At 72.0% G+C, this 54854-nt stretch carries 56 protein-coding genes (1 of these 56 running past the window's edge); 27 read left to right on the forward strand and 29 right to left on the reverse strand.

The genetic code is table 11. The annotated features are described in order from the left end of the window. Positions 1-176: 176 nt before the first annotated feature. From ACFYYW_RS09625 to ACFYYW_RS09665, 9 genes are all read right to left on the reverse strand, one after another. Positions 177-1445 (reverse strand): hypothetical protein, encoded by a 1269-nt coding sequence (locus tag ACFYYW_RS09625; RefSeq protein ID WP_387646884.1) that lies wholly within the window; start codon positions 1443-1445, stop codon positions 177-179. Between the two features lie 5 nt (positions 1446-1450). Further along, positions 1451-1894: a hypothetical protein gene (locus ACFYYW_RS09630; RefSeq protein WP_387646887.1), complete on the reverse strand. Its 444-nt coding sequence runs from the start codon at positions 1892-1894 to the stop codon at positions 1451-1453. Between the two features lie 10 nt (positions 1895-1904). Further along, entirely contained in the window at positions 1905-3311 is a 1407-nt protein-coding gene (locus ACFYYW_RS09635; RefSeq protein WP_387646890.1) for a hypothetical protein, read from the reverse strand. A gap of 6 nt (positions 3312-3317) precedes the next feature. Next, positions 3318-3722: a hypothetical protein gene (locus ACFYYW_RS09640; protein ID WP_387646893.1), complete on the reverse strand. Its 405-nt coding sequence runs from the start codon at positions 3720-3722 to the stop codon at positions 3318-3320. 52 nt (positions 3723-3774) lie between these two features. Next, on the reverse strand, positions 3775-4089 hold the full coding sequence (locus tag ACFYYW_RS09645) for a WXG100 family type VII secretion target (RefSeq protein WP_387646896.1): 315 nt from the start codon (positions 4087-4089) through the stop codon (positions 3775-3777). A gap of 13 nt (positions 4090-4102) precedes the next feature. Beyond that, positions 4103-4429 carry a WXG100 family type VII secretion target gene (locus tag ACFYYW_RS09650; RefSeq protein ID WP_358282492.1) on the reverse strand — a complete coding sequence of 109 codons (327 nt, stop codon included), beginning with the start codon at positions 4427-4429 and terminating at the stop codon, positions 4103-4105. A 126-nt stretch (positions 4430-4555) separates the two neighbouring features. Continuing rightward, a complete protein-coding gene (locus ACFYYW_RS09655; RefSeq protein WP_352325326.1) occupies positions 4556-4999 on the reverse strand; it encodes a YbaB/EbfC family nucleoid-associated protein in 444 nt (147 codons plus the stop codon). Positions 5000-5045: 46 nt separating this feature from the next. Continuing rightward, complete coding sequence (locus ACFYYW_RS09660) at positions 5046-5960, reverse strand: WXG100 family type VII secretion target (RefSeq protein ID WP_387646901.1); 915 nt, start codon at positions 5958-5960, stop codon at positions 5046-5048. Continuing rightward, positions 5957-6271: a hypothetical protein gene (locus ACFYYW_RS09665; protein ID WP_352325330.1), complete on the reverse strand. Its 315-nt coding sequence runs from the start codon at positions 6269-6271 to the stop codon at positions 5957-5959. The genes ACFYYW_RS09660 and ACFYYW_RS09665 overlap by 4 nt, the downstream gene beginning before the upstream one ends. Before the next feature lie 125 nt (positions 6272-6396). On the opposite strand from ACFYYW_RS09665, the gene ACFYYW_RS09670 reads away from it, so the two are divergent. Beyond that, entirely contained in the window at positions 6397-6825 is a 429-nt protein-coding gene (locus ACFYYW_RS09670; protein WP_387646903.1) for a YbaB/EbfC family nucleoid-associated protein, read from the forward strand. 5 nt (positions 6826-6830) lie between these two features. Here the strand turns inward: ACFYYW_RS09670 and eccD are convergent, their stop codons facing one another. Next, positions 6831-8267 (reverse strand): type VII secretion integral membrane protein EccD, encoded by a 1437-nt coding sequence (eccD, locus tag ACFYYW_RS09675; protein ID WP_387646906.1) that lies wholly within the window; start codon positions 8265-8267, stop codon positions 6831-6833. 102 nt (positions 8268-8369) lie between these two features. Here eccD and eccCa point away from each other — a divergent pair, with 102 nt between their 5' ends. The 3 genes from eccCa to ACFYYW_RS09690 are packed head-to-tail and all read left to right on the forward strand — an operon-like array spanning position 8370 to position 13710. Then, on the forward strand, positions 8370-12359 hold the full coding sequence (eccCa, locus tag ACFYYW_RS09680) for a type VII secretion protein EccCa (protein ID WP_352325333.1): 3990 nt from the start codon (positions 8370-8372) through the stop codon (positions 12357-12359). Further along, positions 12359-12643 carry a hypothetical protein gene (locus ACFYYW_RS09685; RefSeq protein WP_352325334.1) on the forward strand — a complete coding sequence of 95 codons (285 nt, stop codon included), beginning with the start codon at positions 12359-12361 and terminating at the stop codon, positions 12641-12643. Before eccCa ends, ACFYYW_RS09685 begins: the two co-directional genes overlap by 1 nt. Beyond that, on the forward strand, positions 12640-13710 hold the full coding sequence (locus tag ACFYYW_RS09690) for a transglycosylase SLT domain-containing protein (RefSeq protein WP_387646909.1): 1071 nt from the start codon (positions 12640-12642) through the stop codon (positions 13708-13710). The genes ACFYYW_RS09685 and ACFYYW_RS09690 overlap by 4 nt, the downstream gene beginning before the upstream one ends. A 3-nt stretch (positions 13711-13713) precedes the next feature. On the opposite strand, the gene ACFYYW_RS09695 is transcribed toward ACFYYW_RS09690, so the two are convergent. From ACFYYW_RS09695 to ACFYYW_RS09705, 3 genes are all read right to left on the reverse strand, one after another. Beyond that, entirely contained in the window at positions 13714-16155 is a 2442-nt protein-coding gene (locus tag ACFYYW_RS09695; protein ID WP_387646912.1) for a protein kinase, read from the reverse strand. 90 nt (positions 16156-16245) lie between these two features. After that, positions 16246-17394, reverse strand: a complete 1149-nt coding sequence (locus ACFYYW_RS09700; protein WP_352326955.1) for a S8 family serine peptidase — start codon at positions 17392-17394, stop codon at positions 16246-16248. A gap of 90 nt (positions 17395-17484) precedes the next feature. Beyond that, positions 17485-17757, reverse strand: a complete 273-nt coding sequence (locus ACFYYW_RS09705) for a WXG100 family type VII secretion target (RefSeq protein WP_358282476.1) — start codon at positions 17755-17757, stop codon at positions 17485-17487. Positions 17758-17880: 123 nt separating this feature from the next. Between ACFYYW_RS09705 and ACFYYW_RS09710 the strand changes: the two genes are divergently transcribed. The 3 genes from ACFYYW_RS09710 to ACFYYW_RS09720 all read left to right on the forward strand — a co-directional run bounded on the left by ACFYYW_RS09710 (position 17881) and on the right by ACFYYW_RS09720 (position 21894). Continuing rightward, positions 17881-18600 (forward strand): SDR family NAD(P)-dependent oxidoreductase, encoded by a 720-nt coding sequence (locus tag ACFYYW_RS09710; RefSeq protein ID WP_387646917.1) that lies wholly within the window; start codon positions 17881-17883, stop codon positions 18598-18600. Between the two features lie 36 nt (positions 18601-18636). Further along, the gene (locus ACFYYW_RS09715; protein WP_387646920.1) at positions 18637-20388 is read left to right on the forward strand and encodes an acetyl/propionyl/methylcrotonyl-CoA carboxylase subunit alpha; all 1752 of its coding nucleotides are present in this window, start codon (positions 18637-18639) and stop codon (positions 20386-20388) included. A gap of 105 nt (positions 20389-20493) precedes the next feature. Beyond that, entirely contained in the window at positions 20494-21894 is a 1401-nt protein-coding gene (locus ACFYYW_RS09720; protein ID WP_387646923.1) for a hypothetical protein, read from the forward strand. A 186-nt stretch (positions 21895-22080) separates the two neighbouring features. On the opposite strand, the gene ACFYYW_RS09725 is transcribed toward ACFYYW_RS09720, so the two are convergent. The 3 genes from ACFYYW_RS09725 to ACFYYW_RS09735 form a co-directional block, all read right to left on the reverse strand. Then, on the reverse strand, positions 22081-23088 hold the full coding sequence (locus tag ACFYYW_RS09725; protein WP_387646925.1) for a CU044_5270 family protein: 1008 nt from the start codon (positions 23086-23088) through the stop codon (positions 22081-22083). After that, positions 23078-23779, reverse strand: a complete 702-nt coding sequence (locus ACFYYW_RS09730; protein ID WP_387646927.1) for an RNA polymerase sigma factor — start codon at positions 23777-23779, stop codon at positions 23078-23080. Before ACFYYW_RS09730 ends, ACFYYW_RS09725 begins: the two co-directional genes overlap by 11 nt. A 218-nt stretch (positions 23780-23997) precedes the next feature. Continuing rightward, the gene (locus ACFYYW_RS09735; protein ID WP_387646930.1) at positions 23998-25008 is read right to left on the reverse strand and encodes a Scr1 family TA system antitoxin-like transcriptional regulator; all 1011 of its coding nucleotides are present in this window, start codon (positions 25006-25008) and stop codon (positions 23998-24000) included. 220 nt (positions 25009-25228) lie between these two features. Between ACFYYW_RS09735 and ACFYYW_RS09740 the strand changes: the two genes are divergently transcribed. After that, positions 25229-25675 carry an ATP-binding protein gene (locus ACFYYW_RS09740; protein ID WP_387646933.1) on the forward strand — a complete coding sequence of 149 codons (447 nt, stop codon included), beginning with the start codon at positions 25229-25231 and terminating at the stop codon, positions 25673-25675. Here ACFYYW_RS09740 and ACFYYW_RS09745 read toward each other — a convergent pair. After that, the gene (locus ACFYYW_RS09745; protein ID WP_352326964.1) at positions 25644-26243 is read right to left on the reverse strand and encodes a dihydrofolate reductase family protein; all 600 of its coding nucleotides are present in this window, start codon (positions 26241-26243) and stop codon (positions 25644-25646) included. The genes ACFYYW_RS09740 and ACFYYW_RS09745 overlap by 32 nt on opposite strands. Before the next feature lie 179 nt (positions 26244-26422). Between ACFYYW_RS09745 and ACFYYW_RS09750 the strand changes: the two genes are divergently transcribed. The 7 genes from ACFYYW_RS09750 (at position 26423) to ACFYYW_RS09780 (ending at position 33839) form a co-directional block, all read left to right on the forward strand. Then, entirely contained in the window at positions 26423-27673 is a 1251-nt protein-coding gene (locus ACFYYW_RS09750) for a 6-phospho-beta-glucosidase (protein ID WP_387646935.1), read from the forward strand. After that, positions 27667-28644 carry an N-acetylglucosamine kinase gene (locus tag ACFYYW_RS09755; RefSeq protein ID WP_387646937.1) on the forward strand — a complete coding sequence of 326 codons (978 nt, stop codon included), beginning with the start codon at positions 27667-27669 and terminating at the stop codon, positions 28642-28644. The genes ACFYYW_RS09750 and ACFYYW_RS09755 overlap by 7 nt, the downstream gene beginning before the upstream one ends. A 150-nt stretch (positions 28645-28794) precedes the next feature. Further along, a complete protein-coding gene (ngcE, locus tag ACFYYW_RS09760; RefSeq protein ID WP_387646939.1) occupies positions 28795-30222 on the forward strand; it encodes an N-acetylglucosamine/diacetylchitobiose ABC transporter substrate-binding protein in 1428 nt (475 codons plus the stop codon). Positions 30223-30225: 3 nt separating this feature from the next. Continuing rightward, positions 30226-31107: a carbohydrate ABC transporter permease gene (locus ACFYYW_RS09765; RefSeq protein ID WP_387646942.1), complete on the forward strand. Its 882-nt coding sequence runs from the start codon at positions 30226-30228 to the stop codon at positions 31105-31107. Position 31108: 1 nt separating this feature from the next. Next, the gene (locus ACFYYW_RS09770) at positions 31109-31930 is read left to right on the forward strand and encodes a carbohydrate ABC transporter permease (protein ID WP_352325486.1); all 822 of its coding nucleotides are present in this window, start codon (positions 31109-31111) and stop codon (positions 31928-31930) included. Positions 31931-31932: 2 nt separating this feature from the next. Then, entirely contained in the window at positions 31933-33069 is a 1137-nt protein-coding gene (locus ACFYYW_RS09775; protein ID WP_387646945.1) for an ROK family protein, read from the forward strand. An 8-nt stretch (positions 33070-33077) separates the two neighbouring features. Continuing rightward, positions 33078-33839 (forward strand): PIG-L deacetylase family protein, encoded by a 762-nt coding sequence (locus ACFYYW_RS09780; protein ID WP_387646948.1) that lies wholly within the window; start codon positions 33078-33080, stop codon positions 33837-33839. A gap of 1 nt (position 33840) precedes the next feature. On the opposite strand, the gene ACFYYW_RS09785 is transcribed toward ACFYYW_RS09780, so the two are convergent. Both ACFYYW_RS09785 and sigJ read right to left on the reverse strand, forming a co-directional pair. Beyond that, entirely contained in the window at positions 33841-34341 is a 501-nt protein-coding gene (locus ACFYYW_RS09785) for a carboxymuconolactone decarboxylase family protein (protein ID WP_387646950.1), read from the reverse strand. 65 nt (positions 34342-34406) lie between these two features. Next, positions 34407-35300, reverse strand: a complete 894-nt coding sequence (sigJ, locus tag ACFYYW_RS09790; RefSeq protein WP_387646952.1) for an RNA polymerase sigma factor SigJ — start codon at positions 35298-35300, stop codon at positions 34407-34409. Positions 35301-35469: 169 nt separating this feature from the next. Between sigJ and ACFYYW_RS09795 the strand changes: the two genes are divergently transcribed. Further along, on the forward strand, positions 35470-35847 hold the full coding sequence (locus ACFYYW_RS09795) for a hypothetical protein (protein WP_352325480.1): 378 nt from the start codon (positions 35470-35472) through the stop codon (positions 35845-35847). Between the two features lie 144 nt (positions 35848-35991). Here the strand turns inward: ACFYYW_RS09795 and ACFYYW_RS09800 are convergent, their stop codons facing one another. Beyond that, on the reverse strand, positions 35992-36381 hold the full coding sequence (locus ACFYYW_RS09800; protein ID WP_387646954.1) for a VOC family protein: 390 nt from the start codon (positions 36379-36381) through the stop codon (positions 35992-35994). Between the two features lie 80 nt (positions 36382-36461). After that, positions 36462-37274, reverse strand: a complete 813-nt coding sequence (locus ACFYYW_RS09805; RefSeq protein WP_387646956.1) for a helix-turn-helix domain-containing protein — start codon at positions 37272-37274, stop codon at positions 36462-36464. Positions 37275-37363: 89 nt separating this feature from the next. Between ACFYYW_RS09805 and ACFYYW_RS09810 the strand changes: the two genes are divergently transcribed. Together ACFYYW_RS09810 and ACFYYW_RS09815 are read left to right on the forward strand one after the other, a co-directional pair. After that, complete coding sequence (locus tag ACFYYW_RS09810) at positions 37364-37810, forward strand: hypothetical protein (protein ID WP_352325476.1); 447 nt, start codon at positions 37364-37366, stop codon at positions 37808-37810. An 85-nt stretch (positions 37811-37895) separates the two neighbouring features. Next, the gene (locus ACFYYW_RS09815) at positions 37896-38237 is read left to right on the forward strand and encodes a DUF5713 family protein (protein WP_387646959.1); all 342 of its coding nucleotides are present in this window, start codon (positions 37896-37898) and stop codon (positions 38235-38237) included. Between the two features lie 4 nt (positions 38238-38241). Here the strand turns inward: ACFYYW_RS09815 and ACFYYW_RS09820 are convergent, their stop codons facing one another. Continuing rightward, positions 38242-39069, reverse strand: coding sequence for a DUF6597 domain-containing transcriptional factor (locus tag ACFYYW_RS09820; protein ID WP_387646962.1), 828 nt, complete (start codon positions 39067-39069; stop codon positions 38242-38244). Here ACFYYW_RS09820 and ACFYYW_RS09825 point away from each other — a divergent pair. Beyond that, positions 39068-39613, forward strand: a complete 546-nt coding sequence (locus tag ACFYYW_RS09825; protein ID WP_387646964.1) for a TIGR03086 family metal-binding protein — start codon at positions 39068-39070, stop codon at positions 39611-39613. The genes ACFYYW_RS09820 and ACFYYW_RS09825 overlap by 2 nt on opposite strands. Positions 39614-39641: 28 nt before the next feature. Here ACFYYW_RS09825 and ACFYYW_RS09830 read toward each other — a convergent pair whose 3' ends face one another. Both ACFYYW_RS09830 and ACFYYW_RS09835 read right to left on the reverse strand, forming a co-directional pair. Next, positions 39642-40148, reverse strand: coding sequence for a hypothetical protein (locus ACFYYW_RS09830; RefSeq protein WP_387646967.1), 507 nt, complete (start codon positions 40146-40148; stop codon positions 39642-39644). Positions 40149-40288: 140 nt separating this feature from the next. After that, on the reverse strand, positions 40289-41683 hold the full coding sequence (locus tag ACFYYW_RS09835; RefSeq protein ID WP_352325471.1) for an NAD(P)H-quinone dehydrogenase: 1395 nt from the start codon (positions 41681-41683) through the stop codon (positions 40289-40291). 253 nt (positions 41684-41936) lie between these two features. On the opposite strand from ACFYYW_RS09835, the gene ACFYYW_RS09840 reads away from it, so the two are divergent. Then, positions 41937-42356 carry a gamma-glutamylcyclotransferase gene (locus ACFYYW_RS09840; RefSeq protein WP_352325470.1) on the forward strand — a complete coding sequence of 140 codons (420 nt, stop codon included), beginning with the start codon at positions 41937-41939 and terminating at the stop codon, positions 42354-42356. On the opposite strand, the gene ACFYYW_RS09845 is transcribed toward ACFYYW_RS09840, so the two are convergent. After that, positions 42353-43657 carry an MFS transporter gene (locus ACFYYW_RS09845; RefSeq protein ID WP_352325469.1) on the reverse strand — a complete coding sequence of 435 codons (1305 nt, stop codon included), beginning with the start codon at positions 43655-43657 and terminating at the stop codon, positions 42353-42355. The two genes, ACFYYW_RS09840 and ACFYYW_RS09845, sit on opposite strands and share 4 nt — an antisense overlap. 113 nt (positions 43658-43770) lie before the next feature. On the opposite strand from ACFYYW_RS09845, the gene ACFYYW_RS09850 reads away from it, so the two are divergent. From ACFYYW_RS09850 to ACFYYW_RS09865, 4 genes are read left to right on the forward strand one after another with little or no spacing between them, the layout of a single operon-like run. Further along, the gene (locus ACFYYW_RS09850; protein WP_387646971.1) at positions 43771-44751 is read left to right on the forward strand and encodes an Lrp/AsnC family transcriptional regulator; all 981 of its coding nucleotides are present in this window, start codon (positions 43771-43773) and stop codon (positions 44749-44751) included. Further along, positions 44748-46052, forward strand: a complete 1305-nt coding sequence (locus ACFYYW_RS09855) for a M20/M25/M40 family metallo-hydrolase (protein ID WP_387646974.1) — start codon at positions 44748-44750, stop codon at positions 46050-46052. Before ACFYYW_RS09850 ends, ACFYYW_RS09855 begins: the two co-directional genes overlap by 4 nt. Before the next feature lie 3 nt (positions 46053-46055). Continuing rightward, on the forward strand, positions 46056-46859 hold the full coding sequence (locus tag ACFYYW_RS09860; RefSeq protein WP_352325465.1) for a purine-nucleoside phosphorylase: 804 nt from the start codon (positions 46056-46058) through the stop codon (positions 46857-46859). A 56-nt stretch (positions 46860-46915) separates the two neighbouring features. Then, on the forward strand, positions 46916-48550 hold the full coding sequence (locus tag ACFYYW_RS09865) for a phospho-sugar mutase (RefSeq protein ID WP_364413700.1): 1635 nt from the start codon (positions 46916-46918) through the stop codon (positions 48548-48550). Between the two features lie 75 nt (positions 48551-48625). On the opposite strand, the gene ACFYYW_RS09870 is transcribed toward ACFYYW_RS09865, so the two are convergent. Beyond that, positions 48626-48994 carry a YciI family protein gene (locus ACFYYW_RS09870; protein WP_352324881.1) on the reverse strand — a complete coding sequence of 123 codons (369 nt, stop codon included), beginning with the start codon at positions 48992-48994 and terminating at the stop codon, positions 48626-48628. Positions 48995-49151: 157 nt separating this feature from the next. On the opposite strand from ACFYYW_RS09870, the gene ACFYYW_RS09875 reads away from it, so the two are divergent. Continuing rightward, complete coding sequence (locus tag ACFYYW_RS09875) at positions 49152-50657, forward strand: MFS transporter (RefSeq protein ID WP_387646978.1); 1506 nt, start codon at positions 49152-49154, stop codon at positions 50655-50657. 4 nt (positions 50658-50661) lie between these two features. On the opposite strand, the gene ACFYYW_RS09880 is transcribed toward ACFYYW_RS09875, so the two are convergent. Genes ACFYYW_RS09880 through ACFYYW_RS09890 form a run of 3 tightly spaced genes read right to left on the reverse strand, consistent with a single transcriptional unit; the run spans position 50662 to position 52924 of the window. Then, positions 50662-51147: a GyrI-like domain-containing protein gene (locus tag ACFYYW_RS09880; RefSeq protein WP_387646981.1), complete on the reverse strand. Its 486-nt coding sequence runs from the start codon at positions 51145-51147 to the stop codon at positions 50662-50664. A gap of 14 nt (positions 51148-51161) precedes the next feature. After that, positions 51162-52145, reverse strand: coding sequence for a sigma-70 family RNA polymerase sigma factor (locus tag ACFYYW_RS09885; protein WP_387646983.1), 984 nt, complete (start codon positions 52143-52145; stop codon positions 51162-51164). Beyond that, positions 52106-52924 carry a MerR family transcriptional regulator gene (locus ACFYYW_RS09890; RefSeq protein WP_387646986.1) on the reverse strand — a complete coding sequence of 273 codons (819 nt, stop codon included), beginning with the start codon at positions 52922-52924 and terminating at the stop codon, positions 52106-52108. Before ACFYYW_RS09890 ends, ACFYYW_RS09885 begins: the two co-directional genes overlap by 40 nt. Positions 52925-53035: 111 nt before the next feature. On the opposite strand from ACFYYW_RS09890, the gene ACFYYW_RS09895 reads away from it, so the two are divergent. Both ACFYYW_RS09895 and ACFYYW_RS09900 read left to right on the forward strand, forming a co-directional pair. Next, a complete protein-coding gene (locus ACFYYW_RS09895) occupies positions 53036-53713 on the forward strand; it encodes a TetR/AcrR family transcriptional regulator (protein WP_387646989.1) in 678 nt (225 codons plus the stop codon). Then, positions 53673-54854 carry the 5' portion of an AMP-binding protein gene (locus ACFYYW_RS09900; protein ID WP_387646991.1) on the forward strand. It continues 306 nt past the right edge of the window, so 1182 of the gene's 1488 nt are visible here — the first part of the coding sequence; the start codon lies at positions 53673-53675; its stop codon lies beyond the right edge, outside the window. Before ACFYYW_RS09895 ends, ACFYYW_RS09900 begins: the two co-directional genes overlap by 41 nt.

Genomic DNA, 54854 nt, shown 5'->3' on the forward strand with positions numbered 1-54854 from the left:
TTGCGTTCCCCGCGCTTGCGTTCCCCGCGCTTGCGTTCCCCGCGCTTGCGTTTCCCGCACGGGGAACGGCTCGCGGCCGGGCAGCGGGCCGCGCGCCAGGGGCGGGCCGGTCGCGAGGATCGGCCCGCGGGCGTGGTGCGGCGGCTCCGGGCGCCGGGTGAGCGCGCAGTGCGGCCTCAGGTGAGCGTGCTCGGCGTGGTGCCCTCCGGGCCGCCCCACACGTCGTCGTCCTCGGCGAGCCAGGTCGTGTTCTCGCTGTCGCGCTTCTCGCCGCTCTCGCCGCCACGAGCGGGCATTCCGCCCATCATGCCGGGGGAGACGAAGCCGCCCGCGCCGCCGGCGCCGCGCATGGCGGCGCCCGCCGCCCCGCCCTCGCCCGCTGCGAAGCCGCCAGCGGTCCCCGATCCCACGCCGCCGCCGCCGTAGGGCGAGCCGCCCGTAGTCGTGGGATAGGCGCCGTTGGGCATTCCCGACATGGACGGGTCGTACCCGGCCAGCTGCGTGGTGCCGTCGCCGGCGCCCGAGGGCAGGTCGGCGGTCGAAGCCGTCGGCGCGGAGCCCAGAGAGGCGCCGTTCAGCGCCGATGAGTCGCCCCCGCCGTACGGGTTGTCCCCGGGGTCGTAGCCCTGGACGCCGCCGACGTTCACGCCGGAGCCGTTCGTGCCGGAGCCGTCGGGATAGTGGACCGCCGGGTAGGCGCCCGCTCCCCCGTCACCCGGCATCTTGCCGTCGATGTACCCGGGGCCGCCCGGCACCGCGTCCGGACCGAACGAGGAGACGGGGTAGACGCCCGGCCCGCCCTTGCCGTCCACGCCCGGCGACCCCGGCCCGATCCCGCCGCCGTAGTTGTAGTTCGGCAGCTCCGGGACGCTCGGGTCGGGCAGCGCGCTCTGGACCTCGGAGGGCAGCTGCTTGTAGTGCTCGACGATGCGCTCGTTGACCTTCTTGAGGTGCTCGACGGCCCGCTTGTCCCCGCGGTACAGCCGGTAGAACGGCACCCGCCCGGCCCAGTCCACGTCGCGGTCGGTACGCGAGTCGTGGTCCATCGACTCGACCACGTTGGCCTGCGCCCAGTTCAGCGTCTGGCCGTACCCATGGACCGGGCGGCCCATGTCGCCGAGCTTCTTGGCCAGCTCGCGCACGCTGGCGTGCAGGGTCTGGAGCTGCTTCTGCGTCTCGACGGCGGCCGGGCCCGTGTAGTGCTCGGCCAGTTCGGTCGCCTTGGCCTTCAGGTCGCCGGCGAAACCGTTCAGCAGCGCCTCGGCCCGCGTGTAATAGAGGCCGGCGAGCTTCACCGACTCCGGGTCGGTGGCGTCGATCCAGTCCTTGACCTGGTCGAGCGTGTCGGTGAACATGCTCCCCAGGAACGACACCTCCGGGGTGGAGGTGTCGACCGGGCCGGTGTTGTAGATGAGCTTGAGCGTCTGCTTCTTCGGCTCGGCCATGGGTGTCAGACCTCCCGCCGCGCGGCGGCTTCCTCGTTCGCCTGCTCGGCCCCGCCGGACGCCTTGGCGATGTCGAGCAGCGCCTCCACCGTGCTGTCGCCCTGCCCGACCATGGAGGCGTACAGGCCGCCGGTGGAGCCGGGCTCGCCGATCAGCTGCGAGTAGGCCGAGTTGACCGCCAGCCCGAAGTGCATGGCGGCGGGCCACTCGCCCATCTGGTTCTGGCTGAGCGCGCAGTAGCGCTGGAGATCGGGCAGCGAGCCGGCGCCGGCGGGCAGTTGCGGATCGGGGTTGGCCTCCGGCGCAGTCACCGGCTGGGGCGAGGGTGTCTTGAGCTTCTTGAGCAGCTCGTTCAGCTCGCCGGCGATGCGCTTGATCTCCGTGCGGTTGGTGTAGTTGTCCTTGTCCCCGTCGAGGCCGGGCCAGTTGGAGTCCAGTTCGAGCGCCATGGCCGCCTCCTTAGCCGATCACCGGTGAGATGGAGCCCTCCTGGTGGCTCCACACGTCGTTGTCCTCCTTCAGGAGGGTCGAGGTCTCGACCTGTCCCTCCTCGGGGGCCGGTCCGCCGCCGCCGCCGAACGGCATGAACGGCATGCCCGCGCCGCCCATCGCGCCCGCCCGGGCCGCCGCCGCGGGCGCGCTGCCCTGGACGTACGAGCCGGGGCCGCCGATCACCGCGGGCGTCCCCCCGGACGGCGAGGGGTAGGCGGGCTGGGTCACGAACGGCTGGTTCGGGGTGCCGGGGTACCCGGGGGTGGTCGTCGGGTGGTAACCGGCGGTCTCCGTGGCGCGCGGGTCGCGGACGTCCACGTCCGGCGACTGGGTGCCGCGGTCGCCGGTGGTGTTGTTGTCGAGCACGGGAGGCGTGGTGCCGTCGCCGGTGGTGGCCGAGCCGGCGGACCCTGCTCCGGTGTCCTGGCCGCCCGGCTGGCCGGAGCCCGGCGTGTCCGTCCCGGGGGTGTCCGGCCGGTCGGTGCCGGGGGTGTCGCCGCCGGGGTTCTGGTCCCCGGGGCGGTGGTCGGTGCCGTTGCCGCCGTCGTTGCCGCCGCCGCCCGATCCGCCGGAGCCGCCCGAACCGCCTGATCCGCCGGAGCCGCCGTGCGTGCCGGAGCCGGTCGAGCCGCCCGTGCCGCCGCTGTCATGGCCGCCGCCCGTCCAGTACGCACCCTTCCGGTACGGCGAGGGGTCGGTGAGCGGCATGTCCCGTTCGGGAGCCGGCGCCTCGGCGGGCTTCACCTCGGGCAGCTCGACGACGACGCTCTCCGGGATCCGGAAGTCGTACAGGTCGACGATGTGGTTGTTGAGCTTCTCCAGCGCCCGCCGGGCGACGTCGGCCTGCATCTCCGTGGGCGACTTGGTGAGGCCCGGCGTGGGCTCCGGCACGTTGTGCGAGGTCACGGGCCCGAGCACCGGCGGCGTGACCGACGGCGACGGCGTCGTGGACGGCGGCTTCGGCGCCGGTCCCGGCGAGGGCGCCGGGACCGCCGTCTTCTGGTTCTTGGCGGCCTCGACCTCTTCGATCGCCTTGGGCAGGTAGTCGCGCCCGTACAGGATCAGCGCCTCGGACATCTTCTCCATGGCCTCGGCGATCTCGTGCCCCGAGGCGTTGAGCAGCTGGAGCGCCCGCTGCGCCTGGGCGGAGCTGTCCGACCGCCAGGCGCCGGACAGATCCTTGCCGATCTGCGGCAGCGCGTCGGCCACCCCGCGGATGACCTTGGCCACCTGCTTGTAGGACAGGCCCCGGTCGTGCACCTCCATGGCGGAGGTCGCCTTGAGCCATCCCTCGATCTGCTCCCGCGACGCGGTGACCGGCTCGCTCTTCGGCCGCCGGGAATTGTCACGGATGTCGACCTTGCGCTCAGCCAACGCTGCTCACTCTCGGCCCGGGTTCGTCTTGGCGTAACTGTCGGCGCTGTCCCTGATGGCCTTGACCAGTTTCTGGCAGCACTCGACGTAGTCCTGGTACAGGGCGGTCAGCAGCGCTCCGCGGCCCTCCATCGACACCTGGCCGCCGGGGTCCGCGCCGGTGCTGCCCACGCTGTGCGCGAGGGCGCTGGCCGCCGGCCACCGCCCTATGTGCTCCTCGCCCAGCGCGAAGTACCTCGTGAGGGTCTCCACCGAGCCGGTGACGCCGTCCCTGTTGCCGCCGGCGCCCTGCGTGCCCGCCAGGGCGATCTCCAGGTCGTCGGCGATGGCCCGCATCTTGCCCACGTTGTAGTAGAGCTCGGCGTCGGTGTCGTCGAGCCCCGGCCACGGTTCGGGTTCGAGCCCGGCCATGATCCTCCCCTCACCAGGCTCGGCCACCGCGCGGGTGGCCGAGCAGAAGACGTCAGCCGTCGTACCAGATGGACTTGTTGCGGTTCTCGGCCGCGCGGTAGTTCTCGTTCGCGATCTGGACGGCCTTCTGCAGCTCGTCCAGCTGCCCGCGCATCTGGGCGGCCGCGGCCTGCCACTTCTGCTCGTGCTGCCGGAAGAACGTCTCGGCGCCGTCCGGGCCCTCCCAATGACCGGCCAGGTCGTTCTTCAGCCGGGCCATCAGGTCGTCGGTGGCCTTCTCGAAGGAACCGAGGATCTTGATGAAGTCGCTCTGGGCGAGCTCCATGTGCCCGAAGTTGACTTTGGTGAAGTCGAGCTCAGCTGACACCGCGGTCCCCCTCCTACTTGATGTCGACGTTGATCAGGGACTCGACGCGGCCCATACCGGCCTGGACGTCCTGGTCGGCCGCGGAGTAGACGACCGCGTTGACGCCCATCTTGTCGGCGATGCCCTCCAGGTCGGTCCGTACGTTCCGCATGGAGTTGTCCCAGTTGGTCATGGCGTTCTTGAACCGGGCCGCCGCCGGGCCGAGCCAGCCGGTCGCGAGAAGGCCGTTGGCGGTCGTCTCCACCGCCGTCCTCAGACCCTCGATGTACTGGGCGGTGTCCACCACGTGGCCAGAGGCCACCTTGATCTGGCTCGGGCTTGCCCCAAAGAATTCGGACACTCGTCACCTCCGTAACGATCATTTCGGTCGCTAACCCATATAAGCACCAAAGAGCCCATGAGTAACAGCAGACTCAATGGCCTAGATGTAACAACTTCTCGACATGTCAGCAAACGCCCTGGTCAATCACAGGTCCAGTTCGCGACGGATTCTGTCTAGTTCTCCCATAACGTCCTCGAAGGCCCGTTCGTAGCTGGCCTCCGCCTTGCGGACGTGGCGCAGCGCGCGGTCGGGGTTCTCCATCATGCGCAGCGGGTTGCCGGCCTCGCCGAACATCTCCGTCATGAGCTCGTCAGCCTGGCGCTGGAGGTCGGCGGTCGCCTCCTCGATGGCGGCCTTGATCCGCTCCGAGAGCTCGACCGCGCTCAGCCGCATCGCCTTGGGCCGGATGTCCAGGGTGCGCAGGCCCTCGTGGGCGTACTCGACGACGACCAGGTGGCCTTCGTCCTCCCCCCGGCCCACCAGGGCGGACATGGCCTTCTGCAGCTCCTCGGACTTGCTGAGCTGCTGGTCCATGCTGTCAATGAGCCGGTCCATGTCGATGTTGCCGAAGTCCCCGAAATCCGTCACCGACACCATCCCTCCCATAGGGCACATCCGTGCGAGTTAACCACAATCAGGGCTTCGTGGTGGTCACTTCGGGGACGACCCAGTCGAAGTTCTGGTAGCCGGCGGGCAACTGGCCGGGCGCGGCGGGCTCCTGGAAGGAGGGCAGGTTCCTGGCGTCGATCGTGGCCCGGCCGAAGTCGATGGCGGCCGCGCCCTCCGGCAGCACGAAGCCGAACTGGTGCTGCTTCCTGACCAGCGTCCCGAGCACCTGCATGCCGCCCCTGAGCAGCTGCGCCAGCGCCCCCGTCATGACGGCGGCGGCGCTGATCATCGCCGTGCCGACGAGGTGCTCCAGGATCATCCCGGCCGCCGCGACCTGCGGGACCGGCGTGGTCTTCATCCGCAGGGCCGCGAGCAGCAGCGTGATCCCCGACACGACCGTCGAGCCGATCTGCATCCAGTAGTTGCGGACCCCGGCGGCCACCTCGTCCAGCACGCCGCCGATCTCGCCGAACGAGTTGCGCAGCGCCCCGATCTCCTGGTGGAACAGCGCCTGCACGCGGCCGAACTCCGTCTGGTCGGCGGCGATCCAGCCGGTCCTGGAGGTGGCCAGGATCTGCGGCATGAGGTTCTTGACGCCGTCGTCGAGGCGGGCGCTGATGCCGTACTTCCAGGTGTTGGCCGCCTCGGCCATGGCGAACTCGTCCGCCGCGCCCACCGCCACGATGCCCGCGACGGCCACCAGGTACGGCGAGAACCGGCCCACGCTCCTCAGCAGGTTCAGCACCCTCGTGCTGAGCGACTCCGCGGCGCCGGCGCCGGCGCCGACTGGGCCGAACTTGCCGGTGGCCGGGTTGAGCGGGATCGACGGCGATCGCGGCGGCCCGACGGAGCCGCCCTTGTTGACCGCCTTGAGCAGGGAACCGCCGCCGCCCGAGCCGCCCCGGCCCTTGTTGACGGCCTTGAGGTAGGGGTCGCTCATTTGCGGTACTGGATGATGCTGGCGTCCTCGGCCGCGCGCCAGTTGCGCTCGCAGACGGTCAGCGCGCCGCACCAGCCGTCCAGGGCGTCCTCGGCCTCCGTCATCAGGCCCTCGGCGCGGTCCATGACGGACCGGTACGTGCCGGCGATGATCATGTTGCCCAGGACGCCGAAGCCCAGGCCGTCCACGGCCGTGAGCGGGACCAGGCCCTTGACGAAGCCGATGATCTCCTTCTTCAGCTCGGACTCCACCCGTTGCCGCGTCTTGCCGATGGTCGCCGAGGTGATATGGATTTCCCGATTCGTTGCCACGACGCCCGATTGTTGCGGCGCTTTGCCCCTGTTTCAGCACTCCTTGCGCGGTTTTCTTGATCACTTCAGGGACCGGCCAGCCGCCGCTCCCCGTTCGTTAACCTCCGGGCGGTGGCGTGCCGGACATGGACCCCATCGACTTCGACCCCGACGACCTCGACCGCGTGATCAGCGAGAGCGAACGCTCGGTCCGCAACCTGGCCGGCGCGCTGGACGAGCTCAGCCAGGTCACCGGCCAGGGCGAGAGCCGCAGCGGCGCCGTCACCGCGCGCGTGGACGCCGGCGGCCGCTTGGACGACCTGCGGCTGGCGCCCAGGACCAGCCGCATGGAGCTGGACGAGCTGACCGGCGAGATCCTCCAGGCCGTCCGCGCCGCCCAGGACGACCAGGCGCGCAGGCTCAGGGACGTGCTCCCGCCCACCTCGTTCGGCGGCCTGTCGGCCGAGGCCGTCACTCGGCGCTTCCAGGACCTCCAGGACGGCTTCTCGCGGCAGATGCACGACCGCCTCGACGCCCTGGAGACCATCCGCCGCCGCGCCCTGTCGGACGGCTGAGCCGGTCAACCGGCCAGGCCGCGCACCCAGGCGTAGACCTCCAGCACCCCGAGCACCAGCGGCACCAGCGCGACGATCAGCGCCCATTCGGTGATGTCGGCGGCCCTCCCCCAGAACGGCGAGGGCCTGCCGCCGGGCAGCCACACGCCCATGCCGACGACCACCATGGCCGCCCACAGCAGCCCGAGCACCACGGCCACCGAGGCCACGCCGCCCACGCCGATCCCGACGGACACGGCCACCGCGGCGAGCGCGCCCAGCCCGACCAGCAGCAGCCACAACCGCTGCCCGACGCCCTGGAACACCCGGGCCCGCATGATCTGCGTGAACGCCAGCACCAGGGACATCGCCACCGAGATCCACCGGCCGTCCGCGACGAACAGCGCGTGCGCCCCGGCCCCGACCAGCGAGACGCCCACGACCATGCCGGTCGCGTACCGCCGCGCCGCGCCGGTGCGCTCCAGCACCGAGGCGCTGTCGAGCCGCTGGTTGTCGCCGCGCAGCTCCTCGGCGTTGGTGGGCATGGCCGGCAGCGGCACGCGGGCCAGCCGGAACGACAACACGGGCACCAGCGGGCTGAGCGCCATCACGAAGGCCGCGCCCACGGCCGCCACGCCCGCGGGCGACGCCCCGGTCACCATGACCACGGCCGCGCAGATCGCGCCGGTCATCGAGGCGATGGCCGTGCCGAGGAAGCCCGGCACGCCGTCGGCGATCGCGGTGCCGCCGAGCGTGGCCACCAGCGCGGTGCAGGCCAGGGCTCCGAGCAGTTGCGGCGCGCCGATGGTCATCAGCCCGCCGCCGGCCGCCGGGGCCAGCAGCCCGGCCAGGAACGCGTACGGGAGGGCGGCGTAGCCGATCAGCGCGCCGGAGCCCGAGTCGCCGACCGCGCGCGAGATGGCCATCCCCACGCCGACGACCAGCAGCGCGAGCGACCCGGCCACGATCGCGGTCACCATCGGGGTCAGGCCGCCGAAGGCCAGCGCCACGGCGCCGGCGACGAGCAGCCCGCAGGCCGCCCCGCCGCCGAGCCCGCGGGTCAGCTCGGGCGACCACTTGCCCTTGCCCTCGCGCACGCCGGTGGCGACCACGTCGGCGACGTCGTCGAACCTGGCCGGCGGCAGCGACACCGCGCGCGGGCGCAGGTAGAGGATCTCGCCGTCCAGCACGCCGAGCGCGCCGAGGCTCTGTCCCAGGTCGAAGGGGGGGCCGCCGAGCCGCTGGAGCGTCCAGCCGGGCGCGGTGGCGATGTCGCCGCCCAGCTCGCCCATGGCTCTGAGCAACCCCGGCAGGACGTGCGGCAGCGGGATGTCGGCGGGCAGTGCCAGGTCGGCCTTCCTGCGCGGCCCCACCACCGTCACGTGGCACAGCGGCGGGAGCGGAGCGGGCACCTGGTGCAACGCGCCCTGCTGTGGAGGAGGGATTTCGGCCAGCGATGTCACAAACACAACATAGCGAGACAGAGTTAACTCAGACCTCAACTCGGACGTTAGGCACATCTGGTAAGAAGGTTCTTCCGAGCACCAGAAGGGCCTGTCACAAGGGTGAGCATCGTCGTCGTACGGCGCCCGGAGCGCCGCCCCAGCCCGAAGTCGCCGCGCGGTGAGATCCTGCTGGAGTCCCCACCGGAGATCCCCGAGGTCCAGTCGCAAGGCATGATGGCGGTGCTGACGTACCTGCCGATGGTGGCGGGCGCGGCCGCGATGGGCCTGATGTTCACCGCCGGGGGCACCAACGCCAACCCCATCATGTACGTCGCCAGCGGCCTGTTCGCGTTCTCGATGGTCGGCATGACGGTCGGCCAGATGGGCCGCCAGGCCGGCGAGCGCAAGGCCCGGCTCAACGGCGCCCGCCGCGACTACTTCCGCTACCTGGCGCAGACCCGCAAGAAGGTGCGCAAGGCGGCGATCCAGCAGCGCGAGGCCCTGGAGTGGAGCGGCCCGGCCCCCGACACCCTGTGGTGGACCGCGATGGGCCCGCGCCTGTGGGAGCGCCGCCCCCGCGACGAGGACTTCAGCACGGTACGCCTCGGCACCGGCATCCAGAAGCTGGCCATCCAGCTCATCCCCCCGGACTCCAAGCCGGTCGAGGACCTGGACGCCCTGTCGGCCGGCGCGCTGCGCCGCTTCATCCGCACCCACTCGACCGTCGAACGTCTCCCGGTCGCCGTCGCGCTGCACTCCTTCGCCCGCATCAAGCTGGACGGCGACCCCGCCCTGGTCCGCGACCTGGTCCGGGCCATGATCGCGCAGATGGCCGTCTTCCACTCCCCCGACGACATGCGGATCATGGTGTGCGCGAGCAAGGAGTGGATGAGCCACTGGGACTGGGTCAAGTGGCTGCCGCACGCCCTGCACCCCGAGGAGACCGACGGCGCCGGCCAGGTCAGGCTCATGGCCGAGAACCTGGCCCAGCTCGACCGCCTGGTGGGCGCGGAGCTGAAGGAGCGGGCCCGCTTCAAGCCGGGCGCCTCGCCGGACGCGCTGCCGTACCACGTGCTCATCCTGGACGGCGGGCACGTGCCGCAGGAGTCGCAGCTCGGCGCGGACGCCATCGACGGCGTCACCGTGATCGACCTGTCGAACTCGGCCGGGACCGTCGAGGAGCGCAGCACGCTGCGGCTGCGCATCGACGCCGCCGGCTTCCACATGGTCAAGCTGGACCACGCGGGCCGCGAGAACACCAACCGGCTCGGCGACCCCGACGCGCTGGACTACCTGCGCGCCGAGGGCCTGGCCCGCCAGCTCGCGCCGCTGCGCGCCTCCTCGGCCAAGGGCGGCGACGCTCAGGACGTGCTGGCGGTGAACACGACGCTGACCGAGCTGCTCGGCGTCGGCGACCCGACCCGGCTGGAGCCGTCGGTGACCTGGCGGCCCCGCGCGGGCCGGAACCGGCTGCGGGTGCCGATCGGCCTCGGCGCCGACGGCCGGCTGGTCGAACTGGACATCAAGGAGTCCGCCCAGGGCGGCATGGGCCCGCACGGCCTGGTCATCGGCGCGACCGGCTCCGGCAAGAGCGAGCTGCTGCGCACGCTGGTGCTCGGCCTGGCGGTCACGCACTCCTCGGAGATCCTCAACTTCGTGCTCGTGGACTTCAAGGGCGGCGCGACCTTCCTCGGCCTGGACGGCCTCTCGCACGTCTCCGCGGTCATCACCAACCTGGAGGACGAGCTGCCGCTCGTGGACCGCATGCACGACGCCCTGCACGGCGAGATGGTGCGCCGCCAGGAGCTGCTGCGCGCGGCCGGCAACTACGCCTCCCTGCGCGACTACGAGAGGGCCCGCGAGCAGGGCGCCAACCTGCGCCCGCTGCCCACGCTGTTCGTCATCCTGGACGAGTTCAGCGAGCTGCTGACGGCCAAGCCCGAGTTCATCGACCTGTTCGTGATGATCGGCCGGCTCGGCCGCTCGCTCGGCGTGCACCTGCTGCTGGCCTCGCAGCGGCTGGAGGAGGGACGGCTGCGCGGGCTCGACACGCACCTTTCGTACCGGATCGGTCTGCGCACGTTCTCGGCCATGGAGAGCCGGGTCGTGCTGGGGGTGGCCGACGCCTACGAGCTGCCGTCCGCGCCGGGCAACGGGTACCTGAAGTTCGACACCTCCGGCATGACCCGGTTCAAGGCCGCGTACGTGTCCGGCCCCCACCAGGTCGACCCGCGGCACGTCGCCACCACCGACGGCTCGGTGACGGTCCGGGAGATCGTCGAGTACGGGCCCGACTTCGTGCCCGTCCCGATGGTCGAGGAGCCGCCCGAGGACCCCGCGGCGCAGGAGGAGAGCAACAAGGCGCAGCAGAGCCTCCTGGACATCGTCGTCGGGCGCCTGGTGGGTCAGGGGCCGCCCGCGCACCGCATCTGGCTGCCGCCGCTGGCCGAGCCGCCCACGCTCGCGCACCTGCTGCCCCCGCTGACGGTCACGCCCGAGCTGGGGCTGTCCACGGCCGGCTGGACCGGCCGCGGCCGGTTGCAGGCCGTGGTGGGGATCATCGACCGGCCGTTCGAGCAGCGGCGGGACCCGTACTGGCTGGACCTGTCCGGCGCGGCCGGGCACGTGGGCGTGGCCGGCGGCCCGCAGAGCGGCAAGAGCACGATCCTGCGCACGCTGATCACCAGCATGGCGCTCACGCACACCCCCCGCGAGGTGCAGTTCTACTGCCTGGACTTCGGCGGCGGCGCGCTGGCCTCGCTGGAGGGGCTGCCGCACGTCGGCGGCGTGGCCTCCAGGCTGGACGCCGACCGGGTGCGCCGCACGGTGGCCGAGATCGCCTCGATCCTGCGCGACCGGGAGCGGGAGTTCACCGAGAACGGCGTCGACTCCATGAGCACCTACCGCAGGCGGGTCGCCGACGGCTCGCTCCAGGGCGACGGCTGGGGCGACATCTTCCTCGTCGTGGACGGCTGGCTGACGATCCGGCAGGACTTCGAGGCCCTGGAGCCGGTCATCACCGACCTGGCGGCGCGCGGCCTCGGCTACGGCATCCACGTGGTGGCGGCCACCGGCAAGTGGTCGGAGTTCCGGCCCGGCATCCGGGACCTGTTCGGCACGCGGGTGGAGCTCAAGCTCGGCGACGCGTACGAGTCCGAGATCAACAGGAAGAAGTCGCTGGCCGTGCCGGAAGGCGTGCCCGGACGCGGCCTGACCAAGGACGGCCTGCACTTCCTCGGCGCGCTGCCCAGGATCGACGGCGTGCAGGACTCCGACGACCTGGCCGCCGGCCTCCAGGGCCTGGTGCAGGCGATCGGGGACTCCTGGCAGGGCCCGCCCGCCAAGCAGGTCAGGCTGCTGCCGTCGGTGCTGCCCGCCGCGTCGCTGCCCGGCGTGGAGGAGACCGGCAAGTCGCGGATCGCGATCGGCGTGGACGAGGCCGCGCTCGCGCCCGTGCTGATCGACTTCGACGCCGACCCGCACTTCATCGTGGTCGGCGACACCGAGAGCGGCAAGTCCAACATGCTCAAGGTGATCGCCGAGAACGTCGTCGCCCGGCACACGCCGCGCGAGGCCATGATGATCGTGATCGACTACCGCCGGTCGCTGCTGGACACGGCGGTCAGCGAGAACCGCATCGGCTACGCCGCCTCCAGCGCCGCCGCGCTCGAACTGGTCAACGACGCCCGCAACGCCCTGCTCAAGCGCCTGCCGCCGGCCAACCTCACGCCCGAGCAGCTGCGCGCCCGCGACTGGTGGAAGGGCTCCGACCTGTACATCGTGGTCGACGACTACGACCTGGTGGCCACGTCCAACAACCCGCTGCTGCCGCTGGTCGAGCTGCTGCCGCAGGCCCGTGACATCGGACTGCACCTGGTCATGTCGCGGGCCATGGGCGGCCTGGGCCGGGCCATGTTCGACCCGGTGATCCAGCGCGTCAAGGACATGGCCAGCCCCGCGGTGATCCTGTCCGGCAGCAGGGACGAGGGCTTCCTGTTCGGCAACGTCCGCGCCCAGCCGCAGCCTCCGGGACGCGGCTTCGTGGTGGACAGAAGGTTCGGCTCGCGGCTGGCGCAGACGGCGTTCTGGCCGCCGGCGGAGGAGGAGTGATGGCAGGACTGGACATCCACTTCGAGGCCCTGGACGACTGCCGCATCGCGGCCAAGACCGTGGCGGGCAAGTTCGGCGACCTGGCGGAGAGCTTCCCCGCCGGCGCCGCCGACTCCTCGATCTTCGGCAAGCTGGCCGACTCCGCGGCCCTCGCGACCGCCGTGGACCAGGTGGAGAGCGTCGCCGACCGCGAGTTCGGCAAGGCCAGGAGCCTCGTCCAGAGCGTCGAACGGGCCCTGGACCTGGTGGAGAGCAACGTGCGGAAGGCGAACTCCCCGGCATGAGCGCACCGGAGGCGATCAACGCGCTGCCCGGCGGTCCCACGCTGGCCGCGCTGGCCGGGCAGGTGAGCGGCGACCCGGGCGCGATCCGCGGCATCGCCAAGCGCTGGCGTACCGCCGCGGGCAAGGTGCTGGCCGACTCCGGCGAGCTCGGCAGCGCCGTCACCACCGTGGACCTGGCCTGGGAGGGCGACTCGGCGGACGCGTTCGTCCGCTACATGTGGAGCTACGGCAGGGCCGGCCAGGACCTGCACGACGCGCTCAACTCCTGCGCCGACGCCCTCGACGCCGCCGCCGGCGTGCTGGAGAGCTCCCAGCGCCAGGTGGACGGCATCTGCGACCGCCTGCTCACCCGCGTCCAGAACCACCGGACGGCCAACCCCGACGCCAAGCAGGAGGACCTGGACGCCGAGATCGGCCGCCTGGTGCGCGAGGAGACCGAGAACGCCAGGAAACCGGTCAAGGACGCCAAGGACGCCGTCACCGACGCCAAGAACGCCATCGGCACGGCGCTGGGCGAGCGCGCCATGACCTTCGCCCAGATCAAGGCGGCGGGCGACCAGGAGTTCGTGCCGGACGCCGGGCACCGGTTCGACTGGCGGCGTACCCAGAGCTACACCTCGCCCTATTCGGGCACCGGCGGCAGCCCCATCATCGGCGGCTACGGCCCGAGCGGCCCGCCCCCTCCCGCGGGCGGCGGGCCGGCGCCCACGGGCAAGGTGAAGCAGTGGATCGAGGAGGCCGTCGCCATCCTCAAGGAGCAGGGCTACCCGGTCGAGAAGATGAACGTCGACGACATCTGGATGATCATCCAGCACGAGTCCGGCGGGAACCCGCACGCGATCAACCTGTGGGACTCCAACGCCGCCGCCGGGCACCCCTCCAAGGGGCTCATGCAGACGATCGACCCGACCTTCAACGCCCACGCCCTGGACGGCCACCGGGACATCTACAACCCGGTGGACAACATCATCGCGGGCGTGCGCTACTCGATCGAGCGCTACGGCAGCGTATCCGCGGTGCCGGGGGTCGTGGGCATGAAGACCGGCTCCGGCTACCGCGGATACTGAGACCTAGCCGCAGTTCGCCCAGTCCACCTGGGTGTTGCCGATGCCCGCGCTGCCCGAGTAACGCACGCACTTGCCCTTGGCGAGGAGCTTGACCGGGCCGGCGTAGTACTCGTAGTTGCCGCGGTCGGTGTTGCTCGGGCCGCCCTGCACCTCCAGGGTCGCGCTGACCGGCGTCGCCTTGCCGACGTCGGGGCCGGACTTGAGGGTGACCACGCAGTTCTGCCCGGTGCTGTTGTTGTACAGCTGGTACGTCGCGCCGCCGGTGTACGACGTGGACCGCTGGACCACGAAACCGGACCCGCACACCTGCGTCGGCGTGTAGGGGTTCGGCTTCGCCGTCGGCGTGGGCTCCGGCTCCTCGGTGGGCTCCGGCTCCTGCGTCGGCTTCTGGGTCGGCTTCTGGGTCTGGGTCGGTTGCTGCGTGGGCTTCTGGGTCTGCGTCGGCTGCTGCGAGGCCGTCGGGGTGGCCGTCTGGGTGGCCGTCGGGGTGCCCGACGCGGTGGGGGACGGGGTGGGCGTCTCGGACGGCTTCTGCGTCGGCTTCCCGTTCGGCCTCTGGGTGGGCGTCTCGGTCGGCTGCTGCGTCTGCGTCGCGGACGGGGTCGGGGTGACCGTCCTGGTGACCGTGGCCGTCGGCTCGGGCTCCTTGGTGGTCTTCCGCTCCTGCACGGTCGGCTGGATCGTCGGGACCGTCAGCTGCTGGGCCGCCGTCGGCGTCGGCACCGTGGTCAGCACCGGCACCTGCGGGGGGTCGGCGGAGGTGTCGTCGTTCAGCACCAGCGGGCCCACGCCGTCGTCGTCAGGGGACGGCGTGGTCGCCCAGGGGGCGGTGACCTCGGCCTGCGGCTGCGTGGGCACGGCGGTGACCGCCTTCTGGGCCGCCGCCGCCGCGCCCGAGGTGGGCGACGCGGAACCCGCCGCGGCGGCGGGCTCGAAGGTGACGTTGGAGGAGTAGCGGCTCGCGCCCCACAGGCCGATCGCCGACAGCAGCATGACCGCGACCACGCCGGCGACCAGGCCGATGGGGAACGGCTTGCGCGCCGGTCCGGTGCTGCCCGCACCGGCCATCGCGGGCTGGGCCGGCTCGGCGGACGGGTTCTGCGGTCCGGGCGGCGGCCCCCAGGCGGCCTGCACGGGCACCGGCGGGTACTGCACCGGGACGCCCTGCACCGGCTCGTCGTCCATGGGAAGGTGCTGCATCGGGGCGGGCTGCATGGGGCCGGGCTGCATCGGGCCGGGCTGCATGGGCTCATGGCCCATCGGGCCCTGCGGCGGCACACCGGGCAGGAACGGGCCGGGCTGCATCGGGTCGTGCGCCATCGGACCGTTCGGGACCGGACCGTTGGCCATCGGGCCGTTCGGCATCGGGCCGTTGGGGATGGGGCCGTTGGGGATGGGGCCGTTGGGGATGGGGCCGTTCACCATCGGGCCCGGGTGCATCGGGCCGTTGGGGATCGGGGCGCCCTCGATGGCCAGGGGCAGCACCGGGGGCCCGCCCGGCACGGGCGGCTGGCCCGGGAGCGAAGGCTGGCCCGGCACGGGCGGCTGGCCGTCGACCATGGTGACGAGGTCCGCCGGGTCGGACGGCGGCAGCTGCGACGGCGGCATCGGGGAGGACGGCATCTGCATCGGCACGCCGTCGATCGGCGCCTGCACGGGCACGCCCTCGATCGGCGCCGCCGGCATGGGGGCCTTGTCGTCCCCCAGCAGGCGCAGCAGCGCCGTGTACGTCGTGGGCCGTCCGGACACGTCCTTGGACAGCGCCGCGAGGACCGTCTGGCGCAGCGGGTCGGGCAGCCCGTCCACCACGGGCTCGTCCGTGAGCACGGCGTGCGCGTCCTGGCCGAACGGCGCGGAGCCGGTGGCGGCGAACACCACGGTCGCCGCCCAGGCGAAGACGTCGGCGTAGGGCCCGTACTGCAGGCCGTTGAGCTGCTCGGGGGCGCGGTAGCCGATCTCGCCGGCCGGGTCGCCGATCTCGATGTCGGTGACGCGCAGCCCCTCGCCGGTGAGGATCACGTTGCTGGGGGTGAGCCCTCGGTGCGCGAATCCGGCCAGGTGCACCGCGGTCAGCGCGGTGAGCATGCCGACCGCCACGCGTTCGAGCGCGTCGCCGGTCAGCGGGCCGTCGGCGGCGACGGTCTCGGCCAGCGAACGTCCCTCGACGTGCTCACGCACGACGTAGAGCAGGCCGTCCTGGACGCCGGCGTCGAGCGTGCGGGCCACGTACGAGCTGGACACCCGGCTGACGTCCTTGAGCCGGGTCACGAAGTCCGGGTCGGCCGCCGGGTCCACGGTCAGCGTCTTGATGGCGACCGGATCGGCGTCCTCGGACTCCTTGCCCAGATGAACGGCGCCACGCGGGCCCTGTCCCAACAGGCTCACGATCTCGTGATCGCCGATCCGCTCCGGTACTGCTGCCTGGGGGGAGTCCTTCTCCACCATGACCGTCCTTTCAGGAGTCCGTCATGATCAGAGACATTTAACCAAATACGCCCCATAAGCATCAGCAGTTTCGGCCACCCACTCTTACAGTTAACCGTCAATTCTTCCGATATCCGGCGGCGAGCCGGGCCGCCAGCGCCGCCTGCGTCCCATGGGCACGAACACCCAGGCCGCCAGCGCCAGCCCGACCAGCGAGAACCCGCCCGCCGCGACCACCGTCGCGACCTCCATCGACCGCCGGTCCGGCGGCACGGCCTTGCGCACGACGGTCGCGGGCAGCGGCGGCGGCACCGGCGGCGCCACGGCCACCTGCTCCGACGGCAGCACCGCGGTCACCGCGAGCAGCGGGTTGACCATCCCCGCGCCGGTGCCCGTCCCGGACGCGCCGTCGGCGGTCAGCGTGATGCGCCTGCGCACCTGGAGCTGCGTCAGCCCGGGATGGCGGGCCCGGACCAGCGCGACCACGCCGGCCACGTACGGGGCCGCGTAACTGGTGCCCTTCAGGTCGGACTGGTACCCCTTGAGCGGCCAGGTCGAGCTGACGCCCTCCCCCGGGCCGAGCACGGCGACCGCGTTGGGGTTGGAGAACGTCGAGCGCCCGCCGTCCGGGGTCGCCGAGCCCACCGACAGCACCCCGTCGTACGCGGCGGGGTAGGAGGGGGTCGACGTGCCGTCGTCCTTGGACAGGTTGCCGGCGGCGGCGACGATCACCACGTCCCGCCCCAGCGCGTAGTCGACGGCCGCCTTCAGGTCGGGGGTGTCGGAGGCCTCGACGGAGACGTTGATGACGTCGGCGTGCTCGTCCACGGCCGTCTTGATGGCCTTGGCCAGCAGGCCCACGTCGCCCCGGTCACCGGTGACGTACTTGATCGACAGCAGGCTCACGCCGGGGGCGACGCCGTGGAAGGGGATGTCCTTGCGCGGCAGGCCGGCGATGAGCCCGGCGACCGCCGTGCCGTGGCCGACGCAGTCGCGGTAGCCGGTGTTGGTGAGGTCGGCCTTGCCGCCCAGCCGGATCTGGGGGTGGGTCTCGTCCACGCCGCTGTCGATGACGGCGACCGTGACGCCCCGGCCCGTGGTCAGCGGCCACACCTTCTCCGCGTTGACCCGCCGCTGCGCCCAGGTCTCGCCGATCGCCATGGTGGCCTTCTTGGGCGTGCACCGCACGGGCGCGGCCTGCGCCGGCGCGGCCGCGAACTGCAGGGCGAGCATGCTCGCCGCCAAGGCGCGACCAATCATGGAGAAAGAGCGTAGCCTGCCCGATCCGGGAGGAAAGCTCCGCTCACGACGGAAGAAGCCCCGGCGGCGGACCAGGGCCCCCGTCCGTGCTCACTGCGTGGCGGACTCGATGTTCCGCTGGTACGTGCCGATGACCCGGGAAGCCTCCTGCAGCTCCTCGGTCATGCGCTGGAAGGCCGTGCGGTAGTTCTGCCAGGCCTGATTGAAACGCTGGGCTCCGGGGCCCGTCCACGCGGTGCCGACCTTGGCCGCCTCGCGGTCGAGCGCGGTCATGATGGTGCGGAGCGCCTCGGACTGCTGCGTGAACTGGCTGGCCATCTGCTGCATTTCCGCGGGGTTGCCGCCGAGCATACTCTGGCTCATGCATACCTCCTGGAACTGGTGAAAGCGCCCTCACCATAAAGCGGGCCACCGGCCGTCGCCCCCGTTATGCCGAGCGGCTATGGTCGTCCAGAGGATTATTCGGATCTAAGGAGTTATCCGCTCATGCGCGAGGTCGTGGTGACGGGTGGCGGCACCGGGATCGGCTACGCCATCGCCGAGGCGTTCGCCGCTCTCGGCGACCGCGTCACGATCACCGGCCGGCGCGAGCACGTGCTGAAGGAGGCCGCCGCGCGGCTGGGGGCGGCGTACGTGCCGTTCGACGCCGCGAGCCCGGCCGCCGTCCAGGGCGCGCTCGACAGCCTGCCCGCCCGCGTGGACGTCCTGGTCAACAACGCCGGGGGCAACACGAACCTGGAACGCGGCCAGTCCGGCGACCTGGCCGACGTCGCCGAGGCGTGGCGGGCCAACCTCAACGCCAACCTGCTGTCCGCCGTGCTGGTCACGACCGCGCTCGCGCCGCGCATGGGCGAGGGCGGCCGGATCGTCTCCATCGGCTCGATCGCCGCGCGCGGCACCGGGTCCGGCTCGTACGGCGCCGCCAAGGCCGCCGTCGAGTCCTGGACCGCCGACCTGGCCGCCGAGCTGGGCCCCCGGGGCATCACCGCCAACGTCGTGGCTCCCGGCCTGGTGATGGAGACCGAGTTCTTCCGCGGCAGGCTCACCGAGGAGGGCATCAGGGCCCGCGTGCAGAACACGCGTAACGGCCGCCCTGGCACCCCCTCCGACGTGGCCGATACCGTTCTCTTTCTGGCATCCGCGGGAGCCGGGCACATGACGGGGCAGGTGCTGCATCTGAACGGCGGCGCGTACCTCGGCCGCTGAGCTCTCACGAGGACCACGAGGAAGGGACGAAGGTCGGTGCGGAAGGTTCTGATCGCCAATCGCGGCGAGATCGCCGTACGGGTGGCCCGCGCGTGCACGGACGCGGGGATCGGCAGCGTGGCCGTCTACGCCGACCAAGACATCGACGCCCTGCACGTCAGGGTGGCCGACGAGGCGTACGCGCTGGGCGGGCAGTCCCCCGCCGAGACCTACCTCGACATCGCCAAGCTGCTCGACGTCGCCGCGCGCGCCGGCGCCGACGCCGTCCACCCCGGCTACGGCTTCCTGGCCGAGAACGCCTCGTTCGCGCAGGCCGTCATCGACGCCGGCCTCACCTGGATCGGGCCGCCCCCGGCCGCCATCGCCGCGCTGGGGGACAAGGTGCAGGCCAGGCACATCGCGCAGAAGGTCGGCGCGCCGCTGGTGGCCGGCACCAAGGACCCGGTCTCCGGCGCCGAGGAGGTCGTGGCGTTCGCCGAGCAGCACGGCCTGCCGATCGCGATCAAGGCCGCGTACGGCGGCGGCGGCCGCGGCATCAAGGTCGCGCGCAGGCTGGAGGAGGTCGCCGAGCTGTACGAGTCCGCCGTGCGCGAGGCCGTGGCCGCCTTCGGCAGGGGCGAGTGCTTCGTCGAGCGCTACCTCGACCGTCCCCGGCACGTCGAGACCCAGTGCCTGGCCGACCGCGCGGGCAACGTGGTCGTGGTCAGCACCCGCGACTGCTCGCTCCAGCGCCGCCACCAGAAGCTGGTGGAGGAGGCGCCCGCGCCGTTCCTGTCGCCGGAGCAGATCGACATCCTCTACACCAGCTCCAAGGCCATCCTGAAGGAGGCCGGCTACGTCGGCGCCGGCACCTGCGAGTTCCTCGTCGGCCAGGACGGCACGATCTCCTTCCTGGAGGTCAACACCCGGCTGCAGGTCGAGCACCCGGTCAGCGAAGAGGTCGCGGGCGTCGACCTGGTGCGCGAGATGTTCCGGCTCGCCGACGGCGAGCTCCTGGGCTACGACGACCCGGCCCTGCGCGGCCACTCGATCGAGTTCCGGATCAACGCCGAGGACGCCGGCCGCAACTTCCTGCCCGCCCCCGGCACCCTGACCGCCATGCGCACCCCGGCCGGTCCCGGCGTCCGCCTCGACTCGGGCTACGAGGCCGGGATGACGGTGCCGCAGACGTTCGACTCGCTGGTGGCCAAGCTGATCGTGACCGGGCGCACCCGTCACGAGGCCCTCGACCGGGCCCGGCGGGCGCTGGCCGAGTTCGAGATCGACGGCATGCCGACCGTGCTGCCCTTCCACCGGGCGATCGTGACCGACCCGGCGTTCACGTTCGAGCCGTTCACCGTGCACACGCGGTGGATCGAGACCGAGTGGGACAACCCGGTCGAGCCGTACGCGGGCGAGGTGGCCACCGCGCCGGCCGCTCCGGCGGCGCGCGAGACGGTGACGGTCGAGGTCGGCGGCAAGCGCCTTGAGGTGGTGCTCCCGGCCGGCCTCGGCATGGCCGGCCCCGCGCCCGCCGCGGCCAAGGCGCCGCGCCGGTCCGGCGGCGCGCGCAAGCACGCGACGGCCGGCGGCGACGCGCTGGTCAGCCCCATGCAGGGCACGATCGTCAAGGTCGTCGCGAACGACGGCGACGTGGTGAGCGAGGGCGACACGGTCGTGGTGCTGGAGGCCATGAAGATGGAGCAGCCGCTGACGGCCCACAAGTCGGGCACCGTCACGGGCCTGTCGGCCGCCGTCGGCCAGACCGTCACGTCGGGCGCCACCATCTGCGAGATCAAGGACGCCTGAGCCAGCTCCCCTGTGCATACGCGCCGTCGCGGGCAGGTAACGTGCCCAGTGAGGAACTTTGCCGACCGCCCGTTCGTCCTCATGGGCGAAGGAGGCTTGCTGCCAATGACCCATTCGCTGCGCCGAGCAGGGGCCGCGATCGCGGCTCTGATCGCCGGGCTGTTCGTCGTTCTTGCGCTGTCCCCTGCCGCCAACGCGGCGGCGCCACCTGACGCACAGACTGTGGTGCAAAACTGGAAGAAGGCCCCGCTCTACGTGGTGTCGGGCTCCCCCTTGAGCTCCAGCCAGCAGAGTGACATCAACGACGCGCTGAAGGACGCCGACAGCAAGATCTACGCTGTCGCGCTGCCCGACGGCACCTTTGACAACTCGACCGTGGGCCCGTACCTGTCGTCGCTGGGCAAGGCGCTGGTCGACGCCGGTCGTCCCAAGGTGACGGTGGTGGTGTTCGACGGCGAGACGATGTTCGCCGGGTCCAACGCCCTGCGGAACAACCTCGCCGGCCAGCTGGTCAAGCTCTCGGTGAACGCCAACTCGGGCGACATCGTCGCGGGCGTGAAGGACTTCGCCAACCGGGTCGACGCGGCGGGCAAGAACGACCGCAGCGGCGCCCTGAGCCCCAGCAGCCAGGCCAACCCCGGCGCCGGCGGCCAGTTCGCGCTGGTGGCCCTGCTCGGCCTGCTGGTGGTCGGCGGCGGCGGCTACTTCCTCTACTCCAAGAACAAGAAGAAGAAGCGCGCCATCCAGGAGGCCAAGGACCTGGCCGCGGTCAAGCAGACCGTGGAGGAGGACGTCACCAAGCTGGGCGAGGAGATCACCGAGCTCGACACCGACGTCACCCTCGCCGGCCAGGGCGGCGGGCACATCACCGAGTGGCAGCAGGCGCTCGACTCCTACGAGAAGGCCAAGGTCCAGCTCAACGCGGTCCAGCGGCCCGACCAGGTCCGCGAGGTCACCCAGACCCTTGAGGACGGCCGTTACGCGCTGGCCGTGGTGAAGGCCAAGGTCAACAACCAGCCGATCCCCGAGCGGCGGGCCCCCTGCTTCTTCAACCCGCAGCACGGCCCGTCGGCCCGTGACGTGCGCTGGGCCCCGCCCGGCGGCGCGGTGCGCGACGTGCCCGCCTGCGCGATGGACGCCGAGGCCGTCGAGCGCGGCTTCGACCCGCAGATGCGCGAGGTCATGGTCGACGGTCACCGTCGCCCCTACTACGACGCGGGCCCGGCCTACCAGCCGTACGCCTACGGCTACTACGGCGGCTTCGGCGACATCATGACCGGCATGTTCATCGGCACGATGATGGGCAGCATGTTCCACGGCGGCTGGGGCGGCGGCGGCTACGGCGCCGGCTACGCCGAGGGCTACCAGGACGGCGGCGGCGGCGACCTCGGCGGCGGCGACTTCGGCGGCGGAGGGGACTTCGGCGGCGGAGGCGGCGGCGGCTGGGGCGACTTCGGCGGCGGCGGCGACTTCGGTGGCGGCGACTTCGGCGGCGGCGACTGGTAAACCCTGCGCCGACCCTGACGGGCGCGCCCTCCCTTTCCGGGGGGCGCGCCCTTTTCGCGTTCCGGTGTCAACCTTCCCGGCCTGCTTCCGCGTTGAGGCCAGGTGAGTGATCCAGAGGCCAGGTGAGTGATCCATCCGACGACGCCTCCTACGCCGCCTTCCTGGCGGCGGCCTGGGACAGGGCGGTCAGGGGAGTCGGCCCGGTTCGTCCACCACGCCCGCCGCCAGGTCGGCGCTCGCGTAGAACGTGCCCTTGCGGGCCGTCACCTCGCCGCCGAGCACCTCGTCCTGGAGGGTGTCCACGCGCCTGCCGAGGAAGCGGTAGGTGGCGGCGTCCAGCACCAGGTACGACCGCGAGACGATCTGGCCCTGCGCGTCCCGCACCGGCCCTCCGGGGACGGAACCGGCGGGCTCGTAGGCGATGCCGATGCCCGCCCGGCCCGCCGCGTCCCGTACGCCGAGGTCCACCCGCACTCCGGGCAGCTCGGCGAGCGCGCGGAAGATGGCGGCCTCGACCTGCGGCGGCATGGGGACGCCCGCGTCGAGGTAGACCGACAACACGCGGAACGCCCGCGCGTCCGGGTGCTCGGCGTCCGCGCCCTTCGTCCGGGCCGACCAGTGCCGGTCGCCCCTGACGTGGTCCAGCAGCGCGGCGGGATCGGTGGGCAGGCCGGCGAACTTGGCCGCGTACTGCCGGGGGGTCAGGTCGTCGTCGCCGGGGTCGGGGGTGATGTCCTGGAACTCCAGGGAGCCGCCGTTCTGGCGGAGCGCCTGGCGGGTGCCGTCGTACCGGGTCCAGTATTCCTGCACCGTGCCTCGCTCCTCGTAGGGCTGCTTGACCAGGTGCTTGCGGTACAACCACTGGTCGGCGCGCGGCTGGTGGTGCTTCCGGCGTCCCTCGGCCACCAGGGCGGCCTGGCGCAGCACCGTCTCGGCCCGTACCGGCATGGTGGTCACGGCGGCCGGCGGGGCCGGGGCCGGGGTGTGGGAACCGTTCACCGCCACGACGACGGCGGCGACGGCTGTCGCGGCGGCCAGCAGCGACGGCACCGCCCAGAACCGGCGCCGCTTCCGGGCCGGGGCCTGGCCCGACGCCGGGGCGAGGGCCCGGGCACGCACGGCGCGCAGGCGGTCGGCGGCGGGCTCCGGGGCGTCCGCGCGCAGCTCGCGCAGGAGCGTGAGGTCATCGTCCACGGCCGGGGTCCTCCTCGTCGGTGTCGTGGATGGCTGAGTGCGCGGCGTCGCGGCCGCCCGGAGGCGCGGCGTCGCGGACGGCTGAGGGCATGGAGTTGTGGGCGGCCGGCGGGGCGGCGTCGTGGAGGGCTGACGGGTCGATGCCGCCCAGGGCCGCGCGGGTCTTCCTCCTGGCGCGGTGCAGGCGCGAACGCACGGTCCCGATCGGGACGCCGAGCGCGCGGGCGACCTCCTCGTAACTGAGGTCCGCCCAGGCGATCATCAGCAGCACCTCGCGGTCCTGCTGCGACAGCGTCGCGAGCGCCCCCGCCAGCTCGCGGTGCGCCGCCCCGGCCGACACGCGGGCCGCCACCCGGTCGGCGTAGCTCTCGGCCACCGCGTCGAGCCCCGTCCTGGCCAGGGCGCGGTAGGCCCTGATCTCGGTACGGCGATGCTTGCCGATCAGGTTGGCGGCGATGCCGTACAGCCAGGGCCGGGCGTCGCGGTGGGCGGTGTCGTAGCGGGCGAGACGGCGGAAGGCGTCCAGGAACGTCTCGGCCACGATGTCGTCGGCCAGCGAATCGCCCAGGCGGCGGGTGACGTATCTGTGGAGCGCGGGGGCGTGCCGGTCGTACAACGCCGTGAAGGCGGCGGGGTCGCTGCGGGCACGTCTGATCACCTCCGCGTCGTCCACCTCGGTGTCCTGCGTCAAAACTCTCGGCTCCGTTCTTCGGGCTGAACACCCCCTTTCACCCGATGCCTCGGATCCGGTTCTCGTACAGGCCACGAAGGGCTTCGCCGATGGGCGCGCTTCGCGCGACGTGGGCTCAGGCTGCGTCCATGTGGGGGCAAGCCGCCACACCCCCAGCGGGGACCTACCGGTCCCCGCACCCTCGGACGAACCGAACTCCGAAGCGACAGACGCCTGCCTCAGATGTTGAATTCGCCCTGGTTGGCGCCGTGCAGGAACGCCTTCCACTCCTCAGGAGTGAAGATCAGCGCCGGGCCCTGCGGATTCTTGCTGTCTCGGACGGCGACGATCCCCGGGAGGTTCGTCGCCACCTCGACACACTGCCCGTTGTCGCCGCTGGCGCTGGACTTACGCCACTCCGCTCCGCCGAGGTCTACTGGGTCCATTTTTTTGATCGCATCCTCAATCGCCCGTGGTGTGACGTTCTTCGGCTGTGCGTCCGCTCTGATGGTGTCATACCTCTGCCTGAGACGCTGGACCGCGTCGTGATCTCCAGTGACATGACCGGAGAGGACCGAGTCGGCTGAGACCACCTCCGCACCGTCACGCAACCGCGCCAGCGCGAACGCGCTCATGGTGCCCGCCACGCAACCGGCGGCAACCGGCACCAACTGGATGGTGATGCGGGGATGGCAGGTGAGATCCAGCAGGTAGCGGAGCTGTTCCACCAGGACTTCGCGGCCTCCGATCGGGCGGTGCAGGACTCCTTCGTCGATGAGCGCGAGGAAGGCCGGAGGGCGATTGCTGTCGAAGATTCTCATGCGCCGGATGCGGGCCTGGACTCGCTCTTCGACGCGATCCGGCGGGGTGGCGGCGGAGAAGATCGCGCGGGCATAGCCGGCGGTCTGCAGGATGCCGGGGATCAACAGCGGATCCCAGGACTGCAGGATGACGGCTTGCGGTTCGATCTCCTCGACCCACCGTGCGAACCAGCCCAGAGCGGGTGACTGGGAGATGCGCTCGTGGAGGCCGGTGAAATGGCCGTCGGTTCCGAATGCCTTGTCCACCTCGCGCGCGAATTCCAGCGTAGGGACTCGTCGGCCTTTCTCGACATGGCTGACGAGTGACTCGTGGCAGAGAATGCGGAGCGCTAGAGCGGATTGTGTCATTCGAGCCGCTTTACGTCGTTCCGCGAGGTCGCGGGCGAAACGCGCCCTGGGCGACAAATGGTCGCCAACATCGGGAGTCATGGCTTCTCCGCAGGTCAGGAGCAAGGGGATGGCCTCATGGCAGGCTACTGCGACAACCTTCCGACAATCAATACAGAGCAGGTGTAGCGCTTTGTCGGACGAGTTTCGCCGGCCGGGCGCACCGCGGAAGCACGTAACCGTTCATGCTTGATCCGGGCGACAGTGTTTCTGTCGCGAGAAACGGCCGCCAGAACCTCCCGATTGGCTTTGGGGTGAAATCATGTCAATTTGCCACACCTACCAAGGCTTGACGTTGCGGCGCGATGACCGAGCTCCCGGAGAAAGTCGGCAGACGATTCGGCGCTGGCTGGCGGACGTCGACTCGCCGGTTCGCGACGACGCCCTGACGGTCGTATCAGAGCTGGTCACCAACGCGGTCCGGCATGTGCCGCCGGGCCCCGACCGCGACTGGGTCATGGTGCTGCTCGGGATGGGGGACGGATTCGTACACCTCGAAGTGGTGGACCCCGGGACGGCGGACCGGGAACCGCGCTTCGTCCCGCTGGACGCGGGTTCCCTGCGGGAGTCAGGTCGCGGCCTCGGCCTGGTGGCCGCCCTGTCGGTCAGGAGCGGCACGCACACCGCCGGACCGCACGGCCACCGCGTCGTCTGGGCCGACCTGGAAAGAACGACCGCTAGCGGACCACCCGGTACGTCAGGTGCGTGACCAGGGCGGTGCCCGTGGGCGGGGCGGCGGGGGTGAGGGTGATGTCGCCTGCGTCGGCCAGGAGGCGTTCGCCGCGGCCGAGGATCACCGGCGCGACGTGCAGGCGGAGCTCGTCGATGAGGCCGGCGGCCAGGTACTGGTTGACGGTGGCGGCGCCGCCGGCGATGGCGATGTCACGGTCCCCCGCCGCCTCCTGCGCCATGGCGAAGGCGGCCTCGATGCCGTCCGTGACGAAGAAGAACGTCGTGCCGCCCTTCATGGGCAGCGGCTCGCGCGGGTGGTGGGTGAGGACGAACACCGGCGCGTGGTACGGCGGCTCCTCCCCCCACCAGCCGGTCCAGTTCGGGTCGAAGGCGCCGCGGCCGGGGTCGAACATGTTGCGGCCCATGATGAACGCCCCGGCCGCCGTGATGGCCTCGATGACCTCGGCGTGCTTCTCGGGCTCCTGGAACATCCACTCGTGCAGCCGGTCGCCCACGCCGTCGCCGAACGGCTGCTCCAGGCTCTGGTTCGGCCCCGCCACGTAGCCGTCGACGGACATCCCCATGTCGCACGTGACCTTGCTCATCCTGGTTCGTCTCCTGTTGTCCGTGGCGCCCGTCCGGCGCCTTCACCAGGGAGTCGGAGCCGATGCCGGGCTCTCTACATGGCGAGCGGAAATTTCCGGGAACGGGGTGGGAGGAGTCGGATCGGAGGAGGTCGGGTAGGTTCGGCGGTTAGGAAAGTTTCCTAATTGAGGAGTTGCACATGAGACTCGCCGTGATCGGGGGCGGTTCGACCTACACCCCCGAGCTCATCGACGGCTTCGCCAGGCTGCGCGACGAGCTGCCGCTCACCGAGATCGCGCTGATCGACCCGGACGCCACGCGGCTCGACCTGGTGGCGGGCGTGTCCGGCAGGATGTTGCGCCGGGCCGGGCACCCGGCGAAGGTGATCGCCACCGCCGACGTGGCCGAGGGCGTGGCGGGCGCGGACGCCGTGCTGTTCCAGCTCAGGGTGGGCGGCCAGGCCGCGCGGAACGTGGACGAGACGCTGCCGCTGGAGTGCGGCTGCGTCGGCCAGGAGACGACGGGCGCGGGCGGGCTCGCCAAGGCCCTGCGCACGGTCCCGGTCGTGCTCGACCTGGCCGAGCAGGTACGCGCCCACGCCCCCGACGCCTGGATCATCGACTTCACCAACCCGGTCGGCATCGTCACCAGGGCGCTGCTGGACGCCGGGCACCGCGCGATCGGCCTGTGCAACGTGGCCATCGGGTTCCAGCGCCGCTTCGCCCGGCACCTCGGCGTGCCGCCGGAGCGGGTCGCGCTCGGGCACGTCGGGCTCAACCACCTGACGTGGGAGCGCTCGGTCGTGGTCGACGGCGTGGACGTGCTGCCGCGGCTGCTCGCCGAGCACGGGCAGGAGCTGGCCGACGACATCGGCCTGCCGGTCGGGCTGCTGCGCCGGCTCCAGGTGGTCCCGTCCTACTACCTGCGCTACTTCTACGCCCACGACCTGGTGGTGAGCGAGCAGCGGGCCAAGCCGTCGCGCGCGGCCGAGGTCGCGGCGATGGAGCGGCAGCTCCTGGAGCTGTACGCGGACCCCGCCGTGGACACCAAGCCGGACCTGCTGGACAAGCGGGGCGGCGCCTACTACTCCGAGGCCGCCGTCGCGCTGATCGCCTCACTGCTCGGCGACCGGGGCGACGTCCAGGTGGTCAACACCCGCAACGACGGGACGCTGCCGTTCCTGCGCGACGAGGCGGTCATCGAGGTCCCGGCCAGGGTCTCGGCGTCCGGGGCGGCGCCGCTGCCGGTCGATCCGGTGGAGCCGCTGTACGCGGGCCTGATCGCGAACGTCTCCGCGTACGAGGAGCTGGCGCTCGACGCGGCGCTGCACGGCGGCGCGGACCGGGTGCGCAACGCCTTGCTGGCCCATCCGCTGATCGGCCAGGAGGCCGTCGCGGACGAGCTGACCGGCCTGCTGCTGGCGGCGAACGAGCGGTACCTGCCATGGTGATCATCGCGGTGGACGCGGGCAACAGCAAGACGCACGTCGTCGTGCTCTCGGACGACGGCACCATCCTGGCCCAGGGCGACGGCGGGCCGTTCGAGCCGCAGACCGTCGGCGTGCCGGCGGCCGTGGACGTCGTGGAGGAGGCCGTGCGGCGGGCGCTCGGGCCGGCGGCCGCTCCCCCGTACGCCGACCAGCTCTACGCCTACCTGGCCGGGGCCGACCTGCCGGTGGAGGAGGAGGCCCTGGCGGCCGAGTTCCGTGCCCGCGGGATGGCCGCCGACGTGGTCGTGGGCAACGACAGCTTCGCGCTGTTGCGTTCGGGGGCGTCCGGACCCAGCGGAGTCGCGGTGGTGTGCGGCGCGGGCATCAACGCGGTCGGCGTCTCGCCCACGGGCGGGGTGGCCCGCTTCCCCGCGCTCGGCCGGATCAGCGGCGACTGGGGCGGTGGCGGCGGCCTGGCCGAGGAGGCGTTGTGGCACGCCATCCGCGCCGAGGACGGCCGGGGCGCCCCCACCGCGCTCGCCGGCCTGATCAAGGAGCACTTCGGCACGCGGACGGTCGAGGAGGTGGTGCTCGGGGTGCATTTCGGGCAGATCGAGCGGCATCACCTGACCGCGCTCGCGCCCAAGGTGTTCGAGGCCGCCGCGTCGGCTGACGCGATCGCGTTGGAGCTGGTCACCCGGCTGGCCGACGAGATCGTGGTGATGGCCGAGGTGTGCCTGCGCCGCCTGGACCTGCTGGAGACGCCGACGGAGGTCGTGCTGGGCGGAGGCGTGCTGCACGCGCGCATCCCGCTGCTGGTCGCGATGCTGGAGGAGCGGTTCGCCGTACGGGCTCCGCTGGCCAAGCAGGTGATCCCGGACCAGCCGCCGATCGTCGGGGCCGCGCTGAACGGCCTGGACCGCATCGGGGCCTCCGAGGAGGCCAAGGCTCACCTCCGAGCGCAGTTCCAGAAGGTCCGGGCAGGCTCCTGAGAATCCGAGCGCAGTTCCAGGTCCGGGCAGGCTCCTGAGAATCCGAGCGCAGTTCTAGAGAGGTATTGACGCACGAAGAGCGGTAAGTCTAGAGTCAGCCGCCAACCGTCTGGAAAGTATCCGGACGGTTGGCGGTCAAGGAGGCCACCCATGTCCACCAACCCCAGCCGACGTGAGGTTCTTCGACGTATCGGACTCACCGCCCTGACGGCGGGCCCGGGCGCAGGGCTGCTCGCCGCGTGCGCCACGGGCCGCTCCGCCGCTCCGGTCGCCTCCACCTCGGCCGCGCCCACCTCGGCCGCCAACCCCCTCGGCGTGGACGCCGCCAGGCAGCTGGAAGTCGTGATCTTCAGCGGCGGCAACGGCGACGGCTACGCGACCGGCCTGCACGAGGCCCTCTACAGCAAGGCGTACAAGACCGCCAAGATCAAGCACGTGCCCACCCAGAAGGTCGGCACGCAGCTGCGCCCCCGCTTCATCAGCGGCGACGCGCCCGACGTGGTCAACAACTCCGGCCCCGACGCCCTCGACCTGCAGTCGCTCGTCGCCGAGGGGCACCTGGCCGACCTGACGCCGCTGTTCGACGCCCCCTCCCTGGTCGACCCGGCCAAGAAGGTGCGCGACACCCTGGTCGGCGGCGTCTACGAGAACTCGCTGATCGACGGCGTGCCGCGGGTGCTGCAGTACACGGTCGCCCACCGCGCCCTGTGGTACAACGCCAAGCTGTTCGACAAGCGCGGCTGGCAGGCGCCGAAGACGTGGGCGGAGTTCAACGCCCTCGGCGAGGAGGCCAAGAAGGCGGGCATCGCGCTGTTCGCCTACCCGGGCCAGGTCGGCCCGTTCTACCAGCTCTGGAACCTGGTCTACAGCGCCGCCAAGATCGGCGGCAACAAGGTGATCGTCGACATCGACAATCTCGCCGACGGCGCCTGGCAGGCCGAGCCCGTCCGGCAGGCCGTCGCGGCGTGGGCCCAGGTGCAGCGCGACTTCGGCGACAAGGCGTACTTCGGGCTCGACCACACCCAGACGCAGGTCAAGCACCTGCAGGACAAGGTGCTGTTCTACCCCTGCGGCTCCTGGCTGGAGAACGAGATGGCCAAGGACCGGCCGGCCTCGTTCGAGTACGCGATCGCCCCGGTCCCCAGCATCACCGCCGCCGACGCGATGCCGTACGAGGCGATCATGATCGGGGTGAGCGAGGCGTTCTTCGTGGCGGCCAAGGGCAAGAACCCGCAGGGCGGCCTGGAGTACCTGCGCCTGATGTTGTCGCGGGAGGGCGCGCGCGGCTACACCGAGCTGACCAAGAACCTCACCGTCGTCAACGGCGTGGTGGACGGCCTCGACCTGACCTCGGCCGTGCGCAGCGCGGCCAAGGCCCAGGAGGCGGCCGGGACGAACATCATCACCGACGCCCGCTTCGAGGGCTGGTACAAGGAACTGTTCGACCACGGGCAGGTCCAGACCAACTCGGTGATGTCCGGACGCATCACCCCCGAGCAGTTCTGCGCGAACATGCAGAAGAAGGCCGACGAGCTCAAGGCGGACTCCGCGATCGCCAAGCAGACCAGGAGCGTCTGAGCGATGCGGCGGCACGGCTTCGTCGCGGGCTTCCTCGCCCTGCCCGTGGTCCTCTACGCGGTGTTCGTGATCAGCCCGTACGTCCAGGCGTTCCAGATCGCGCTGACCGACTGGCGCGGGGTGTCGGCGAACCTGAACTTCGTCGGCCTGGACAACTTCCGGCGGATGCTCGGCAACGACACGTTCTGGCAGGCGGTCCGCAACCACGCGGTCCTGCTGGTCACGCTGCCGTTGGTGACCATCGCGCTGGCGCTGGTCTTCGCGTACCTGCTCGGCGACTCGGCGGGCACGCCGGGGGCCCGGTTCTACCGGGTGATCTTCTTCCTGCCGCAGGTGCTGGCCGTCGCGGTGGTCGGCGTGCTGTTCAAGGCCGTCTACCGGCCGGACGCGAGCGGCGTGCTGAACGGCGCGCTGGCGAAGCTGGGCGTCGAGCCGGTCGGCTGGCTGACGGACCAGAACCTGGCGCTGTGGTCGATCATCGCGGTGATGGTGTGGCAGGCGGTCGGCTTCTACGTCGTGCTGTTCTCGGCCGGGATGGCGGCCATTCCGAAGGACGTGTTCGAGGCGGCCGCCCTCGACGGCGCCGGGCGGCTGCGCACGTTCTTCTCCATCACGCTGCCCCTGGTGTGGGACACCGTCCAGGTGGCCTGGGTCTATCTGGGGATCGCCGCGTTCGACGGGTTCGCGCTGGTCAACGTCCTGTCGGTGGAGCAGGGCGGGCCGGACGGCGCGACCACCGTGCTGGCCACGGAGATCTACAAGAACGCCTTCTCCTACTCCCGGTTCGGCTACGCCTCGGCCATGGGCGTGGCGCTGTTCTTCCTGACCCTCACCTTCGCCGCGCTGACGTTGCGCGTGACCCGCCGCCAGAAGGTCGTCTACTGAAATGTTCCGAAAAATCAGCATCCAGGCCGTCCTTGGCCTCTGGGCGCTGCTCATCATCGCCCCGCTGCTGTGGACCCTGCTGGCCTCGTTCAAGAGCAACGCCGAGATCTTCGGCGACGCCCTGCAACTGCCCGGCGAGCTGCGCTGGGACAACTGGGCGCGGGCCTGGGAACGGGCCAACATCGGCCGCTACCTGCTCAACACGGTCATCGTGGTCTTCTTCGGCGTGGCCGGGACGATGCTGCTCAGCTCGATGGCCGCGTACGTGCTGGCCCGCTACCGCTTCCCGGGCAACCGGCTGGTCTACTTCCTGTTCGTCTCCGGCATGGCCTTCCCGGTCTTCCTGGCGCTCGTGCCGCTGTTCTTCGTGGTGGACGGGCTTGGGCTGCTCAACAGCCACGTCGGCCTGGTCCTGGTCTACATCGCCTACTCGCTGCCGTTCACGGTGTTCTTCCTGACGTCCTTCTTCAGGGCGCTGCCGGACGCGGTGGCCGAGGCGGCGATGATCGACGGGGCCTCGCACACCCGCACGTTCTTCCAGGTCATGCTGCCCATGGCCCGCCCGGCGCTGGTCAGCCTGACCATCTTCAACGTGCTCGGCCAGTGGAACCAGTACCTCATCCCGCTGGTCCTGCTGCCCGGCGACAAGAGCCTGTGGGTCATCACCCAGGGCGTGGCCGACATCTCCACCATCGCCGGGTACGAGGCCGACTGGCCCGGACTGTTCGCCGCGCTCAGCATGACGGTGCTTCCCGTCGTGCTGATCTATATCGTCTTCCAGCGACATATCCAGTCCGGGCTGACCTCAGGAGCGCTGAAGTAGGAATGTCTTCAGGAAACCCCACCGTCTTCCGCACGCTCAACGAGCGCGCCGCGCTCACCCTGCTCCTCGAGCACGGCGGCCTCACCCGCGCCGAGCTGGAACTGCACACCGGCCTGTCCAAGGCGTCGGCGGCAGAGGTGCTGCGCCGGCTGGAGAACAGCGGGCTGGCCAGGAAGGCCGGCCTCAAGCCGGGCAACGCCGGGCCGGCCGCGCAGATGTGGCAGCTCGACGGCTCGGCCGCGCGCGTCGCGGGGGTCGATCTCACCACGAGCTCGATCGAGGTGTCGGTCGCCGACCTGACCGGCCGGGTGCTCGGCACCCATCGCACCGAGGCGACCGGCGACGCCCGGCGGCTGCTGGCCGAGACGGTCGCCGCGGCCGGCTTCGAGCTGGACCGGCTCGACCAGGTCGTGGTGGGCGTGCCGGGAGTGGTGGAGGCCGACGGCCGGCGGCTGCGGCAGGCCGTGCAGCTGTCGGGCTGGTCCGGCCTGGACGACCTGCCGGCCAACGTGCGCCTGGAGAACGACGTCAACCTGGTCGCCATCCGCGAGCTCCAGGAGCACGACGACAGCAGTTTCGTGCTGTTCTGGGTGGGCGGCGGGGTCGGCGCGGGGGTCGTGCTCGACGGCGCGCTCTGGCGGGGCGTCACCGGGCGCGGCGGCGAGGTCGGCTCGGTCATCGTGCCCGACCCGGTCACCACCGGCCGCCGCTACGGTCAGGACGGCGGCCCGCTCGGCGCGCTGCTCGGCGCCGAGCCGCTGGCCGCGCTGGCGCAGGCGCACGGCCTGCCCGGCGACCCCACGCTCGCCGCCGTGAGCCGGACGCTGGCCGAGGCCCCCCAGGGCTTCCTCGACGACGCCGCCGCGCGGGTGGCGCTCGGCGTGACGGCCGCGATCGGGGTGCTCGACCCGGGCCTGGTCGTGCTGGCCGGGCCGCTGTGCGTCGCGGGAGGCGAGCCGCTCAGGGCGCGGGTCGCCGACCGTCTGGCCTCGACGCCGCTGGTGCCGGTGACCGTCGCCCTCAGCGCCGTGAACGGCAACGCCGTGCTCGGCGGCGCTCTCAGTTACGCCCTGGACCTGACCCGCGAGCGGGTCTTCCAAGCCGGTACGGCCGGTCGTACCGGTGAATCCAACCCCTAAGGACGCACATGTTGAGAACCCTCGTGATCGCCGCTCATCCCGACGAGCCCGAGATCTACGCGGGCGGCACGGCCGCGCTGCTGGCACAGGCCGGCCACGCGGTGAAGTTTTTGACCCTCACCAACGGCGACGCCGGGCACCACGAGCTGGAGCGCGGCCCGCTGGCGCGCCGCCGCGCCGAGGAGGCGTGGCGCGCGGCCGACGCGCTGGGCGTGGTGGACTACGAGATCTTCGACGTGCACGACGGCATGCTGGAACCCACCGTCGAGCTGCGGTTGCGGGTGCTGGCGCAGATCCGCGCCTGGCGGCCCGACCTGGTGATCGCCCTGCACGCCGACGGCGGCGGCCACCCCGACAACCGGGCCGCCGGGCAACTGGCCGCGCACGCGGTGGAGTTCGCGATGACGCGCAACCTGGAGGTGGGCAAGCCGGCCCTGCGGCGCATGCCGGTGTGCCTGCTGATGACGGACTACGCCTCCGCCCCCGTCCACCGGCCCGACGTGGTGGTGGACGTCTCCTCGGTGCTGACGGCCAAGCTCGACGCGTGCCTGGCCCACGCCTCCCAGTTCCTGGAGTTCGCGCCGTGGCAGCGGGGCTTCCTGGACCAGGCTCCCCCGCCCGGCGACGTGGCCGCCGGACGGGCGTTCGTGCTCGAACACTGGGCGGAGTTCCTGAAGGAGGAGACCTTCCAGTTCGCCGGTTACGGCAGGACGGCCGACCGGGAAGAGGTCGGCCGCCTGCTCGCCGGGACCGCCGCCCCGGTCGCCTAGGTCAGCCGGTGTAGTTCTTGCCGGGGGGCCTGCCGGGGATCGGCTTGGCTATGACGGCGACGGGGATGAAGAAGCAGATCTGGCTGATCGCCAGGACGAGCGTCCACAGGGCCTTGTCGTCGTAGTGGGCGGCCGCCCTGGTGAACAGCTCGTCGGGGACGCGTTCCCCGGCCGGGTTCGCGGTGAGGACGGCCTCCACCAGCTCCAGCGCCACCCGCTCGGCGCCGGAGAAGTAGGGGGCGTCCCGCCACGACGCCACGGCGGCCAGGCGCTCGTCCGGCTCCCCCGCCCGGCGCAGCAGGTCGGCCTGGCGGACCGTGTGGTACGTGCTGCCGACGATCTGCCCGGCGCGCAGCTGCACCAGGCCGACGGTGCTGCCCGGGATCGCGCCGTTGCGGGTGGCCTTGGTCATGGCCACGGCGATCTCCCCCAGCTCGGGGAAGAACTGGGCGGGATCGGGCAGACGCGACTGAAGGTTCTCCTGCTCGGTCGTCGTGGACATCGGCTTCCCTTCTTCTGCGATCGGGTCTCGGCGGTCCGACGACACAGCGTCCGGGAATGTGAGGGTCAGGCCGCCGTCCAGGGGTGCAGCTTGTCGGGGTTGCGCACCGCCCACAGCCGCTTGATCCGGCCGTCCGCCACGTCGAACGCCACGACCATCACGGTCACGCCGTCGCGCTGGGCCACCAGGCCGGGGCGGCCGTTGACGGTGCGCTCCAGCAGCGTCATGGCCGGCGCCCAGGTGGCGATCTCGACGGCGTAGCGGGCCACCCGTCCGGCGCCCTCGATCGGCCGCAGCACGGCGCTGACCACGCCGCCGCCGTCGGCGACGCCGACCACGCCGGGGTCGAGCAGGGCGATGAGGGCGTCGATGTCCTTGGCCTCCCACGCCTGCTTGAACTCGCGGACGATGCCGGCCTGCCGGGCCGCCGGCGTCACCGAGGTCCGCGCGGCGTCGATGCGGTGCCGGGCGGAGGAGGCCAGCTTGCGGCAGGCCGCCGGGGTGCGGCCGACGATCTCGGCCACCTCGGCGAAGGGGTAGCGGAAGACGTCGTGCAGGACGAACGCCACCCGCTCGGCCGGCGTCATCGACTCCAGCACGACGAGGAAGGCCATGTTGACCGACTCGTCCAGGGTGACCCGGTCGGCCGGGTCGTCGCCGGCCCATTCCGTGCGGTCGGGCAGCGGCTCGGGGATCCATTCGCCCACATAGCGCTCGCGGCGGGCGCGGGCCGAGCCGAGCACGTCCAGGCAGATGCGGCCGGCGACCCTGGTCAGCCAGGCGCCCGGCGACCCGATGGCCTCCTGCTGCCTCGGTGACATGGCGTACCAGCGGGTGTAGGTCTCCTGGACGACGTCCTCGGCGTCGGCCAGCGAGCCGAGCAGGCGGTAGGCGAGGTTGATGAGCTGCCGGCGCTCGCTCATGATCGCGTCCAGGCCGGGGTCGGGTGCGGTGGTCATGTTGTGGACGACTCCCTTAGTCGCTTTTGCCCTAGTGTGTCCGACGAGACAGCGGTCCCGGATGTGAGGCCACCGCGCCACCTCACATTTCCGGCGGTCACGTCGTCGGACTTTTCGAAGGCAAGCCCCAGAAGCGGACCGCCGTCAGGCGGCGGTCGAGGAGTTCCCCATGTTGCTACGTGTCGCGATCATCCTGCAGACCCTGGCCCTGTTCGCCGCGCCGGTCACCGCTGGGCTGCTGCTGTCGGTGCCCAACGGGCAGCCGCTGCACAGCGCCGCCGCGTACACGGTGTTCGTCGTGGCGGTGCTGCACCTGGTGGCCGCGATCCTGGCGTGGCGGCCGGGCGGCGGGTCACCGAAGCCGATCATGCACGCGGCCGGGTTCCTGGTGCTGGTCAGCGCCCAGGTCGCATTGGGCATCGCGCACGTGACGACCCTGCACGTGCCGCTGGGCGTGCTGCTGTTCGCCGGCAGCGTGCTTCAGCTCAGCCGGGTCTGGACGGCGCGATCCAGCGACCGGGCCAGGCGCACGCTCTCCTCCGTTTAACCGAGAGCGGCGTAGAACCGGCGGGCGGTGGTGTTGAGACGACCCCGACGACCCGGGCGCGCCGCACGGCGACGAAGACCGCTCCCGCCGTTCCCCCGCCGCCGCGACGGACCCAGCGAGCCACTCCTCCGCCGCCCCGGCGGTTCAGCGGGGGTCGCCGGTGAGGATCCACAGGTGGCCGTACGGGTCGCGGAGGCGGCCCGAGCGCAGGCCGTAGGGCCGGTTCTCGATCGGCACGACCGTCCGCGCACCCTGGGCGGTCATGCGCTCGCCGACGGCGTCCGGGTCGTCCACGACGATCTCCAGGAGCACCGGGGAGCCGCCCAGATCGTCCGGCGAGAGCCAGCCCCAGTCGGCGACGGCGGGCGAGACCCGGAACGCGGCGCCGCCGAGGCGGTGCTCGATGACGGTGGGCCGCCCGTCGTCGCCCGGCGCGGCGCGGAACACCTCCTCGGCGTCCAGGGCGTCCCGGTAGAAGGCGGCCGCCCGGTCGGGGTCGGGCACGATGAGGCGGGGAACGAAGTGCAGGTCCATGCGGCCATCGTGGCGGCGCGCGGCGGCCGGGGTCTTGAACAAATGGGCACGGACCACGACAGGTGCCGGAGGCCCGGGCGTCAGCGTGGGGCGGGAGGCGGCGGGGCCGGCGGGCCTTCGGCGCGTAGCCATTCCGTCGGTGTGCAGCCCGCCATGGCCCGCCACTCCCTGGTCAGGTGCGCCTGGTCGGCGAAGCCCGAGGCGGCGGCCACCTCCGCGAGCGCCGTCCGTCCGGAGCGCGCGGCGGCCACGAGCCGGCGCCGGGCGGTCTCGAAGCGGACCAGCCGCTGGTACTCCTTCGGCGTCACCCCGAACTCGCCGCGCACCGCGCCGCTCAGGTGCCGCCGCGAGCACCCGAGGAGCCGGGCGGCCTCCTCGACCCGGGCGGTCCCGGACAGGGCCGCGAGCGTGGCGCGCGAGCTGCGGCGGCCGGCGCGGTCGCCGTGGCGGGCCAGCCCCGCGAGCAGGCGCTGCTCGACCAGGGCGCGGCGCTGGGCCCAGGACCGGCAGCCCGCCAGCCGCTCCGGCAGGTCGGCCAGCGCCGGGACGACGTCGGCGAGGTCGGCCACCTCCCCGGCCAGCGCCGCGGCGGGCACCCCGAGCAGAGCGGCGGCGCCCGGCGGGGTGAGCGTCAGCCACACCCCGCGCGTGCCTGCCGGCTGCCGCAGCTCGGCCGCGTCGAGGTGCAGCCCGGCCACGGCGGCCCGCAGCCGCCGCCCCGGCCCCGGCCGCCCGATCCAGGCGATGTCGACCGGGCCGTCCTCGGGGATCGTGACCGACAGCGTGGACGACGGCAGCCCGCGATGAACCCCGCCCGAACCGGGCCCGAGGTCGTAGGCGGCCAGCGTCGTCACGTACGGCGACAGCGCGGCGGGCATTCCATCGGCGCTCACCCTGCCACGGTACGGCCCGCCGGCCCGGCGCAGGCCCCCAGGTCCGACGCGCGGGTGACGGGCGGCCAGGTCGGGGTAGCGGCCAGGGCATGCACACACTCGTCAAGGGACTGATCGCGGGGGCGGCGGGCACCACGGCGCTCAACACCGTCTCCTACCTGGACATGCTCGTCCGGGCGCGGGCCGCCAGCAGCACGCCGCGGCAGGCCGTGGCGAAGTTGTCCGACCTGACGCACACCGACCTCGGCGACGGCGACCGGGCCGCCAACCGCACGGAGGCGCTGGGCTCGCTCATGGGGTACGCGACCGGCGTCGCCTCGGCCATCGCCTACGGCTTCCTGTCCGGACGCCGCAGGTCGTGGCCGGTCGGGGTGCTGGCGCTCACCGCTCTGGCCATGTCCGGCTCGAACGTGCCGCTGACGTTGCTCGACGTCACCCATCCGAGCGAGTGGCCGGCGGGCGCGTGGGTGTCCGACGTCGTCCCGCACCTCGCGTACGGGATCACGGCGTACGCGGCGTACGAGCTGATGCGCTGACCTGGGCGCACCCGGCGGATTCTGTCGGTGGCGGCGGGCATGATCGAGCCGTCCGACCGCGTCCGCACGGAAATGGAGATCCGGGTTGTCCCCCACGCATCCGCAGGTGATCGGCCACGCCTTCCTCAAGGCCCTCTACGACGACGGCTACTACCCCGACCACGTCGTGGACAAGGGCAGGGCCGTCCTGCTGCGGCTGTGCGAGCGCGTCGAGACCGAGCGGCCCGGCGACCTGGCCGCCCTCTACGCGCTGACGCATGCCGCCACGGAGGAGTTCAACGCGCTCGACGAGGAGTTCCACGAGGCCGGCAGCGAGATCGAGACCGTCGCGCGCGAGGCGATCGCCGAGGAGTTCTGGTTCGTGGCCACCACCTACGGCTTCCCGGAGGCCGACGTCGAGGAGCTGATCGCCCCCCGCGAGTGGTGAGGCGTCAGGCGTGGGCGTTGAGCCGGGCGTAGGCGGCGGGCGGCATGCCGACGGCGGCCGTGAAGTCGCGGGTCAGGTGCGCCTGGTCGGTGTAGCCCAGCTCGGCGGCGAGCGCGGCCAGGTCGAGACCCTGCCGCACGCGTTCGGCGGCCTCGTGCAGCCGGAAGCGGCGGATCACCCATTTGGGGCCGATGCCGACATAGTCCCGGAACAGCCGTTGCAGGGAGCGCACCGAGCGGCCGGCTCGGGCGGCCAGCTCGTCGACCCGGGTCACGGTCACGTCGTCCTCGGCCAGCCCCACCAGGGCCGCGGCCTCCTCGGCCAGGGGGTCCGGCGCCGGCCCGAGCGCCCGCAGGAACGCCTCCACCAGCGCGATGGCGGCGGCCGGGTCCGGCTCGGCCGGCACGCCTTCGACCAGTGCCGGGCCGGCGGCCGGGAACATCTCGCCGATCTTCACGAACCGGCCGGTGAGCTCGGACACCGGGCCGCCGAGGAACGTCCGGAAGCCGCCGGGGCGGAAGCGGGTGCCGAGCGCGCGGCCGGTGCCCCGCATCGTGTACGAGAACCCGCCGTCGATCACCCCCGCGACCCGGTGGAAGTCCTGGGCGATCGTCATGTTCACGGTCGGGTGCGACAGGATGCGCTGCTCGTACGGCTCGGCGAGGTCGGTCCAGGTGACCACCCAGAAGTGGTCGACGTACGGCGCCAGCTCCGGCGACGGCGCCTGGCGCGCGAAGTCGAAGGCGGCCAGCCCCGCGTAGGGGTTGACCCAGCCGCGTTGTCGCGTTTCTACAAGCCGCGCCCGAGGCAGGCGGGACATCATGTCTGCCATGGAAGACATGATGCCGCTGATGACCCGGGCCACCCACCGGACCGCCGGGCTGGTGGCCGCCGTGCGGCCCGAGCAGTTCGGGTCCCCGACGCCGTGCGCGGAGTTCGACGTCAAGGCGCTGATCAACCACATGGAGTGGGTGGCGGAGATGTTCGTGTCGCTGGCGCACGGCGGCGAGCGCACCGAGCAGGGCCCGTACGCGGGCGACTTCCCCGAGCGGGCCGAGCGCATGCTGGCCGCCTGGTCGCGGCCGCAGGCGTGGGAGGGCACGTGCGCCGCGCTGGGCGGCCTGCCGATGACCATGGTGGCCCACCTGTGGCTGGTCGACATGGTCGTGCACGGCTGGGACCTGGCCAGGGCCACCGACCAGGCGTACGAGCCGGACGCCGACGCCGTCGCCCGCGCGCTGGGGTTCACGGAGCAGTCGGTGGAGATGGGCCGGCAGCGGGGGGCGTTCGGGCCGCCGGTGGCGGTGCCGGACGACGCCCCGCCGTTCGACCGGCTGCTCGGCCTGATCGGCCGCGACCCGGCCTGGAAGCCCTGACCGGCCCGCCCGCGAAGAAGACGACGGGTCAGCGGGCGGCGGGCACGGGCCGCGCGCCCTCCCGGACGGGCACGGCACGCCGCCCGGCGGCGAAGAGCGCCGCGGCGAGGTACAGCACCTGCTCCGGGACGCGCTCCCACAGCGGCGTGGCCGCCCCGCCCGCGAAGGGCACGTCGGAGACCGCCGCGTAGACGTTCGCCGGGAGCAGGCCGACGAACAGCAGGGCCAGGCAGATCCCGGCCGCCCGGCGGGTGGCGGGCAGCACCAGCCCGATCGCCCCGGCCAGCTCCAGCACGCCGGTCAGGTAGACCACCGCGGCGGGGAACGGCACGAAGGGCGGCACCATGCGCACGAGGTCGCCGTGGTTCGGCATGAAGGTCACCCCTTCAGGGACGAAGTGCGCGCTTCCCGTCATCACCACCATGACGGCCAGCCCGTGCGCCACGGACGCCTGCCACGTGCCGAACCGCCGCACACCGAGCGCGCCCAGCAGCCGGAAGGCGAGCGTGGCCACCACTAGAACGATCACCGTCACCGGAACACACTCCATTGGATAGTACCGTTATCCGAACTTGGATAACGGTACTATCCAATGCCTGCGGAAGCAAGCGCACAACGAAAAGCCGTGCGGGTCAGGACGACCCGCACGGCTTGACGTGCGTCGAACAGGGACGGCTAGATGCCGATGGCGGCCTCGGGCTGCATGAGACGGCGGGCCGCCTCGGTGATCGAGCCCGACAACGACGGGTAGACCGCGAACGAGTGGGCGACCTGGTCGACCGTCAGCCGCTGCTGCACGGCCAGCGACACCGCCAGGATCAGCTCCGAGGCGCGCGGGGCCACGACCACGCCGCCGAGCACGATGCCGGTGTGGGGGCGGCAGAACAGCTTGACGAAACCGTCGTTGAAGCCCTGCATCTTGGCCCGCGCGTTGGTGGCCAGCGGCAGCTTGACCACGTTCGCGTCGATCTCGCCCGCCTCGATCGAGCGCTGCGCCACGCCGACGGCCGCGATCTCGGGGTCGGTGAAGATGTTGGAGGCCACCGTGGCCAGCCGCAGCGGCTGGACGGCCTCGCCCAGCGCGTGCCACACGGCGATGCGGCCCTGCATGGCGGCGACCGAGGCCAGCATGAGCACGCCGGTGCAGTCGCCGGCCGCGTAGACGCCGGGCGCGGACGTGCGCGAGACCTTGTCGACCTTGACGAAGCCGTTGCGGTCGAGCTGCACGCCGGCCTCCTCCAGGCCGATGCCGCCGGTGTTGGGGACCATGCCGACCGTCATCAGCGCGTGGGAGCCCTCGGCCGTGCGGCCGTCCTCCAGGGTCACCACCACGCCGTCGGCCGTGCGCTTGACGGAGGAGGCGCGCGAGCGGCCCATGACGTTCATGCCGCGCCGCCGGTAGACCTCTTCCAGGACCTCGGCGCCGTCGGCGTCCTCGTTGGGCATCATCCGGTCGCGGCTGGAGACCAGCGTGACCTCCGCGCCGAGCGAGCGGTAGGCGCCGGCGAACTCCGCGCCGGTCACGCCGGAGCCGACCACGATCAGGTGCTCGGGCAGCTCCTCCAGGTCGTAGAGCTGCCGCCAGGTGAGGATGCGCTCGCCGTCGGGCTCGGCCCCGGGCAGCACGCGTGGCGTCGCGCCGGTGGCCACGAGCACCACGTCGGCCCTGATCGTACGGTCGCCCGCGCGCACGACCTGCGGATCGACCAGCCGCCCCCGCGCCTTGATGATCTCGACGCCCTCGGCCTCGACCCGGGTCGCGATGTCGGCCGACTGGGCCTGGGCCAGCTCCTTGACCCGCTTGTTGACCAGCGGCAGGTCGACGCCGACCACGCCGGCGTCGCCGTCGGGGCCGCCGGAGAACGACACGCCGAGCGAGGGCGCGTCGAGCAGGGCCTGCTTGCGGACGGAGGTGGCGATCAGCGTCTTGGACGGCACGCAGTCGGTGAGCACGCAGGCCCCGCCCGGCCCGTCCTGCTCGACCATCGTGACCTGTGCGCCTAGTTGGGCGGCCACCAGCGCCGCTTCGTAGCCGCCCGGCCCGCCACCAATGATCACGATCCTCGTCACGTGTCCCATTCTCCCGCACGTGCCCCCGGAAGCCGCAACCGGCCCATGACGGGATCACGCTCCGGCGGACATGGGGGACACATGGGCCTTCCGTGCCCGGCTTGATGGACCGACACGCCGGGTCAGCGTGGCAGGATGGCGCGGTAGCTGGATGACGAGCGGCACCCGGCGAGAGGGGTGGATCGTGGCGTGGCCTTCGGATCAATCAGGGAAGCCGAATGATCTACGGCTTTACGGCTCCTACGGGATGAACATGGACCCCGAGCAGATGGCCATGCGCGCCCCGCACTCCCCGATCTGGGGGGTCGGCTGGCTGACCGGCTGGCGGCTGACCTTCGGGCGCACCGACAGCAAGTGGGAGAGCTCGCTCGCCACCATCGTGGAGGACCCCGACGAGCACGTCTTCGTCGTCCTCTACGACGTGCCCGAGTGGGAGGAGACCTCGCTCGACCAGTGGGAGGGCGCGGTCCGCGGGGCCTACCACAAGGTGCGGCTGCGGGTGCAGACCCTCGACGGCGAGGTCGTCGCCTGGTTCTACGTGCTCGACGGCTACGAGGGCGGCCTGCCCTCGGCCCGCTACCTGTGCAACCTGGCCGACGCGGCCGAGCGCGCGGGCGCCCCCGACGACTACGTCAAGGAGCTTCGGGAGCGCCCCTGCACCTCGGCGCCCTAGCGGAGCGGCTCGTCCTTGGTCTCGCGCAGCACGAAGACGTACACGAGCGTGGAGATCAGCGCCAGGGCGGACATGTACCACGGGAACATCCCGGGGTTGCCGGCCTTCTGCAGCGCGGTGCCGATCAGCGGCGCGGTGCCGCCGAAGATCGCCACGGTCAGCGAGTACGGGAACCCGGCCCCCGCCGCCCGCACCCGGGTCGGGAACAGCTCCGAGTTCACCGCGGCCGAGACCGAGGTGAAGCAGCCCAGGAACACCATGCCGATCATCTGCACGACGAGCAGGCTGGCGAAGGAGTCGGTGAGCAGGCCGAGCAGCGGCACCGGCAGGATCAGGAAGCCCAGCCCGAACGCGATCAGCATCGGCTTGCGCCCGATCTTGTCCGACAGCAGGCCCAGCAGCGGCTGCAGCAGCATGAAGAACACCAGCGAGATCGTGCCGACCTGGAGCGACTCCGCCTTGTCGAACGAGACCGTGATCTGCGCGTACGTGGGCAGGAAGCTGGTCCAGGTGTAGTAGGCGACGGTGCCCGCGATCGTGATGCCGACGATGGTGAGCGCGGACTTCGGGTGGTGCTTGAGGAACTCGAACATGCCCGGCCGCGTGGCCTCGCCGCGCTGGATCTCCTCGGCGACCGCCGAGGTCTCGTCGGCGCCCTTGCGGATCCACAGGCCGACCAGGCTGAGCAGCGCGCCCACCAGGAACGGGATGCGCCAGCCGTAGGAGCTCATGTCCTCCTTGACCAGCGTCGAGGCGAGCACCGCGGCCAGGCCGGAGGCGATGAGCTGGCCGATGGTGGTGCTGACGTACTGGAAGGAGGAGAACAGGCCGCGGCGGCGCGGCGGGGCCGACTCGACCAGGAACGTGGTGGCGGCGGCGAACTCACCGCCCACGGACAGGCCCTGGATCAGCCGGGCCAGCGTCAGGATGACCGGCGACAGCAGGCCCACGGCCTCGTAGGTGGGGGTCAGGCCGAGCAGCAGCGAGCCGCCGCCCATCAGGACGATGGTGAAGGTCATCGCGGACTTGCGGCCGTACCGGTCGGCGAACGCGCCCACCAGCAGGCCGCCCAGGGGCCGCATGAAGAAGCCCACCGCGAACACCGCGAACGAGCTCAGCAGCGGCACCAGGCTGTTGCCGGAGCTGTCGGGGAAGATCTGCGCCGAGAAGACCGTGGCCAGGAACGTGTAGGCGTACCAGTCGTACCACTCGACCACGTTGCCGATGCTGGCCGCCATGAGCTGACGGACCCTGCTCTTCGGTATGCCGAGCGGCGATTGCGCGACGGGGGAGGTCGACACGGCATGTGCTCCTTTTGCTGACACGTGCGAGATGGCTTACTGTGCATTCGGAAGACCGAAACAGTCAAATGTCTGGGCAATTATTTACAAACCCGACACGGAAGCGGTTGCAGGTGGACGTTCTCGACCGGCGGCTCGTGGCCGCGCTGCAGGTGAGCCCGCGCGCCTCGTGGGGCGAGATCGGCAGAGCGGTCGGCGAGCACGAACGCACGGTCGCCCGCCGGCTCCAGCGGCTGATCGCCGACGGCGTCGTCCGCGTCACCGCGATCTACGACGACCTGCGCACCGGCCACGGCCGCCCCGCGCACCTGCACGTCCAGGTGCGGCCCGGCACGGCGGCCCAGGTGGCCAGATCGCTCACCGACCGGCGCGACACGCGCTCGGTCTACGCGCTGACCGGGGCCGCCGACCTGGCCTGCGAGCTGGTGCCGCCGTCCCGGCAGGACCTGCACACCATCCTGTCCCACGACATCAGCGAGATCGACGGCGTGCTCCAGACGCAGACCCAGGTCGTGCTGCACACGTTCACCACCGTGGCCGAGTGGCACGCGCCCTTCCTCACCGAGCAGGAGGTCGCCGAGCTGCGACCCGCGCCGCCGCCCCACGACCTGCCCGACGAGGACGGCCTGTCGCCGCTGGAGAAGGAGATCGCCGAGCTGCTGGCGGCCGACGGCCGGGCCGCCTTCACCACGATCGCCGAACGGCTCGACCTGTCCGTGCCCACCGCGCGCCGGCGGGTCGGCTCGCTCATCGACCGGCGGTTACTCCTGCCGCGCGCCGAGGTGGAGCCCGCGCTGCTCGGGCTGGAGGTCGAGGCCATGTTGTGGCTGAAGGTGCGGCCGTACGGGCTGGGCGAGACCGGCCGGCGCCTGGCCGAGCACCCCAACGTGCGTTACTGCGCCGCCACCTCGGGCACCCACTCCCTCATCGTGCAGGTGGCGGTGGCCCACGAGGCGGACCTCTATCGTTTCATGACCGACGTGCTCGGCCGGCTCGACGAGATCACCGACAGCGACCTGACCCTCATCACCCGCGCGTACAAGCGCGGTCACCTGCACAAGTCCGGACTGCTCACCCTGGAGAAGACGCCATGACACCTGCCGAGAACGAAGTCGCCGACCTGTGCGTGGAGCTGATCCGCGTCGACAGCAGCAACTACGGGGACGGCAGCGGCCCCGGCGAGCGGGCCGCGGCCGAGGTCGTCATGGCCAGGCTGGACGAGGTCGGCATCGAGGCGACGTACGTCGAGAGCGAGCCGGGCCGCGGCAACGTCGTCACCCGCGTCGCGGGCACCGACCCGTCGCTGCCCGCGCTGCTCGTCCACGGTCACCTCGACGTGGTGCCCGCCAACGCCGCCGACTGGTCGGTCGACCCGTTCGCCGGCGAGGTCAAGGACGGCTACATCTGGGGCCGCGGCGCCGTGGACATGAAGGACATGGACGCGATGATGCTGGCCGTGCTGCGCCAGATGAAGCGCGAGGGACGCCGTCCGCGCCGCGACATCGTCTTCGCCTGGGTCGCCGACGAGGAGGCCGGCGGCGTGTACGGCGCCAAGTACCTCACGGCCAACAACCCCGAGCTGTTCGAGGGCGTGACCGAGTCCATCAGCGAGGTCGGCGGCTACTCGCTGGAGGTCGACCCGTCGCTGCGCCTGTACCTGATCGAGACCGCCCAGAAGGGCCTGGCCTGGATGAAGCTGGTCGCCGACGGCACCGCCGGGCACGGCTCGATGCTCAACTCCGACAACGCGGTCACCGAGGTCGCCAGGGCCGTGGCCCGGCTGGGCGGGCACGAGTGGCCGCTCACCTACACGCCGACCGTGCGCCAGTTCCTCACCGAGGTCGCCGACGCCTTCGGCCTGCCGTTCGACGAGGACGACCCGGCCCCGCTGCTGGACAAGCTCGGCCCGCTGGTGCGGTTCGTCGGCGCGACGCTGCGCCACACCACCAACCCGACCCAGCTCGACGCCGGCTACAAGTCGAACGTCATCCCCGGCCAGGCCACCGCCGTCGTCGACGGGCGGTTCCTGCCCGGCTTCGAGGAGGAGTTCTTCAAGACCGTCGACTCGCTCATCGGGCCGAACGTGCGCCGCGAGTTCGTGCACCACGACATCGCGCTGGAGACGACGTTCGACGGCGCGCTGGTCGAGTCGATGATCGCGGCGCTGAAGGCCGAGGACCCGACCGCGCGGGCGGTGCCGTACTGCATGTCGGGCGGCACCGACAACAAGACCTTCTTCGCCGACCTCGGCGTGCGCGGGTTCGGGTTCGTGCCGCTGCGGCTGCCCGGCGACATGGACTTCGCCTCGATGTTCCACGGCGTGGACGAGCGGGTGCCGGTGGACGCGCTGCAGTTCGGGGTGCGGGTTCTGGACAGGCTGCTCCTAAACTACTGAGATGTGAGCAACGACGCATACACCCTGGCCGTAGAGGCCGCCGCCGCCCTGACCGGCGCGGCCGGCCTCGACACCTTCGACGTGGCCCTCGTCATGGGGTCGGGGTGGGTCCCCGCCGCCGACGCGATCGGCCAGACCGTGGCCGAGATCCCGTTCACCGATCTGCCCGGCTTCCGCGCCCCCGCCGTGGCCGGGCACGGCGGCAAGATCCGCGTCGTGCGCACACCGTCCGGGCGGCACGCGCTGGTCTTCCTCGGCCGCACGCACCTGTACGAGGGCCTCGGCGTCGACGCGGTCGTCCACGGCGTGCGCACGGCGGCCGCGGCGGGGGTGCGCACGATCGTGCTGACCAACGCGGCGGGCGGCCTGCGGCCGGAGACCCAGAACGTCGGCGACCCGGTGCTGATCAGCGACCACATCAACCTGACCGGCGCCAACCCGATCACCGGCACCACCTTCATCGACCTCACCGAGGTCTACTCGCGCCGCCTGCGCGCCCTGGTCCGCGAGATCGACCCGACCCTGGCCGACGGCGTCTACGTGGCCTTCCGCGGCCCGACGTACGAGACGCCGGCGGAGATCCGGATGTTGCGCACGCTCGGCGGCGACCTGGTGGGCATGTCCACCGTGCTGGAGGCCATCGCCGCCCGCGAGGCGAACCTGGAGGTGCTCGGCGTCTCCCTGGTCACCAACCCGGGGGCGGGCCTGTCCGGTGAGCCGCTCAACCACGAGGAGGTCCTGGAGGTGGGCCGCGCCACGGCCGCCCGCATGGGCGTGCTGCTGGCCAAGGTGGTGGACCGCCTGTGACCGCCGGCGACGACCGGGTCCCGCCGGAGGCCGAGGGGGACGTCCCGCTCCCGCCCGTGGACGCCGACCTGCTGCGCCGCGCCCGCCAGTGGCTGGCCCAGGACCCCGACCCCGACACCCGGGCCGAGCTGTCCGGCCTGCTGGAGGACGACGACCTGCCGGCCCTTCGCGAGCGGTTCCAGGCCAAGCTGGAGTTCGGCACCGCCGGCCTGCGCGGCGAGCTGGGCGCGGGCCCCAACCGGATGAACCGGGTCACCGTCATGCGCGCCGCCGCCGGTCTGGCCGGCGTGCTCGGCGCCGGCAAGCACGTCGTGATCGGCTACGACGCCCGGCACAAGTCCGACGTGTTCGCCAGGGACACCGCCGCCGTCCTGACCGGCGCGGGGTTGCACGTCTCGTTGCTGCCGCGTCCGCTGCCCACGCCGGTGCTGGCCTTCGCCGTCCGCCATCTGGGGGCCGACGCGGGCGTGACGGTCACCGCCAGCCACAACCCGCCCAGGGACAACGGCTACAAGGTCTACTGGGGTGACGGCTCGCAGATCGTGCCGCCGGTCGACCGGGAGATCTCGGCCGCCATCGACGCGGTGGGCCGGGTCGACCAGCTCCCCCTCGACGGCCCCGGCACGCTCACCGAGCTGGGCGAGGACATCGTCGACGACTACATCGACGCGGTGACCGCCCTGCCGCTGGGCCAGGCGCGCGAGTTGCGGGTGGCGTACACGCCGCTGCACGGGGTGGGCTCGGGGACGCTGACGGGGGCCTTCCTCGCGGCGGGCTTCGAGACGCCGATGGCCGTGGAGGAGCAGCGCAACCCCGACCCCGACTTCCCGACGGTGGCCTTCCCCAACCCGGAGGAGCCCGGCGCGATGGACCTGGCCGTCGCGCTGGCCGCCAAGCTCGGCTCCGACCTGGTGCTCGCCAACGACCCCGACGCCGACCGGTGCGCGGTCGGCGTGCCGCTGCCCGACGGCACGTGCCGCATGCTGACCGGCGACGAGGTCGGCGGCCTGCTGGCCGAGCACGTGATCACGCACACCACCGGCGACCGGCTGGTGGCCACCACGATCGTCTCCTCGACCCTGCTCAGCAAGATCGCAAAGGCCCACGGCGTGCGCTACGGCGAGACGCTGACCGGGTTCAAGTGGATCGTCAAGGCGGGCGAGGGCCTGGTCTTCGGCTACGAGGAGGCCATCGGCTACTGCGTCGGCTCCGACGCGGGCCTGCCGGTGCACGACAAGGACGGCATCGGCGCGGCCCTGACCGTGGCCGCCGTCGCCGCGGCCGCCAAGCGCGCCGGGCGCACGCTGCTCGACCTGCTCGACGACCAGGCCGTCCGGTACGGCCTGCACGCGACGTCCCAGCTCAGCTTCCGGGTCGCCGACCTGTCGCTGATCTCCGGCGCGATGGACCGCCTGCGCGCCGCCCCGCCCGCCACGCTGGGCGACCACACCGTCGAGGCCGTGGACGACCTGAGCCGCGGCGACGGCGGCCTGCCCCCGACCGAGGGTCTGCGCTTCCACCTGTCGGACGGCGGGCGCGTCGTGGTCCGCCCGTCGGGCACCGAGCCCAAGCTCAAGTGCTACCTGGAGGTCGTGGTGCCGGTGACCGGCGAGGTGGCGCAGGCGCGCGCGTCGGCCGCCCGCGACCTCGACGGCCTCAAGGCCGACCTGACCGCCCGCCTGGGCCTGTAGACCGGCCTGCCTGTAGACCCGGCCTGTAGACCGGCCTGTGGACCGGTGGGCCCGCGCCGCGGGCCCACCGCCCGGTCACATGTCGGCGCCCGCCGAGAACATGATCGGCCGGACCTCGATCGCCAGGCCCTCGATCTGGCTGTCGGGGATCATCCCGGCCAGCTCGATCGCGCGCTCGCGGCTCTCGCAGTCGACGATGTAGTAGCCGCCCATGTACTCCTTGGCCTCCAGGAAGGGGCCGTCGGTCACGGCCGGCAGGCCGTTGCGGGTGCGGACGACGGCGCTGGTGGACGGGTCGCCGAGCGCCTGCGTGCCGATCATCTCGCCCGACTCCTGGATCGTCTTCATGAACGCGCCGTGGCCGCTCATGATCAGCTCGCGCTGCTCCTCGCTCAGGGTGTCCATGACCTGCTGGTTCACCTGCATGATCAACAGAAACTTCATCGTCTCTCCTCGTGGTCCGGCGGGTTCCGTCGTGCTGGGGTCGGAGCCGGCGCGTCCCTCTCGACATGCCCCGCGAAACTTTTCCGGAAAGCACGTCGAGCGCGCGAGCCGGGCTCCGACCTCCTGGTGAAACGGACGACACCAGGAGGCTCCCGACATGCCGCATCTCACCGAGACCGCCGCCGAGCCCAGGGCCGGGCGGCGCGAATGGGCCGGGCTGGCGGTGCTCGCCCTGCCCACTCTGCTCGTCGCGGTCGACATCAACGCGCTGTTCCTGGCGCTGCCCCGGCTGAGCGTGGAGCTGGGGGCGAGCGCCGTCCAGCAGCTGTGGATCATCGACATCTACGGGTTCATGGTCGCCGGGCTGGTGATCACGATGGGCGGCCTCGGCGACCGCATCGGCCGCCGCCGGCTCCTGCTGACCGGCGCGGCGGCCTTCGGCGTCGCCTCCCTCGTGGCGGCGTACGCGACCAGCCCGGCCATGCTGATCGCCGCCCGTACGGTGCTGGGCGTCGCCGGCGCCACGCTCATGCCCTCCACGCTCGCGCTCATCACCAACATGTTCCGCGACGCCCGGCAGCGCGGCACGGCCATCGCCGTCTGGGCCACCTGCCAGTTCGCCGGGGCGGCGCTCGGGCCGGTCGTCGGCGGGCTGCTGCTGGAGCACTTCTGGTGGGGGTCGGTGTTCCTGATGGCCGTCCCCGTGATCGCGGTGCTGCTCGTGGGCGGCGTGCTGCTGCTGCCGGAGTTCCGCGACCCGGACGGCGGGCGCATGGACCTGGCCAGCGTCGCGCTGTCGTTGCTGGCGATCCTGCCGGTGGTCTGGGGCGTCAAGGAGCTGGCCGCCTCGTCGGCGTCGGCCGGGCCCGGCGTGCCGCTCGCGGCGATCGCGGTCGGTCTCGCGTTCGGGGCGGCGTTCGTACGGCGGCAGCTCACGCTCGACGCTCCCCTGCTCAACCTGCGCCTGTTCGCCCAGCGTCCGCTCACCCTGATCCTGACCGCGCTCGTGCTGGCGGGCATCGCCATGGCGGGCACCGGGCTCCTGGTCACCCAGTACCTGCAGTCGGTGCTGGGGTACACCCCGGCGCAGTCGGCGCTGTGGTTCGCGCCCATGGGGCTCGGCGTCGCGCTGGGGACCACGCTGACCCCGGCCCTGACCCGCCGCGTCGCCCCCCGCGCCGCCGTCATGGGCGGCCTGGTGCTGTCGGCCGCCGGGGCGGCGCTGCTCACGCAGGCCGAGGCCGGGCTGCCGGTGGTGATCACCGCCATCACCGTGCTGGCGCTGGGCACCGGACCGCTGTTCGCCCTGGGCACGGGGATCGTGGTCGGTTCGGTGCCGCCGGAGAAGGCCGGGTCGGCGGCCTCGCTGGCCGAGTCGGGCAACTTCCTGGGCGGGACGCTCGGCCTGGCCCTGCTCGGCACGGTCGCCGCGGCCGTCTACCACCACGCCCTGCCCGCGCACGTGCCCGACGCGGCCAGGGAGACCCTGGCGGGCGCGGCGGCCGTGGCCGGAAGGCTCGCCCCGGCGCAGGCCGCCGAGCTGCTGGCGGCCAGTCACGCCGCGTTCTTCAACGGGATCGTGGCGATCGGCCTGGCCGGCGCGGCCCTGTTCGTGCTGGCCGCGCTGCTGACCTCGCTGCTGCCCCGCGCGAACGCGGCGTGACGGCTCAGGCCAGGCGGAACTGCAGGTCGATGTCCCAGTTGTGCAGGTCGGGCTCGACCCGCGGGTCCGTCCGGTAGAGCTCCAGCCGGCAGCCCCAGTGCTCGGTGCCGTCCTTCTCGGTCATGTCCCAGGTCAGGCCCTGTTCGGCGGCCCACGTCAGCACCGACTCGATGACGCCGGAGAGCTGGTCGGGGTGGCCGTGGTGGGACTCGGTGACGAAACGGCCCGCGGGCAGCGTGCCCGCGTGGAACTCGCCCTCGCCTTCCACCGGCCCGGTGACGGGCACGCCCGCCTCCACCACCAGCCGGTCCTGCGGCAGGTCGATGCTGTGGTACCGGAAGAACGGGGCTCCGGCCGTCGTGTGCCCGCGCTCGGCGAGCCAGCCGATCATCTCCGCGATCCGGTCTCCGACGAGACCGAAACTGGTCATCGTGATGGTCTTCCTGATCCCGAGGTAGGGACGCTCGGGCAGTTCGACGATCTGTGGCATGTGTCTGTCCTCCTTCACCCGTCAGTACGGAGCGGCTGCCCGAAACTCATCGGCAGGCCGAAGGCGGGCACGAGCCGGGGATCGAGGAAAGTGGTCACGCCGGTGACGACCCCGCCGCCGACCTCCAGGACTACCAGGGCGAACGCCTCCCCGTCCCGGTACTGGGCGAAGGCGGGCGAGCCGTTCGCCCGAACCGGCAGCAGGCGGTCGCCCGCGCAGGGCGCTCCGGCGGCCGACAGGACCGCCCTGACCGCCTCCCGGCCGCGCAACCACCACGCGAACGGCGGCATCGACATCGTCGCGTCCTCGTGCAGCAGCGAGACCAGCGCGGCCACGTCGTACCGCTCGAAGGCGGAGACGTAGCGGTCGAGCAGCCGCCCGTCCACCTCGGCGTCCACCTCGGCGTCCACCTCGGCATCCCCCGGGGCGACCGCCGGGAGCCGGGCGCGGGCCCGTTGCAGCGCGCTGTTCACGGACGCGACGCTCGCCCCCAGCAGGCCCGCCACCTCGGCGGCCTGCCACTTCAGCACGTCGCGCAGGATGAGCACGGCCCGCTGGCGCGGCGGCAGCCGTTGCAGCGCCGCGACGAACGCCAGCCGCACGCTCTCCCTGGCCACCGCCAGCTCCGCCGGGTCGGCCGGCAACACGCGCCCGTCGGGCGCCGGCCACACCCAGGCGTCCCCGGGCAGCGGATCGCCGAGCGCATCACCGGGACGCGCCGCCGGCCCGAGGTCCATCGCCCGCGCCCGCCGCTGCGGCCCGCGCAACATGTCGAGGCAGACGGACGTGGCGAGCCGGAACAACCACGGACGCAACGGCCCCCGCCCGGGCTCGTACGTGCGCCACGCCCTGACGAACGTCTCCTGCACCGCGTCCTCGGCCTCGAAGCCCGAGCCGAGCATCCGGTAGCAGTAGCCGGTCAGCTCGGCCCGGTGGTGTTCCAGCTCGCTCGCCTCCACTAGACCGGGGCCACCTCGATCTGCAGCTCGTGCACCCATTCCGCGCGGTCCTGCGGGCAGTGCAGCGACACCTCTCTCGCCAGGGCGAGCGAGCGGTGGCCGTTCTCCTCGATCCAGTGGGCCAGCGCCTGGAAGGTCGGCCCGGCGGCCTCCATCGGGCCGTGGTGGATGATCGTGGCCGCCGTGCCGATCGCGGGCAGGTCCCTGATCTCGAAGTCGTGGCGGGGGTCCGGGTCCACGTTGACCGGCAGGCAGGCGTGGACCATGACCGAGCCGTCGTCCTCCTGGCGGTAGTAGGCCAGGCCGGGGCCGACCACCCGGACGCCCGCCCGCTCCACGCGGGCGCAGATCTCCTCGAACAGCGGCCCGATCACGGGGCCGACGTCCTCGCTCTCGTAGCTGGCCGCCCTGGCGCTGAGCTGCGCGACCCGGACCGGGTCGACCTTCTTCAGCACGACTTCCGCGGTTCTCATGTGCCCCTCCGTCTCGATGCTGCGGAGTCTCGCCTCGACGCCGCGCAGCCGGGCCAGGTCGGCGCTGATCCGGGCCTCCAGCTGGGCGCGGCGCAGCCGTACCATGCCGTGCAGTTCCTCGGTGCTGACCTTCTCGTCCAGGATCGTCCGGACCTGTTCCAGCGTGAAGCCGAGGTCCTTGATGGCGACGATCCGGTTGAGCCTGGCCAGTTGCGCGGCCTGGTAGGACCGGTAGCCGGTGAGCGGGTCCACGTGCGCGGGGCGCAGCAGGCCGATGGCGTCGTAGTGGCGGAGCATGCGTACGGACACGAGCCCCAGCCGGGCGAAATCTCCGATGCTGAACATGTCCGGTCCAGAAGTAGGGGCTCACACGGTGTCAGAGTCAACCTATGGCGATTTCTAGGGACATGGGGTATTTTCCAGCGTAAGAAGCAACCGAACGTTCGTTAGGTCGCCATGGACGTGGACCCCCTGCTCCGGATCAGGACGGCCGCGGTGCGGCTCTTCGCCCAGCAGGGCTACGCCGCCACCGGCATCAGGGACCTGGCCAGGGCGGTGAACCTGACCAACGCCGGCGTCTACCACCACGTCCACAGCAAGGAAGCCCTGCTGGCCGACCTCATGCGGACCGGCCTGCAAGGACTGATCGACTCGACCGCCCGCGTCCTGGCCGGGGCCACGCGTCCCGCCGACCGCCTCGCCCTGCTGATCACCTCGCTCACCGCCCTGCACGCGCTCACCCCCCTGACCAGCCGCGTCATGGACGGCGAGCTCCGCTCCCTGACCCCCGGCTCGCCCGCCCACACCGAGGTCATCGCCCTGCGCGACGCCTACGAGAGCCACTGGAAGAGCGCCCTGGCCGACGGCGTCGCCGAGGGCGTCTTCCACGTCGCCGACCAGAAGCTGACCCGTCTCGCCCTCATGTCCATGTGCACCGGCACCAGCGAGTGGTACCGCCCCGACGGGGACTCGACGCTGGAGCAGGTGTGCGCGGAGTTCGTCACGATCGGCCTGGCCGCCGTACGCGCCGCCGGCCCGGTCGTGGCGCCCCTCGATCGACGCCTGCTGCCCGTCTTCCCGTGGGAGCCGCCGGATGCACACCACGATCCCCGACCTCCTGAGGCACGCCGCTAGCACGTACGGCGAGCGCGAGTTCCTCCGTTTCCCCGCTTCCTCACCCGCCCTCCCGGCGACCTCGCTGAGCTTCGCCGAGGCCGACGCCGTCTCGGGCCGCCTGGCCCGAGCGCTGGCCGCCCAGGGGGTGCGCCCCGGCGACCGGGTGGCCGTCATGCTGGACAACGAGCCGTGGTGGCCGTTGAGCTGGTTCGCCGTGCTGAAGGCGGGGGCGGTCACCGTCCCCGTGAACGTGCGGTACCAGGCGGCCGACCTGGAGCACGTCCTGCGCGACTCCGGCGCGGTCGCCACCCTGACCGGCGCGGAGCACGCCGCGCGCGTGCCGGGCGTGGTGCACCTCGTGGACGAGCTGACGGACGGCCCACCTCTCGACATATCCCTCAGAGCGGACAATGTCGCCAATTTTCAGTACACGTCGGGGACGACCGGCTTCCCCAAAGCCTGCCTGCTCACCCACGACTACTGGGTCAGGACCGCCCGCGTCGTCGCCGACCTCGTCCGCCTGCGCGACGACGACGTCCTGCTGATCGCCCAGGCGTACTCGTACATGGACCCGCAATGGACCACCCTGGTCTGCCTGCTCGGCGGCATCCCGCAGGTGGTGCTCCCCCGCTTCTCCGCCTCCGGCTTCTGGCCCGCCGTCCGGGAGCACGGCGCGACCCTCACGTACGTGCTGGGCACCATGCCCCTGCTGATGCACAAGCAGCCGCCGAGCCCCCTCGACCGCGACAACCGGATGCGGCTCGTGCTCTGCTCGGGCATCGCCCCCGGCCTGCACCGGGCGTTCGAGGAGCGCTGGGGCGCGCCCTGGCGCGAGCTGTACGGCTCCACCGAGAGCGGCTGCGACCTGATGGCCGACCCGGACGCCGACGACACCGTCGGCACCGGCGCGCTGGGCACGCCGCCGCCCGGCAAGGAGGTCCGGCTCGACGAGGAGACGGGCGAGATCCTGGTCCGCGGCACGCCCATGATGACCGGCTACTGGAACCACCCCGAGGCCACCGCGCACGCCTTCCGCGGCGGCTGGTACCACACCGGCGACCTCGGCGTCCGGGACGCGCGAGGCCGCATCCGGCACGCCGGGCGGCTGAAGGACATGGTCCGCAGGGGCGGTGAGAACATCTCGTGCGCCGAGGTCGAG

This window comes from Nonomuraea sp. NPDC001831 (assembly GCF_042892035.1).
In the GTDB taxonomy this organism is placed as follows: Bacteria; Actinomycetota; Actinomycetes; order Streptosporangiales; family Streptosporangiaceae; genus Nonomuraea.

What these genes read in the sequence shown, in the direction of transcription:
- ACFYYW_RS09735 (WP_387646930.1), bottom strand. Translation starts at nt 25,008, where the DNA reads ATGACTCCCGATGTTGGCGACCATTTGTCGCCCAGGGCGCGTTTCGCC.
- ACFYYW_RS09745 (WP_352326964.1), bottom strand. Translation starts at nt 26,243, where the DNA reads ATGAGCAAGGTCACGTGCGACATGGGGATGTCCGTCGACGGCTACGTG.
- ACFYYW_RS09660 (WP_387646901.1), bottom strand. Translation starts at nt 5,960, where the DNA reads ATGAGCGACCCCTACCTCAAGGCCGTCAACAAGGGCCGGGGCGGCTCG.
- ACFYYW_RS09880 (WP_387646981.1), bottom strand. Translation starts at nt 51,147, where the DNA reads ATGCCACAGATCGTCGAACTGCCCGAGCGTCCCTACCTCGGGATCAGG.
- ACFYYW_RS09765 (WP_387646942.1), top strand. Translation starts at nt 30,226, where the DNA reads ATGCGGCGGCACGGCTTCGTCGCGGGCTTCCTCGCCCTGCCCGTGGTC.
- ACFYYW_RS09690 (WP_387646909.1), top strand. Translation starts at nt 12,640, where the DNA reads ATGAGCGCACCGGAGGCGATCAACGCGCTGCCCGGCGGTCCCACGCTG.
- ngcE (WP_387646939.1), top strand. Translation starts at nt 28,795, where the DNA reads ATGTCCACCAACCCCAGCCGACGTGAGGTTCTTCGACGTATCGGACTC.
- ACFYYW_RS09885 (WP_387646983.1), bottom strand. Translation starts at nt 52,145, where the DNA reads ATGGGTGCACGAGCTGCAGATCGAGGTGGCCCCGGTCTAGTGGAGGCG.
- ACFYYW_RS09820 (WP_387646962.1), bottom strand. Translation starts at nt 39,069, where the DNA reads ATGGCAGACATGATGTCCCGCCTGCCTCGGGCGCGGCTTGTAGAAACG.
- ACFYYW_RS09800 (WP_387646954.1), bottom strand. Translation starts at nt 36,381, where the DNA reads ATGGACCTGCACTTCGTTCCCCGCCTCATCGTGCCCGACCCCGACCGG.
- ACFYYW_RS09755 (WP_387646937.1), top strand. Translation starts at nt 27,667, where the DNA reads ATGGTGATCATCGCGGTGGACGCGGGCAACAGCAAGACGCACGTCGTC.
- ACFYYW_RS09630 (WP_387646887.1), bottom strand. Translation starts at nt 1,894, where the DNA reads ATGGCGCTCGAACTGGACTCCAACTGGCCCGGCCTCGACGGGGACAAG.
- ACFYYW_RS09785 (WP_387646950.1), bottom strand. Translation starts at nt 34,341, where the DNA reads ATGTCCACGACGACCGAGCAGGAGAACCTTCAGTCGCGTCTGCCCGAT.
- ACFYYW_RS09870 (WP_352324881.1), bottom strand. Translation starts at nt 48,994, where the DNA reads ATGAAGTTTCTGTTGATCATGCAGGTGAACCAGCAGGTCATGGACACC.
- ACFYYW_RS09875 (WP_387646978.1), top strand. Translation starts at nt 49,152, where the DNA reads ATGCCGCATCTCACCGAGACCGCCGCCGAGCCCAGGGCCGGGCGGCGC.
- ACFYYW_RS09855 (WP_387646974.1), top strand. Translation starts at nt 44,748, where the DNA reads ATGACACCTGCCGAGAACGAAGTCGCCGACCTGTGCGTGGAGCTGATC.
- ACFYYW_RS09770 (WP_352325486.1), top strand. Translation starts at nt 31,109, where the DNA reads ATGTTCCGAAAAATCAGCATCCAGGCCGTCCTTGGCCTCTGGGCGCTG.
- ACFYYW_RS09780 (WP_387646948.1), top strand. Translation starts at nt 33,078, where the DNA reads ATGTTGAGAACCCTCGTGATCGCCGCTCATCCCGACGAGCCCGAGATC.
- ACFYYW_RS09840 (WP_352325470.1), top strand. Translation starts at nt 41,937, where the DNA reads ATGGACCCCGAGCAGATGGCCATGCGCGCCCCGCACTCCCCGATCTGG.
- ACFYYW_RS09625 (WP_387646884.1), bottom strand. Translation starts at nt 1,445, where the DNA reads ATGGCCGAGCCGAAGAAGCAGACGCTCAAGCTCATCTACAACACCGGC.
- ACFYYW_RS09895 (WP_387646989.1), top strand. Translation starts at nt 53,036, where the DNA reads ATGGACGTGGACCCCCTGCTCCGGATCAGGACGGCCGCGGTGCGGCTC.
- ACFYYW_RS09710 (WP_387646917.1), top strand. Translation starts at nt 17,881, where the DNA reads ATGCGCGAGGTCGTGGTGACGGGTGGCGGCACCGGGATCGGCTACGCC.
- ACFYYW_RS09670 (WP_387646903.1), top strand. Translation starts at nt 6,397, where the DNA reads ATGGACCCCATCGACTTCGACCCCGACGACCTCGACCGCGTGATCAGC.
- ACFYYW_RS09890 (WP_387646986.1), bottom strand. Translation starts at nt 52,924, where the DNA reads ATGTTCAGCATCGGAGATTTCGCCCGGCTGGGGCTCGTGTCCGTACGC.
- ACFYYW_RS09685 (WP_352325334.1), top strand. Translation starts at nt 12,359, where the DNA reads ATGGCAGGACTGGACATCCACTTCGAGGCCCTGGACGACTGCCGCATC.
- ACFYYW_RS09700 (WP_352326955.1), bottom strand. Translation starts at nt 17,394, where the DNA reads ATGATTGGTCGCGCCTTGGCGGCGAGCATGCTCGCCCTGCAGTTCGCG.
- ACFYYW_RS09705 (WP_358282476.1), bottom strand. Translation starts at nt 17,757, where the DNA reads ATGAGCCAGAGTATGCTCGGCGGCAACCCCGCGGAAATGCAGCAGATG.
- ACFYYW_RS09810 (WP_352325476.1), top strand. Translation starts at nt 37,364, where the DNA reads ATGCACACACTCGTCAAGGGACTGATCGCGGGGGCGGCGGGCACCACG.
- ACFYYW_RS09750 (WP_387646935.1), top strand. Translation starts at nt 26,423, where the DNA reads ATGAGACTCGCCGTGATCGGGGGCGGTTCGACCTACACCCCCGAGCTC.
- ACFYYW_RS09720 (WP_387646923.1), top strand. Translation starts at nt 20,494, where the DNA reads ATGACCCATTCGCTGCGCCGAGCAGGGGCCGCGATCGCGGCTCTGATC.
- ACFYYW_RS09825 (WP_387646964.1), top strand. Translation starts at nt 39,068, where the DNA reads ATGGAAGACATGATGCCGCTGATGACCCGGGCCACCCACCGGACCGCC.
- ACFYYW_RS09740 (WP_387646933.1), top strand. Translation starts at nt 25,229, where the DNA reads ATGTCAATTTGCCACACCTACCAAGGCTTGACGTTGCGGCGCGATGAC.
- sigJ (WP_387646952.1), bottom strand. Translation starts at nt 35,300, where the DNA reads ATGACCACCGCACCCGACCCCGGCCTGGACGCGATCATGAGCGAGCGC.
- ACFYYW_RS09695 (WP_387646912.1), bottom strand. Translation starts at nt 16,155, where the DNA reads ATGGTGGAGAAGGACTCCCCCCAGGCAGCAGTACCGGAGCGGATCGGC.
- ACFYYW_RS09640 (WP_387646893.1), bottom strand. Translation starts at nt 3,722, where the DNA reads ATGGCCGGGCTCGAACCCGAACCGTGGCCGGGGCTCGACGACACCGAC.
- ACFYYW_RS09775 (WP_387646945.1), top strand. Translation starts at nt 31,933, where the DNA reads ATGTCTTCAGGAAACCCCACCGTCTTCCGCACGCTCAACGAGCGCGCC.
- ACFYYW_RS09795 (WP_352325480.1), top strand. Translation starts at nt 35,470, where the DNA reads ATGTTGCTACGTGTCGCGATCATCCTGCAGACCCTGGCCCTGTTCGCC.